Annotated in this window: 45 protein-coding genes, 3 tRNA genes and 2 pseudogenes; 19 read left to right on the forward strand and 31 right to left on the reverse strand. The window is 64.2% G+C overall.

Features of this window, described 5'->3' with window-relative positions:
- Nucleotides 1-302, forward strand: a pseudogene (locus Q319_RS26960) (IS4 family transposase); the annotation flags it as partial.
- A 209-nt stretch (nucleotides 303-511) separates the two neighbouring features.
- On the opposite strand, the gene Q319_RS0109165 reads toward Q319_RS26960, so the two are convergent.
- On the reverse strand, nucleotides 512-931 hold the full coding sequence (locus tag Q319_RS0109165; RefSeq protein WP_029482031.1) for a secondary thiamine-phosphate synthase enzyme YjbQ: 420 nt from the start codon (nucleotides 929-931) through the stop codon (nucleotides 512-514).
- A gap of 53 nt (nucleotides 932-984) precedes the next feature.
- On the opposite strand from Q319_RS0109165, the gene Q319_RS0109170 reads away from it, so the two are divergent.
- Nucleotides 985-2,253 carry a hydroxyacid-oxoacid transhydrogenase gene (locus Q319_RS0109170; RefSeq protein WP_029482034.1) on the forward strand — a complete coding sequence of 423 codons (1,269 nt, stop codon included), beginning with the start codon at nucleotides 985-987 and terminating at the stop codon, nucleotides 2,251-2,253.
- Between the two features lie 4 nt (nucleotides 2,254-2,257).
- Here the strand turns inward: Q319_RS0109170 and Q319_RS0109175 are convergent, their stop codons facing one another.
- The 3 genes from Q319_RS0109175 to Q319_RS0109185 are packed head-to-tail and all read right to left on the reverse strand — an operon-like array spanning nucleotide 2,258 to nucleotide 3,703.
- A complete protein-coding gene (locus Q319_RS0109175; RefSeq protein ID WP_029482035.1) occupies nucleotides 2,258-2,602 on the reverse strand; it encodes a YraN family protein in 345 nt (114 codons plus the stop codon).
- A 16-nt stretch (nucleotides 2,603-2,618) separates the two neighbouring features.
- Nucleotides 2,619-3,281: an HAD-IA family hydrolase gene (locus Q319_RS0109180; protein WP_029482036.1), complete on the reverse strand. Its 663-nt coding sequence runs from the start codon at nucleotides 3,279-3,281 to the stop codon at nucleotides 2,619-2,621.
- On the reverse strand, nucleotides 3,278-3,703 hold the full coding sequence (locus Q319_RS0109185) for a putative dsRNA-binding protein (protein WP_029482037.1): 426 nt from the start codon (nucleotides 3,701-3,703) through the stop codon (nucleotides 3,278-3,280). The genes Q319_RS0109180 and Q319_RS0109185 overlap by 4 nt, the downstream gene beginning before the upstream one ends.
- 54 nt (nucleotides 3,704-3,757) lie before the next feature.
- Here Q319_RS0109185 and Q319_RS0109190 point away from each other — a divergent pair, with 54 nt between their 5' ends.
- Both Q319_RS0109190 and Q319_RS0109195 read left to right on the forward strand, forming a co-directional pair.
- Nucleotides 3,758-4,243 carry a hypothetical protein gene (locus tag Q319_RS0109190; RefSeq protein WP_029482038.1) on the forward strand — a complete coding sequence of 162 codons (486 nt, stop codon included), beginning with the start codon at nucleotides 3,758-3,760 and terminating at the stop codon, nucleotides 4,241-4,243.
- Between the two features lie 80 nt (nucleotides 4,244-4,323).
- Nucleotides 4,324-4,539 (forward strand): PspC domain-containing protein, encoded by a 216-nt coding sequence (locus Q319_RS0109195; RefSeq protein WP_029482039.1) that lies wholly within the window; start codon nucleotides 4,324-4,326, stop codon nucleotides 4,537-4,539.
- 63 nt (nucleotides 4,540-4,602) lie between these two features.
- On the opposite strand, the gene Q319_RS0109200 is transcribed toward Q319_RS0109195, so the two are convergent.
- The 5 genes from Q319_RS0109200 to Q319_RS28625 form a co-directional block, all read right to left on the reverse strand.
- A complete protein-coding gene (locus tag Q319_RS0109200) occupies nucleotides 4,603-7,071 on the reverse strand; it encodes an ATP-binding protein (RefSeq protein ID WP_211252342.1) in 2,469 nt (822 codons plus the stop codon).
- A gap of 31 nt (nucleotides 7,072-7,102) precedes the next feature.
- Nucleotides 7,103-7,585 (reverse strand): hypothetical protein, encoded by a 483-nt coding sequence (locus Q319_RS0109205; RefSeq protein ID WP_029482043.1) that lies wholly within the window; start codon nucleotides 7,583-7,585, stop codon nucleotides 7,103-7,105.
- Nucleotides 7,586-7,589: 4 nt separating this feature from the next.
- A complete protein-coding gene (locus Q319_RS0109210; protein WP_029482045.1) occupies nucleotides 7,590-7,886 on the reverse strand; it encodes a hypothetical protein in 297 nt (98 codons plus the stop codon).
- 26 nt (nucleotides 7,887-7,912) lie between these two features.
- Complete coding sequence (locus Q319_RS0109215) at nucleotides 7,913-9,049, reverse strand: M20 family metallopeptidase (RefSeq protein ID WP_029482047.1); 1,137 nt, start codon at nucleotides 9,047-9,049, stop codon at nucleotides 7,913-7,915.
- 100 nt (nucleotides 9,050-9,149) lie between these two features.
- Nucleotides 9,150-9,491 (reverse strand): hypothetical protein, encoded by a 342-nt coding sequence (locus Q319_RS28625; protein ID WP_245619077.1) that lies wholly within the window; start codon nucleotides 9,489-9,491, stop codon nucleotides 9,150-9,152.
- 298 nt (nucleotides 9,492-9,789) lie between these two features.
- Here Q319_RS28625 and Q319_RS0109225 point away from each other — a divergent pair, with 298 nt between their 5' ends.
- Both Q319_RS0109225 and fumC read left to right on the forward strand, forming a co-directional pair.
- A complete protein-coding gene (locus Q319_RS0109225; RefSeq protein WP_029482050.1) occupies nucleotides 9,790-11,736 on the forward strand; it encodes a S9 family peptidase in 1,947 nt (648 codons plus the stop codon).
- Nucleotides 11,737-11,912: 176 nt separating this feature from the next.
- Nucleotides 11,913-13,307, forward strand: coding sequence for a class II fumarate hydratase (gene fumC / locus Q319_RS0109230; protein ID WP_029482052.1), 1,395 nt, complete (start codon nucleotides 11,913-11,915; stop codon nucleotides 13,305-13,307).
- A 341-nt stretch (nucleotides 13,308-13,648) separates the two neighbouring features.
- Here fumC and Q319_RS0109235 read toward each other — a convergent pair whose 3' ends face one another.
- Both Q319_RS0109235 and Q319_RS0109240 read right to left on the reverse strand, forming a co-directional pair.
- On the reverse strand, nucleotides 13,649-15,511 hold the full coding sequence (locus tag Q319_RS0109235) for an NPCBM/NEW2 domain-containing protein (RefSeq protein ID WP_029482054.1): 1,863 nt from the start codon (nucleotides 15,509-15,511) through the stop codon (nucleotides 13,649-13,651).
- Nucleotides 15,512-16,119: 608 nt separating this feature from the next.
- Entirely contained in the window at nucleotides 16,120-16,335 is a 216-nt protein-coding gene (locus tag Q319_RS0109240; protein WP_029482056.1) for a hypothetical protein, read from the reverse strand.
- A gap of 252 nt (nucleotides 16,336-16,587) precedes the next feature.
- Here Q319_RS0109240 and Q319_RS0109245 point away from each other — a divergent pair, with 252 nt between their 5' ends.
- Nucleotides 16,588-17,775 carry a glycine C-acetyltransferase gene (locus tag Q319_RS0109245; RefSeq protein ID WP_029482058.1) on the forward strand — a complete coding sequence of 396 codons (1,188 nt, stop codon included), beginning with the start codon at nucleotides 16,588-16,590 and terminating at the stop codon, nucleotides 17,773-17,775.
- Nucleotides 17,776-17,872: 97 nt separating this feature from the next.
- On the opposite strand, the gene trxA is transcribed toward Q319_RS0109245, so the two are convergent.
- Both trxA and Q319_RS0109255 read right to left on the reverse strand, forming a co-directional pair.
- Entirely contained in the window at nucleotides 17,873-18,211 is a 339-nt protein-coding gene (trxA, locus tag Q319_RS0109250) for a thioredoxin (protein WP_029482060.1), read from the reverse strand.
- Between the two features lie 16 nt (nucleotides 18,212-18,227).
- Nucleotides 18,228-18,746 (reverse strand): peroxiredoxin family protein, encoded by a 519-nt coding sequence (locus tag Q319_RS0109255; RefSeq protein ID WP_029482062.1) that lies wholly within the window; start codon nucleotides 18,744-18,746, stop codon nucleotides 18,228-18,230.
- A gap of 192 nt (nucleotides 18,747-18,938) precedes the next feature.
- Here Q319_RS0109255 and Q319_RS0109260 point away from each other — a divergent pair, with 192 nt between their 5' ends.
- From Q319_RS0109260 to Q319_RS0109275, 4 genes are all read left to right on the forward strand, one after another.
- A complete protein-coding gene (locus tag Q319_RS0109260) occupies nucleotides 18,939-19,520 on the forward strand; it encodes a TetR/AcrR family transcriptional regulator (RefSeq protein ID WP_029482063.1) in 582 nt (193 codons plus the stop codon).
- Nucleotides 19,517-19,918 (forward strand): GNAT family N-acetyltransferase, encoded by a 402-nt coding sequence (locus tag Q319_RS0109265; RefSeq protein ID WP_029482064.1) that lies wholly within the window; start codon nucleotides 19,517-19,519, stop codon nucleotides 19,916-19,918. Before Q319_RS0109260 ends, Q319_RS0109265 begins: the two co-directional genes overlap by 4 nt.
- Before the next feature lie 43 nt (nucleotides 19,919-19,961).
- Nucleotides 19,962-20,690, forward strand: coding sequence for a bifunctional demethylmenaquinone methyltransferase/2-methoxy-6-polyprenyl-1,4-benzoquinol methylase UbiE (gene ubiE / locus Q319_RS0109270; RefSeq protein ID WP_029482065.1), 729 nt, complete (start codon nucleotides 19,962-19,964; stop codon nucleotides 20,688-20,690).
- Between the two features lie 90 nt (nucleotides 20,691-20,780).
- Nucleotides 20,781-21,722 carry a LysM peptidoglycan-binding domain-containing protein gene (locus Q319_RS0109275; RefSeq protein WP_081845962.1) on the forward strand — a complete coding sequence of 314 codons (942 nt, stop codon included), beginning with the start codon at nucleotides 20,781-20,783 and terminating at the stop codon, nucleotides 21,720-21,722.
- 235 nt (nucleotides 21,723-21,957) lie between these two features.
- Here the strand turns inward: Q319_RS0109275 and Q319_RS0109280 are convergent, their stop codons facing one another.
- Complete coding sequence (locus tag Q319_RS0109280) at nucleotides 21,958-23,079, reverse strand: oxidoreductase (RefSeq protein ID WP_081845963.1); 1,122 nt, start codon at nucleotides 23,077-23,079, stop codon at nucleotides 21,958-21,960.
- Between the two features lie 335 nt (nucleotides 23,080-23,414).
- Between Q319_RS0109280 and dnaK the strand changes: the two genes are divergently transcribed.
- The 4 genes from dnaK (at nucleotide 23,415) to Q319_RS0109300 (ending at nucleotide 27,479) form a co-directional block, all read left to right on the forward strand.
- Complete coding sequence (gene dnaK, locus Q319_RS0109285) at nucleotides 23,415-25,316, forward strand: molecular chaperone DnaK (protein ID WP_029482071.1); 1,902 nt, start codon at nucleotides 23,415-23,417, stop codon at nucleotides 25,314-25,316.
- A gap of 258 nt (nucleotides 25,317-25,574) precedes the next feature.
- The gene (locus Q319_RS0109290) at nucleotides 25,575-26,246 is read left to right on the forward strand and encodes a nucleotide exchange factor GrpE (protein ID WP_029482072.1); all 672 of its coding nucleotides are present in this window, start codon (nucleotides 25,575-25,577) and stop codon (nucleotides 26,244-26,246) included.
- Between the two features lie 4 nt (nucleotides 26,247-26,250).
- A complete protein-coding gene (locus Q319_RS0109295) occupies nucleotides 26,251-26,463 on the forward strand; it encodes a VF530 family protein (RefSeq protein ID WP_029482074.1) in 213 nt (70 codons plus the stop codon).
- A gap of 74 nt (nucleotides 26,464-26,537) precedes the next feature.
- Nucleotides 26,538-27,479, forward strand: coding sequence for a DnaJ C-terminal domain-containing protein (locus tag Q319_RS0109300; RefSeq protein WP_029482075.1), 942 nt, complete (start codon nucleotides 26,538-26,540; stop codon nucleotides 27,477-27,479).
- Nucleotides 27,480-27,571: 92 nt separating this feature from the next.
- Here Q319_RS0109300 and Q319_RS0109305 read toward each other — a convergent pair whose 3' ends face one another.
- The 6 genes from Q319_RS0109305 to mqnP all read right to left on the reverse strand — a co-directional run bounded on the left by Q319_RS0109305 (nucleotide 27,572) and on the right by mqnP (nucleotide 33,268).
- Nucleotides 27,572-28,723, reverse strand: coding sequence for an acyltransferase family protein (locus Q319_RS0109305; RefSeq protein ID WP_162178631.1), 1,152 nt, complete (start codon nucleotides 28,721-28,723; stop codon nucleotides 27,572-27,574).
- Nucleotides 28,724-28,796: 73 nt separating this feature from the next.
- Entirely contained in the window at nucleotides 28,797-30,467 is a 1,671-nt protein-coding gene (locus Q319_RS0109310) for a sensor histidine kinase (RefSeq protein ID WP_245619079.1), read from the reverse strand.
- A gap of 70 nt (nucleotides 30,468-30,537) precedes the next feature.
- A complete protein-coding gene (locus Q319_RS0109315) occupies nucleotides 30,538-31,215 on the reverse strand; it encodes a response regulator transcription factor (protein WP_010887388.1) in 678 nt (225 codons plus the stop codon).
- 212 nt (nucleotides 31,216-31,427) lie between these two features.
- Nucleotides 31,428-31,859: a hypothetical protein gene (locus tag Q319_RS0109320; RefSeq protein WP_029482078.1), complete on the reverse strand. Its 432-nt coding sequence runs from the start codon at nucleotides 31,857-31,859 to the stop codon at nucleotides 31,428-31,430.
- A gap of 40 nt (nucleotides 31,860-31,899) precedes the next feature.
- Entirely contained in the window at nucleotides 31,900-32,250 is a 351-nt protein-coding gene (locus Q319_RS0109325) for a hypothetical protein (protein ID WP_029482080.1), read from the reverse strand.
- 133 nt (nucleotides 32,251-32,383) lie between these two features.
- Nucleotides 32,384-33,268, reverse strand: a complete 885-nt coding sequence (gene mqnP, locus Q319_RS0109330; protein ID WP_029482082.1) for a menaquinone biosynthesis prenyltransferase MqnP — start codon at nucleotides 33,266-33,268, stop codon at nucleotides 32,384-32,386.
- 85 nt (nucleotides 33,269-33,353) lie between these two features.
- Between mqnP and Q319_RS0109335 the strand changes: the two genes are divergently transcribed.
- From Q319_RS0109335 to Q319_RS0109345, 3 genes are all read left to right on the forward strand, one after another.
- Nucleotides 33,354-33,430 (forward strand) — tRNA-Pro (locus Q319_RS0109335).
- A 33-nt stretch (nucleotides 33,431-33,463) separates the two neighbouring features.
- Nucleotides 33,464-33,537 (forward strand) — tRNA-Gly (locus Q319_RS0109340).
- Nucleotides 33,538-33,591: 54 nt separating this feature from the next.
- A tRNA-Arg gene (locus Q319_RS0109345) sits at nucleotides 33,592-33,668 on the forward strand.
- Nucleotides 33,669-33,764: 96 nt separating this feature from the next.
- Here the strand turns inward: Q319_RS0109345 and Q319_RS0109350 are convergent.
- From Q319_RS0109350 to Q319_RS0109380, 7 genes are all read right to left on the reverse strand, one after another.
- The gene (locus Q319_RS0109350) at nucleotides 33,765-35,126 is read right to left on the reverse strand and encodes a tyrosine-type recombinase/integrase (RefSeq protein WP_029482083.1); all 1,362 of its coding nucleotides are present in this window, start codon (nucleotides 35,124-35,126) and stop codon (nucleotides 33,765-33,767) included.
- A 143-nt stretch (nucleotides 35,127-35,269) separates the two neighbouring features.
- The gene (locus tag Q319_RS0109355) at nucleotides 35,270-38,245 is read right to left on the reverse strand and encodes a bifunctional DNA primase/polymerase (protein ID WP_029482085.1); all 2,976 of its coding nucleotides are present in this window, start codon (nucleotides 38,243-38,245) and stop codon (nucleotides 35,270-35,272) included.
- Nucleotides 38,242-38,445: a helix-turn-helix domain-containing protein gene (locus Q319_RS24365; RefSeq protein ID WP_034414466.1), complete on the reverse strand. Its 204-nt coding sequence runs from the start codon at nucleotides 38,443-38,445 to the stop codon at nucleotides 38,242-38,244. Before Q319_RS24365 ends, Q319_RS0109355 begins: the two co-directional genes overlap by 4 nt.
- 339 nt (nucleotides 38,446-38,784) lie before the next feature.
- Nucleotides 38,785-39,396, reverse strand: coding sequence for a hypothetical protein (locus tag Q319_RS0109365; protein ID WP_029482087.1), 612 nt, complete (start codon nucleotides 39,394-39,396; stop codon nucleotides 38,785-38,787).
- Nucleotides 39,390-40,289, reverse strand: a complete 900-nt coding sequence (locus Q319_RS0109370; RefSeq protein ID WP_156039249.1) for a phage NrS-1 polymerase family protein — start codon at nucleotides 40,287-40,289, stop codon at nucleotides 39,390-39,392. The genes Q319_RS0109365 and Q319_RS0109370 overlap by 7 nt, the downstream gene beginning before the upstream one ends.
- Complete coding sequence (locus Q319_RS0109375; RefSeq protein ID WP_156039250.1) at nucleotides 40,286-41,575, reverse strand: zinc ribbon domain-containing protein; 1,290 nt, start codon at nucleotides 41,573-41,575, stop codon at nucleotides 40,286-40,288. The genes Q319_RS0109370 and Q319_RS0109375 overlap by 4 nt, the downstream gene beginning before the upstream one ends.
- Nucleotides 41,576-42,090: 515 nt before the next feature.
- Nucleotides 42,091-42,483 (reverse strand): hypothetical protein, encoded by a 393-nt coding sequence (locus tag Q319_RS0109380; RefSeq protein WP_156039251.1) that lies wholly within the window; start codon nucleotides 42,481-42,483, stop codon nucleotides 42,091-42,093.
- A 1,205-nt stretch (nucleotides 42,484-43,688) separates the two neighbouring features.
- Here Q319_RS0109380 and Q319_RS0109395 point away from each other — a divergent pair.
- On the forward strand, nucleotides 43,689-44,939 hold the full coding sequence (locus Q319_RS0109395) for a hypothetical protein (protein ID WP_156039252.1): 1,251 nt from the start codon (nucleotides 43,689-43,691) through the stop codon (nucleotides 44,937-44,939).
- Here the strand turns inward: Q319_RS0109395 and Q319_RS0109400 are convergent, their stop codons facing one another.
- The 4 genes and pseudogenes from Q319_RS0109400 to Q319_RS26965 form a co-directional block, all read right to left on the reverse strand.
- Nucleotides 44,940-45,482: a hypothetical protein gene (locus tag Q319_RS0109400; protein ID WP_029482095.1), complete on the reverse strand. Its 543-nt coding sequence runs from the start codon at nucleotides 45,480-45,482 to the stop codon at nucleotides 44,940-44,942.
- The gene (locus Q319_RS0109405) at nucleotides 45,479-45,781 is read right to left on the reverse strand and encodes a hypothetical protein (protein ID WP_029482096.1); all 303 of its coding nucleotides are present in this window, start codon (nucleotides 45,779-45,781) and stop codon (nucleotides 45,479-45,481) included. The genes Q319_RS0109400 and Q319_RS0109405 overlap by 4 nt, the downstream gene beginning before the upstream one ends.
- 45 nt (nucleotides 45,782-45,826) lie before the next feature.
- The gene (locus tag Q319_RS0109410; RefSeq protein WP_029482097.1) at nucleotides 45,827-46,300 is read right to left on the reverse strand and encodes a hypothetical protein; all 474 of its coding nucleotides are present in this window, start codon (nucleotides 46,298-46,300) and stop codon (nucleotides 45,827-45,829) included.
- Between the two features lie 287 nt (nucleotides 46,301-46,587).
- Nucleotides 46,588-46,852: pseudogene (locus Q319_RS26965) on the reverse strand (IS4 family transposase); the annotation flags it as partial.

Genomic DNA, 46,852 nt, shown 5'->3' on the forward strand with positions numbered 1-46,852 from the left:
AGTGTACGTTCAGCAGCATGAAGTCGCGTGGCTTTGACCTGGAACGGTCAGCGGTGACCCACGCTGACCGATTAGAGCGGTTGTTTGGACTGGTCACGCTGGCCTGGGTGTGCTGTCTGCGGGTGGGCGTCTGGATGAATGCGTCCAAACCAATTCCAGTCAAAGCGCATGGTCGTCGCGCAGTCAGCGTGGTCCAGTATGGCTGGCAATATCTGGCGAGAGCGCTGAGATGGGATCACCCACAGGCCGAAATATACTTCGGCCTCTTAAATCAACCTTTCTCCGCACCCAGCGCCACTTAAACGCAAGTTGTCCGGTACTGAACTGGTCGTGTTGTGGGCGGGTTGATTGCGGTTTAACCCCTCCGGCGCTTCGCGCCACCTCCCCTCAAAAGGGAGGCAAGAGGTGTGGAATTGCCCGGCCAGTTGCACTCCTTGGCTCCCTTTAAGGGGAGCTGGCTGCGAAGCAGACTGAGGGGTTAAACCGCAGACGGCCACCCAGACAACTGTTTCTACTCTCCCATCAGCGTCAGCAACAGCCGCCGCGCACCGCCGTGATCGCGGTGTTCGCACAGGTACACGCCCTGCCACGTTCCCAGCGCCAGCCGCCCGTCCCGCACAGGCAGGCTCAGGCCCGCGCCCAGCACGCTGGCCTTGATGTGCGCGGCCATATCGTCGTCGCCCTCCTGGGTGTGTTCAAACCCCGCCCAGCCGTCGGGAACGGCGTGGTTGAAATAACGCTCGAAGTCGCGGCGCACGTCGGGGCTGGCGTTCTCGCTGACGGTCAGGCTGGCAGAGGTGTGCTGGATAAAGACATGCAGCAGGCCCACCCGAATCCCGGCGAGTTCGGGCAGGGCCGACACCACCTCGCGCGTGATGGGGTGAAAGCCGCGCGGGTGGGGCTTGAGGGTCAGGTCACGCTGGTGCCACATGCTGCCCAGACTACGGCCCACTTGCTACAGTCGGCCCTATCAGGGGGCAAACCATGAATGACGAACAGGAGAGGATTTTTACCGTGGAGGCCACGCCGGTCAAGTTCGGGCCGGGCGCGGCGCTGGAGACGGGCTGGGAGTTACAGCGACTGGGAGCGCGGCGCGTGTTTTTCGTGGTGGACCCCGAGGTGCTGCGCCTGGGACTGGCCGAAGCCGTGCTGAACAGCGTCCGCGCCGAGGGGATCGACGTGACCGTGTACTCGGATGTGGAGACCGAGCCGACGCTGGCGTGCTTCGAGCGTGCGGTGGCGGCGGCGCGGGCAGCCGATGCCGACGCCTTCGCCGCGCTGGGGGGCGGCAGCGCCATAGACATTGCCAAGGTGGCGAATCTGGTGGTCTCGGACGGCGGCGGGATCATGGAATACGTGAACGCACCTGTGGGCGGGGGCCGCCAGCCTGCGGGACCGTTGCGCCCGCTGCTCGCCATTCCCACCACCCCCGGCAGCGGCTCGGAGGCCACCACAGTTGCCATTCTGGATCTGCCGGAACTGCGGATCAAGACCGGCATCAGCCACCGCCGCTTGCGCCCCACGCAGGCCGTCGTGGACCCAGAGCTGACCCGCAGCGCGCCGCCCGCCGTGATCGCCTCGGCAGGGCTGGACGTGGTGTGCCACGCCGCCGAGAGTTTCCTGAGCCGCCCGTACACGTCCCGCCCGCGCCCCGTCACCCCTGGCGAGCGTCCGCCGTACCAGGGCAGCAATCCGGTGGCTGACCTGTGGTCCGCGCAGGCCATCCGCAACGGCGGCCAGTTCCTGCGCCGCGCCGTGCAGGACGCGGATGACAAGGAGGCCAGGGGGGCCATGATGCTCTCGGCCACGATGGCGGGCGTGGGCTTCGGCTCGGCGGGCGTGCATATCCCTCACGCCTGCGCGTACCCGATTGCGGGCCTGAAGCACCAGTACCGCCACCCTGGCTATCCCGGCGACAAGAACTTCGTGCCGCACGGCTTCAGCGTGATCGTGACCTCGCCCGCCGCCTTCCGCTTCACCTTCGACAGTGACCCGGCGCGGCACATCCAGGCAGCGTCCATGCTGACCGGGCAGACCTACGACGCAGATGACCGGGATGCCCTGCCGCACGCCCTGCTGTCATTGATGCGCGATGTGGGTGCCCCGCTGGGCGTGCGCGAATTCGGTTACGACGACGCGGACATTCCCGCGCTGGTGGACGGGGCCATGAAGCAGCAGCGTCTGCTCAGCGTTGCCCCGCGCACGCCCACAGCGGACGATCTGGCGCGGATTTTCGCGGAGTCGATGGGGTAAGCCGTTAGCCCTCCACTTCCAGCAGACGAATCTCGCCGCTCGCCGCCGGACCGTCGATGGTCAGCACTTCCAGGCGGCAGGGCAGATCGTCGCGGCCCAGTTCGCGGGTCAGGTATTCCAGCGCCGCACGGTGCATCAGCGCCAGCTTGCGCGGCGTGACGCTCTCGGCAGCGCTGCCGTAACGGGTCTGGCGGCGCTGTCGGACTTCGGTAAAGACCAGCGTTCCCCCGGCTTCACGGGTGACCAGATCAATCTCGCCGCCGGGAATGCGGTAGTTGCGGGCCAGCACTTCGCGGCCCAAAGACAGCAGGTGGGCGGCAGCGCGGTCCTCGGCGTCTGCGCCTTTCAAGAGCGGAGAACTGGCCTTAACCCAGCCACTCGGCCCAGCCCGTGAAGTCCGGCACGGCCAGTTCCGCGCCTGCTTCTAACAGCACTTCTCCAGAGGAGGTGGTGGTCAGCGCCACGACGCGGCAGCCTGCTCCGGCGGCGCTTTTGACCCCATTCACGGCGTCCTCGTGGGCCAGACAGTCGGCGGCGTTCAGGCCCAGCCGCTGTGCCCCCAGCAGAAAAGGCTCCGGGTGGGGTTTGCCGCGCGTGACGTCCTCGCCCAGCACGCGCGGCCCGAAGCGTTCGCCCAGGCCCAGCGCCTTCATCCCGAAGTCCACGTTCACACTATCTGCACTGGTGACCAGACAGTGCGGAATGCCCCGCGCCGCCAGCACGTCCAGGTATGCGCTGAGGCCCGCAACTTCCTGCATGTTTCCGGCGGCCAGGTCGCGGTAACGCCCTTCCTTGGCCTCGTGAAAGCGGGAGATCAAGTCGGCATCGGGGTAGTGCCCGGTCAGGCGTTCGATGATTTCCGGGTTGCGCCCACCGTCCACCTTGGTGTCCAGATCATGCTCGCTGAGATTCAGGCCCAGCACCTCGGCGGCCACCTCCTGCCACGCCTGCCGGTGAAAGGCGTTGTTGGCCGTCAGCACGCCGTCCATGTCGAACAGCACCCCTGCCGGACGCCACGGCCAGTTCACGCGCTGTCTTCTTCGGGGCCGTGACCCAGTTCGCCCAGCAGATCGCGGTACAGGCGAGCCGCGTCGGCGCGGACCTCGTCCAGCGTGGCGTCATCGGGCGAGAGTTCCAGCGCCGTTTCCAGCGCCGCCTCCAGCACGCCGGAATAGATCGGCCAGCGGACGGGAGTCTCTGTTTCCGTCTCGTTGTCGGGCAATTCCGCCTCGCTGACACCGTCCAGGGCGCGGAGGGCCGATTCTGCCGCTAGGCGCTCGGCGTCCTTCTTGCTGCGGCCCTCGCCGCCCACCCCCAGCACGTGCCCGCTGGCCAGCACCTGCACGCGGAACAGCCGTTCGTGCGCCGGGCCGTGCGACACCACCTCGAAGATCGGCGCACCCTGCCCCTGCCCCACCAGCCGCGCGATCAGTTCACCCTTGGCATTCATGTTCCCAGAGTAGGGCATAGCGTTTGAAGGGGTGAGGCGCGTTAGCCTGTGCCCATGCGCCCGCTGCTGACCCTGTTGCTCGTGTCCTGCGCCTCCTGGGCGGGAGGGCTGACCCAGGCCCCCGTACCGCCGCCCGGCGGCCCCCTCGCGCCGGGTCAGGTCTGGACCCTGAAAGCCGTCAGCGCCGAGGGCGAGGCATTCCAGACCACGCTGCGCCTGAGCGCCCAGCCGCCCGAGGGGACGCCCGCCACCTACCGCGCGGACCGGGGCGTGCTGCTGCTGGATCAGAACAACTCTTCCCTGATTGCCCTGGATTTCGCCGATGCGAAGGACGGTGGGCTGGCCCTGGCGTGCGCCTATATCGGCCCGCTGGAGGGGCAGAGCTTTGAGGGCGTGCTGGCCGCCGCCACCCTGGAAAACCTCTCCTCCTTGCTGGAAGCGGCCCTGGCCGTCTTCAAGGTGGCCCGAACCCCCGCAGACCGCGCCGAGGCCAGCGCCGAGTTGCGGCTGGGGCGCTGCACGTTGACGCTGACAGAGTAAGCGACGCTGACTTTAGGTGGAGAAAGGCCGTCCATCAAAAGTCTGTTTCGCACGGTTCACGCGGGGCGCAGACTGTGGGCATGGAAAAGAAGCTGATTCGCGACATGGACAGAAAGGTTCTCGGCGGCGTGGTGGCCGGCCTGCAACGCCTCTACGCTCCACAGGTGGACCTCTCGCTGTTGCGGGTGGCGGCAGCAGTGTTAGCTGTGTGCATTCCCCCGGTGATCGTGGCCTATGCCGCGCTGTGGGTCATTGCGCCGCATTCGGACCAGCGGCAGCTTCAGCCCGCCGCGTAAGCGGCAGAAGGACGCCACCGGACAGACTTTTCCCGGTGGCGTCCTTCTGCTGTCGCTCGCTTCTTACCCCTCCGCTCCCGCCCAGGCCGCCCGCAACGCCCCGTTCTCAGAGACAAAGGGCAGCCACGCCAGCGCGATCAGTGGAATGCTGACGTCTGCTGCTTTGGCACGGATTTCGACGCGCTCCAGTTCCCCGCCGGAGACCCCGCCCAGCGCGTCCACCTCGGCCTGAACCTGATTTTGCAGATCCTGAAGCTGCTGCGAGACCTGCATCAATTCCGCCTGCGCCGCCTGCACGTCCTGACCCTCGCGCATGGAGCGGCCCACGCCGGAGACCCCGCTGCGGAGGGCCGTGGTCCTGCGCCCGCCGCCGAACAAGGCCCCCAGCACACCCACACCCACGCTCATGGCCGTCTGAAGTTGCGCCTGCTGGGCCTGGGCCTGCTGCTGCCCGACTTTCAGTTGCAAGCGTTCCAGCCGGGTTTGCAGGGTGGAAACTTTAGAGGCATATTTGGCCCGCAGCTTCTGTACCGCCGCGTCCCGCGCCTCGCGTCCGGCGTGGCTGGCCCTTGCGCGGAAGTCGCCCTCGGTTTCGCCGGGAGAACTCATCACGCCGCTGGCCGGGTCCTGCCACAGCGTCAGCGGCTTGCTGGCGGCCACATATTTTGCGGCCTCCTTGCTCCACTTCGGGTAATTTTTGGCGTCCAGCAGCGGCGCGGGCAGTGCAGCAAACGTCACGCCGTCCGCCGGGGTCTGCTCCAGGGTGGAGGGGCCCACCGCCAGTTCTGCCGCATCCGCCCAGTTCACAGCAATCGGGCCGTCACTGATTTCCACGGCCAGGGGTAGCGTGCCGCTCACCTCTACCCGCGCCTTCAGGTTGCTGTAGCGCACATTCGCCACCGCCAGCAGATGCGGATGGTACGTCACCCCAGTTTCAGAGGTGGGGACGTAGACCTCGGTAATTCCGGGGGGGAGAAGCGGCTTGGAGCCTGTCTGAGCGGCACCTGGAGCGGGCGTTGGCGTTGGCGGTGCGGCGCTCACCTCAGCATTGCGCGGGGCATTCCCCTGCGCCAGCTTGCGAATCTGGCTGCCCGTGATCGGCCCGGCCAGATAACTCATGGTCCAGCGCGTCGTGAACAGCGTGGGCCGGGCGTCGTGGATGTTGTGCATCAGGAAGACGCGTTTGCCTAGGCCAGAGAGCAGCTTGTCCAGCTCGGCCTTGCTCATGGCCTCCTGCCCGGCGGACGCGCCTTGCAACGCCTCCAGCACGCGGGCCTTGTCGTTGTCGGTCTGGAGGCGGCCAATCATCCACGTTCCGGTGTTGCTCAGGCCCTTGTAATCCAGATCGACGGGATTTTGCGTCGCCAGCGTCACGCCCAGGCCAAAAGCGCGGGCCTGCTTGAGCAGCGTCAGCATCGGCGGCTTGCTGGGCGGGTTGCCGTTCGGGGGGAAGAATCCGGCAATTTCATCCATGTACAGCAGCGCCCGCAGCGAACTCGTCCCGGACTGCGTCCTCATCCAGCTTAGAGTGGCGTTGAGCAACATACTCACGAAGAACATCCGCTCGGAGTCGTTCAGGTGGGCGATGTTCATGATCGACACGCGCGGCTTGCCTTCCGGCGTGAACAGGAAACGGCCCACGTCCAGCGGTTCGCCCTGTGTCCACACTGCAAAGCCCGGCGAGGCCAGCAGGTTGTTCAGGCTCATGGCAAGGTCAAAACGGTCTTTGGGCGGGTAAAAGGCGTCCACGCCCATCACGCCGATCTGGGTGAACGGCGGTGTCTGGATTCCGCCAATCAGGCCCGCCATATCCAGCGTGCGGCCCTCGGCCCAGGCGTGCGAGAGCAGCGTGGACAGCAGCACATGCTCACGCGAACGCAGCGGATCGGCGTCGATGCCCAGCAGACCCAGTAATCCCGTGACCGTACCGCCCACGCGCTCGCGCAGAGCGTCCGCGTCGTCCATGACCTCGGGGGGCGGCGCGTCGAAGCCCTTCAGCACGCTGATCGGGCGGCCCGCGCTGCTGCCGGGGGTGTAGACCGCGAAATCGGCCTTTTCCCTGAGGGTGCGGATGCGTTCGCCGCTCTGGCCCCAGTCGGCCAGCCCCTTTTGCCACAGCGCCGCCTTCTGCGCGGCCAGTTCGTCGGGCGTGATGCCGCCGCGCGTGGCCTCGGATTCATCCACCCACGGGCGGAAATCGGCGGGGGCAAGGTCCGGGAAGGTCAGCAGCAGGTTGGCCAGATCGCCCTTGGGATCGACGGCCAGCACCGGAATGCCGTCCATCGCCGCCTCCTCGATCAGCCCCAGCCCCAGCCCGGTCTTGCCGCTGCCGGTCATGCCGATGATGACCGCGTGGGTGGTCAGGTCACTGCTGTCATACAGCAGGAGTTCGTCGGTGACTGCCCCCGTACCGCCGTCCACTGCCTTGCCGAGGTAAAACGCGCCGAGCTTCTCGTAATCCTGCATAGCTTCTCCCTGGAGGCCGCGCCGCAGACCCCGGCGTGAATTCTTGAATGACCCGGCGTTCAGCATGGGAGAAAAAGTGTGGTGGGATGGAACTGCTCTACTCTCCAGTGTCTCCAGTGATGTTTCGTGCCCCGGCCACCCGTTCGTCCAGCGCGCTCAGGCGACGGCGCAGGCCCAGAATGTAAATTTCGGGCGGCACTTCCTCGCCGTAGCACCACGCCCGGATTTCCCTGGTCTGGGCGGCGCGCAGCAACTCGTCCAGCACCAGCAGCAGGTGTTCACGGCCCGCACGGGCCTCGGCCAGCAGTTCGGGCAGGGCCATCCCAGCCAGTGGGGCGGTCTTGCGGAGGGGAAGCCTGTCCCAGTCGTCGCCCAGGCCCAGGCGCATCTCCATGCCCATCTTGCGCTCCATGCCGATGCTGGCGCGCAGGGTGTCCTCGGCCCCCGCGCCCCAGTGGACCGAATCCAGCACCTCGTAAAATCCGGCACTCAGATCGTCCAGTTCGCGGCGAACGTCCGGCAGCGTGGCGGTCCGGGCCTCGGCGCGCAGCAGGTCCAGCGGGTGAGGTTCGGCGGTCACGGCCTCAGTCCTCCCATTCGCTCACGGGCACGAATTCCACGCCGTCCCCACTGGTGGACAGCACCCGGTAGCGGTTGTTGAACTGCACCACCAGTTCTCCCCGGTCCAGATGCTGCGGCGAGATCACCGGTTTGCGGAACACGTAATTGCCGTCGTCATCGATGCCGATGTGTGCGCCTTTGGTGAAACGGAATTCGACGATCTCGCCGTGCCGGACCGTGCGGACGCGCACGCGGAAGGTCTGGGCGTCGTCCTGCTTGACGTTTGCATTGGCGGGCGTTTTGCGGAACAGATTGAACATGTGGCCTCCTGGCGGGGGAAAGAGCTTCAGACCTCTTGCAGCAGGCGGGTCAGCAGGCGCACATGATCCGGCCAGCGGTCCAGACGGATGTGTTCGTGGCTGGCGTGCGCGCCGTCGCCGGGTGCGCCCAGGCCGTCCAGGGTGGGCGACAGCGGCGCGGTGAAATTGCCGTCGCTGCCGCCGCCCACCACCTCGTGACCCAGGGTGAAGCCCAGCGTCTGCGCGGCAACCTGCGCCCGTTCAAACAGGGCCATCGTCGCCCCGCTCTGCTCGAAGGGGGGACGGTTCAATCCACCCGTAATAGTCAATTTGACGCGGGGATCGTCCGGGGTCATGGCCTGCACCGCCGCCGTGACGCGCTCGGCCTCGGCCAGCGTGGAAACCCGCAGATCGATGTCCAGCACGCACTCGGCAGGAACCACGTTGACTGCGCTGCCCCCCCGGATCAGCCCGACGCTGAGGGTGGTGCCGGTTTCCGGGCGGGCCAGCGCCTGCACCTCCAGCACGGCCTTTGCAGCGGCGGTGATGGCGCTGGCCCCCTCCTGGGGCTTGTTTCCGGCGTGGCTGGAAATCCCCTGAAAGTGCAGCGAGAAGTGGCCGGTGCCCTTGCGCCCGGTCTTGAGGTTGTGGCTGTCGGCCACCGGGGGTTCTACCACCAGCACGGCGCGGGCGTTGCGGGCGGCGGCCTCGATATACACGCGGCTGCTGGCGCTCCCGGTTTCCTCGTCCGGCGAGAGCAGCACCTGCACGCCGCCCCTGGGCCACGGACTGCCCGGAGACTGATGTTTCAGGGTCCGCAGCGCATGGAACAGGCCCACGATTCCGGCCTTCATGTCGTAGGTGCCGGGGCCATACAGGCGGTCTTCGTCCTCACGCCAGGGCATCGTTTGCAGCGTGCCGTGCGGCCAGACGGTGTCGGCGTGGGTCAGCACCAGAATCGGCTGTTCGTCATAGGCCGCCCCGAAGTTGAACAGCCGGGTGCCGCCGGGCAGCGCGTGCGTCTCCGCGCCCAGATCCAGCGCCCAGCGCTCCACCACGTCCATCACGCGGCAGATGGCGGCCAGATCGGTGGACGGCGACTCGATGTCCACCAGGGTTCGCAGGTCACTGAGCATGGCCTTCAGGTCAGGTTGCAGGTCAGATGGAGCAGATGGGGATGACATGCGCCCATGCTACCCCGGCCCAGGCAGACGCAAAAAAACCTCCAACCCTGGGCTGGAGGTCTGATCCGTTCTCGCTGTCTTGCGCTTGCTGGCCTGAACTTCAGGTCAGCAGGGCGAGTTGCTGGGCCGTCACACTGACCTTCGAGCGGCCTTTGAGGTACAGGTCATGCACCACTTCCTTGCCGAAGATGCGGCCCAGGTGGGTGCTGGTCACTTCCAGGACGCGTTCACGGCCCTGCCCAGCGCTGATCTTGAGCCGGACGATACTTGTGGTGCCGGGAACCCAGGTACACAGCATGTCCTGAAGAGCGGCGGGCATCTGGGCGGGTCTGGGCTGGATGGGCTTAGGCTGGATGAATTTGGGCTGGGGGCGGGCCGATGGTGACGTGGCGTTGGGTGCGGGCTTCTGGGTCCGGTTGGAAAGGGGTTGAGGAGCAGTCATGGTGGGCCTCCGGGAAAACGAGGATCAATGTGGGGTGCCTTGACCTGCTGGCAGCGGCTCCGGCTCCAGGATGGTCAGCCACGGGTTACGGGAAAGAGCGTCATGGACGCCACGTCGCAAAACGGGGCTGTATTTCAACAGGTGGAGCCGGTGGTGCCGGTATGTCTAGTCTAACTGATGGTCTTCTGACTGCCAGGAGCTTTGTCCCAATTGATCTTGACCATTTCGTCATGAACGCTCCCTGAGCGAGAGTAAAAATCGTGTGTCGGAGCTACGGGAAGGGGCTATTCTAAGGCCCATGTCCAATCCAATGCCCGGCCCCGACAGCCTGCTCGCTCTGGCCTTTCCCTCCGATCCGCAGATCAGCCCGGACGGACAGCGCGTCGCTTTCGTGCTGGCCCGTGTGGAGGAAGAAGACCCGCAGAAGTCCGATAAGGAATTCGCGAAACCGCGTTACAAGACCCACCTGTGGCTCAGTGACGGCGGCGCGGCCACGCAGCTCACCCAGGGCGAGGGCCGCGACAGCTCGCCGCGCTGGTCCCCGGACGGGGGAACGCTGGCCTTCGTGCGCGCCAGTGGTGGGCGGGGCGGTCAGCTCCATCTGCTGCCGCTGGCCGGTGGCGAGGCCCGGCGCGTAACCGAATTCAAGGGGGCCGTGCAGGACCTGCAATTCAGCCCCGACGGGCGTTCTCTGGCCTTTCTCAGCACGGGCGACGACGAGGACAAACGCGACGAGCGCGGCGAGGCCCGCGTGATCACCCGCCCGCGCTACCGCTTCAACGGGCGCGACTGGCTGCCCGAACGCCCGGCCCGGCTGTGGCACTACGACGTGCAGGCCGACAAATTGAGCGAGTGGCATACGCCTGAAACCGAGATCAACGGTTACGCCTGGCAGCCGGATTCGGGCGGCGTGCTGTTCATCTCCAGCACCGACGAACTGAAGGCCGTGGAGTGGCGGCAGGAAGTTCACCGCCTGCCGCTGGACGGCCCGCCCGAACAGCTCACGCACTGGAATACGGCTATCGGAACGCTGGTTCCGCACCCGGATGGGGTGCGTTTCGTGCTGGTGGGCCGCCCCGAGGGCAAGGGCAGCCCGGAAAACAGCCACCTGTTCCTGGTGGAGGCCGACGGCTCGTGGCGACGCATGGACGAGCAGCACGATCACGGCGTCGGCAACATGGTGGGCGGCGACTGCCATGTCGGGGCGCTGCCCGAAAAACCCGTCTGGCTGGACGACAGTACTTTGCTGTTTTCCAGCACGGTGCGCGGCAGTTGCGGCCTGTTCCGGGTCACGCTGGACGGCGAGGTCACGGCGCAGGACCACTACGCGCAGAATGTTATTCCCTCCTTCACGGCGTCTGGCAGCGGCGTGGCACTGATCCGCGAGCGGGCAGACCGCTTTCCCGAAGTGGAGTTGAACGGCAAGACGGTCACGGCCCTGCATGACCGCCTGACCTTCCCGGTCCTCACTCCCGAGCGCGTCACCTTCCAGAACGAACTGGGCGAGGGCGAGGGCTGGACACTGCTGCCGGAGGGCCAGGCGAAGGTTCCCGCCATCCTGACCATTCACGGCGGCCCGCACACCGATTACGGCCACGCCTTCATGCACGAGTTTCAGTTGTTCGCAGCACGGGGTTACGGCGTGTGCTACAGCAATCCACGCGGCAGCGCCGGATATGGGCAAGCATGGGTAGACGACATTCACGGGCGCTGGGGCGGCCCTGACATGGACGATCTGATCAACTTCTTTGACCGCTGCCTGGAAGCCTACCCGCGCCTGGACGGAAGCCGCAGCGCCGTGATGGGCGGCAGCTACGGCGGATTCATGACCAACTGGATCACGGGGCACACCACGCGCTTTCAGGCGGCGATCACAGACCGCAGCATCTGCAACCTGCTGTCCTTCGGCGGCACTTCCGACATCGGGCTGCGCTTCTGGGACGACGAACTGGGCCTGAATTTCCACCGCCGCGCCGACGCCCTGAAGCTGTGGGATCTCAGCCCGCTGCAATACGTGGAGGACGTGAAAACGCCCACGCTGATCGTGCATAGCGTGCTGGACCACCGCTGCCCCGTGGAGCAGGCCGAGCAGTGGTACGCCGCCCTGACCCTGCACGGCGTTCCCGTGCGCTTCGTGCGCTTCCCGGAAGAAAACCACGAACTGTCCCGCGCGGGCCGCCCGGACCGCCGCATCAAGCGACTGGAGGAATACCTGGGCTGGCTGGAGCAGTGGCTGAAGGAGTAGAGCGGTTCTCCTGAACATGGGCCTGCATTCGTTCCCCTCTTCATTGAGGGGATTTTTTGGCCACCACATTGCTGTGAAGGCGATCAAACGCTGGTAAAGAGGGGGCAGCGCGAAACAACCGAGCAGGAGATTCTCGTCCTCTGCGCAGATGCACAGAGCTGCTCTAAACTGCCCTCATGACCCAAACCCGCAAGGAATCCGACACGATGGGCACGCTGGAGGTCGCCGCAGACCGCTACTGGGGCGCGCAGACCGAGCGCAGCATTCACAATTTCCCGATTGGCCGCGACACCTTCGTCTGGGGCCGCCCGATCATCCGGGCGCTGGGAATCCTCAAAAAGGGCGCGGCGCAGGCCAATGCCGAGCTGGGTGAACTCCCACAGGACGTGGCCGATCTGATCGTGCAGGCCGCCGATGAGGTGATCGCCGGGAAACTGGACGATCACTTTCCGCTGGTGGTCTTTCAGACTGGATCAGGCACCCAGAGCAACATGAACTCCAACGAGGTGATCAGCAACCGCGCCATACAGATCGCGGGCGGCGAGATGGGCAGCAAGACGCCCGTGCATCCCAACGATCACGTCAACCGGGGCCAGAGCAGCAACGACACCTTTCCCACCGCCATGCACATCGCCGTGGTGCTGGAACTGAACGAGCGACTCTACGGCGACGTGGGCAAGCTGCGCGACACCCTGCATGCCAAGGCCCAGGAGTACACGGGCATCGTCAAAGTGGGCCGCACGCACCTGCAAGATGCCACCCCGATCACGCTGGGCCAGGAAATCGGCGGCTGGGTGGCGCAACTGGATTACGCGCTGGCCGAAGTGCGGCACGCCGGGGAAGGCTTGCTGGACCTCGCCATCGGAGGAACGGCAGTGGGCACGGGCCTGAATGCCCACCCGAAATTCGGTGATCTGGCCGCCAAAAAGTACGAAGCCGAGACGGGCTTTGCCTTCCGCAGCGCCGAGAACAAGTTCGCCGCCCTGAGCGCCCACGACGCCCTGGTGCAGACCTCCGCCGCGCTGCGGACGCTGGCCGGGGCGCTGATGAAGATGGCCAACGACGTGCGCTGGCTGGCGAGTGGCCCGCGCAACGGCATCGGCGAGATCACCATTCCCGAGAACGAGCCGGGCAGCAGCATCATGCCCGGCAAGGTCAATCCCACCCAGAGTGAAGCACTGACGATGGTGGCGACGCGCGTGTTCGGCAATGACGCCACGGTTGCGTTCGCCGGATCGCAGGGCAACTTTCAACTCAACGTGTTCAAGCCCGTGATGGTCCACGCCGTGCTGGAAAGCATCCGCCTGATCAGCGACGCCTCGCTGGCCTTCAACGACAACTGCGCGGTGGGGATCGAGCCGAATCTGGAGAAAATCAAGCACAATCTGGACATCAACCTGATGCAGGTCACGGCCCTGAACAAGCACATCGGCTATGACAGGGCGGCGGCCATTGCCAAGAAAGCCCACAAGGAAGGCAGCAGCCTCAAGGCGGCGGCGGTGGGGCTGGGCTACGTGACAGACGAGGAATTTGACGCCTGGGTGGTTCCGCTGGAGATGACGCGGAACTGAATGTTCTGCACGCTTGATCTCTGTCCCTGCTTCATCTGGAATATCGCTGAGGACGCGCCGCGTGAAGGGTAAGGACAGCCAGAGGGAACGAAACAAAAAAACGAAACAAAAAGGGGACCTGCCGGGCGTGACAGGTCTCCTTTGTAGGTCTCTTCAATCAGAAAGGTGGGTTGCTGGGATGACGGCTCATACGGATTCCGCTTAATTACCGTATAAAGGCCACCAGTGGAACAGGATGTGCTGGGTGAAGAGATCGGGTTGTCGGCGGCACTGTGGCGAAAAATGATGGCTGAATAGAATTTAGCAATGCTCCAGTCTGCGCTTTTTATTCGGAGTCCGTATCAGTTGGGTCCCATGCTCATGCCAGCGGCGCGGAACTTGTTCTGCCACATCTGGAACTCCTGCTTCTCGGTGTCCATCGTCACTGCACCGGACCACGACGCATTGTTGTAGCAGGTGTTAGAGCAGTCGGCGAACCAGGTGTTGTTGAGCCAGGTGCTGTTGTTGGCGTTGATGCGGGTCCAGCCGATCACGTTGTCGTGGACTGTGTTGTTGAACCAGGTGTTGCTGCCCTTGCCATTCATGACGTCCCAGACGTAGATGCCGACGTTCTGGGCCTTGTTGATCTCGCCGGTGGGCAGGCGGCCACTCGACAGCACGCGGTTGTTGAACACGTTGTGGTCATGCCCGCCCGCGATGCCGATCCCCTGGTTGGAGGTGCTGACGATCTGGTTGTTGTAGACGTCGACGTAACCGCCGGCCTCGCCCAGGTTGCCCACCGGACCGTCGCCCAGCATGATGCCGCCGCCGGAGTACCCGCCGTCCGTGGCCGCCTGGATGGCGAACGCCCCCTGGATGTAGTTGTCATGGATCTGCATCCGGCTGCCGGCAGTGCCGCTGGTGGAGTACAGGTTGATGTTCTCTTCCAGCGAGCTTTTGCCCGGCTCGTTGATGACCTCGTTCCAGGCGATTTCCATGCCGGGCACGTTCTGGACCTTGGCGATCTGTGCGAACTGGGCGTAATAACGTCCACCGTTGTACCCGCCGTTGCCGTTACTCAGGCGACCATCGATATTCTTGGCCCTGTTGCGCAGGATCTTGATGGTCTGCCCGTTGCCCTTGCCGTAGAACAGGTTGACGTAGATCCCCGTGGTGCCCTCCATGTAATTATTCTCTACCCGGAGGTTGTAGACCTCTTCCACAGCGGCGAAACGTCCGGCGTAGGCACCGGCGACATTGGGATTCATGCCATACCCGTTGGTGTTGCGGACCGTCAGGTTGACCTTCCAGCCCCGGATGAGGTGACCCCGTCCACGCAGATTGGAGCCTTCGATCACCACAGGTTCTGAGGTCTGGATGAAGACCGCAGGCACGTTCGGATTCATGCTTTCCCAGTTGCCCCGGTAGGTGCCGCCCTTGGTAATGACCAGCGGTCCGCTGTAATTGACGTTGCCGGACGGAGGTGTAGGCGCAGGGGGAGTAGGAGTGGGCGCAGGTGGAGCAACCGAGGGCGGCGCAGGCGACGTGGGCGTACCGGACGAATTGCAATCCACCAGAATGGCCCCGCCCCAGTCGGCGTGATCGTAATCGAGGCCGTCACCCGCGTCGCCCACCACCAACTTCAGTTCACGGCGGCCCGAAACGTCCACGTTGACGGTTTTGGGGGCGTCCGCGCCGGTCATCCTGCCGCTGTCGAATACCTTGACTCCATCGGCAAACACCTGGAACACCACGCTGCCCCGATCCCCCACCTCGTCGTCGATGCCCACGTCACTGATAAACCGGTTACATTTGCCACCCAGATTGAAGGTCATCGACGAATTGGAATGCACCCCGAACCCACTGTCGTACTTCTTCCCGTTCACGACCATCATGCGCCCGTCTCTGGCTCCGTTCTCGCCGACGCTCATGTTGCGCTCAATGGGTCCCCAGCCGTTGGTCGCTGCCGTCCACGCCTCGCCGCTCAGCATGTTGTTGCCGGTGTTGATCGCCAGCGCCTTCATGCGGGCCACCTCGGCTTCCATACCCACCAGACCATTGTCAGAAGACACCCAGGAGTGATCGGTGCCGTCGTAGATGAACTGGCTGCCATTCTGCCCATCTGCCTGCGGCTGGGGGGGGGCGGTCTGCTGCGAACAGGCGGCCAGGGTCAGGGTCAGGGCAAGGGCGGTGAGGGACAGGGCAGAGCGGGGGGAATGAGACATGGTGGGTTTCCTCTGTGAAGACGGTAGGGGGCGGGTGACTTGATCGATTCAGGTTCAGAAACTGGGTTGGGCAGTCCTGAACGAGCTGTCTCTGGAGATCAACGTCGGGCCGGGCGTAGGAGGCGAACTGCCAGAAAGCGGAAGTTGGATCGGCTTACTGGAGGGCCGCCGTGCTTGCACAGTTACCTTAACCAAATCTTATTAGAGGAATCTGCAAACCAGTCTCTTAAACCCATTCTCATTTCGCTCATGCACCCTGGGCTGTCCCTGGAACGCGCCGTTTTGAATGCGAACAGGCAAGTGCAAAATATTCACAAACAGACGTGGTGGCAGGGTGTTTCCAGGCACCGGACCCACTGATTTCATGGGGCAGCATGAGTGCCGGATCAGACCGCGCGTTAGATGAAGCGTTCTCATCTGGGCGTCCGGGAATGGCGATCTCCCCACCGAGCCGCCAGAGGCTGAAACGGGGGCCAGGCTGGCGGCCAGAAAAGACGAGACATTCAACCAGTTCATTCAATCAAAGGAACTGTCCCAGCCGATCTCTGAACCCTGTTGGGTGAGATCGGCTGGGACACCTGGGAATCGGCTGTCGTGTGGTCCGGGTTTCAGGCCACGGACTTGCGGACAATGCCATCTACGGACGCGTCACTCATCCAGGCGTTGACCTGAAGATTGGGGCTGACGCTGGGGGCCACGCTGCCCTCGAACGGCACGGCCCAGCGTTCACCTTTCATACTCCTGATGAGGACCGAGACCGCCAGTGCCACCAGCAGGCACAGCGCAACGGCGGCGGGCAACAGCGCGATCAGCAACAGGGTCATGCGTCACTGTGCGACCCGACGGCTGACCGATTCATGACAGAGGTTTACGAAGCATAAAATAAAGATGAGTTTTTCACGCTGTTCCTTTAAAAGTGTGGGGGATCAGGGCTTCACCCCCCCTGGATGTATGAAATTTTATATTCCTCATGCCGGCTCTGGGCGGTCAGGGCGAGGAATCTCAAGGAGACTGGCGCTGGCCCTCCGTGCCCTGCATACGGACAGGGATGTGGGCAGCCCTCTAGACTCCGGGGTATGACCATTTCACTTTCCGAGCGGCTGAGCGCCGAACTCTCAGGTCTGCGAGACAGCGGACTCCTGATCAAGCCGCGTGTACTGGACGGAGCCAACCGCGCCCGCACGCGCGTGGATGGCCGCGAGGTGGTGAATCTGGCGAGCAACAACTACCTGGGCTTTGCCGATCACCCTCGCCTCAAGGAAAAGGCCGCCGCCTACCTGCGCGAGTGGGGCGTGGGGGCCGGAGCAGTGCGGACCATTGCCGGAACGCTGCGGATTCACGAGGAACTGGAACAGCAACTGGCCGCCTTCAAGCACACCGGCAGCGCTCTGGTGCTGCACAGCGGCTTTACCACCAATCAGGGGGTACTGGGCACCCTGCTCAAAGAGGGCGATCTGGTGATCAGCGACGCACTGAACCACGCCAGCATCATCGACGGGCTGCGGCTGACCAAGGCCACCAAGAAGGTCTACAAGCACGCCGATGCGGACGATCTGGAGCGGCTGTTGCAGGAAAACGAGACGGACGGCCTGAAACTGGTGGTCACCGACGGCGTGTTCAGCATGGACGGCGATCTGGCCCCGCTGGATAAGTTGATCGCGGTGGCCCGCAAGTACGGCGCAGTCACGTATGTGGACGACGCCCACGGCAGCGGTGTGATGGGCAAGGACGGTCGCGGCACGGTGCATCACTTCGGCTTCGAGAACGCCGACGACGTGATTCAGGTGGGCACCCTGTCCAAAGCCTGGGGCGGCGTGGGAGGCTACGCCGCCGGGCACGCGGACCTGCGCGAATTGCTGATCAACCGCGCCCGCCCGTACCTGTTCTCCACCGCGCAGCCCCCGGCGGTGGTGGGCGGTCTGGTGGCCGCCATCGAGGAAGTGCAGCGTGACCCCACGCTGATGCGGCGGCTGTGGGACAACACGCACTACTTCAAGGCCGAGTTGGCCGGGTTGGGCTTCGACACGATGGGCAGCGTCACCCCCATCACCCCAGTCCTGTTCGGTGAGCCGGAAGCGGCGTTCGAGGCCAGCCGCCTGCTGTTCGAGGAAGGCGTTTTCGCCGTGGGTCTGGGCTTTCCCACCGTGCCGCGCGGCAGCGCCCGCATCCGCAACATCGTGACCGCCGAGCATACGCGCGCCGATCTGGATCAGGCGCTGGAGGCGTATGACAAGGTGGGGCGGAAACTCAAGATCGTGGGCTGAACAAACATCTCCAAAGCAGCAAAAGGCCACCCCCGCATCTTGGAGGGTGGCTTTTGCCTTGGGGCTGATCTTGAAACTGAGGTTCTGTTGGCGCTGTTCAGTTGGCGCTGGCGGCGGCTCCCGCATGCTTGTCCAGTAGCTTCTCAAAGGCCCGCCTGGGTTGTGCGCCCACAATACTCTCTACGGGCTGCCCGTCCTTGAACAGCATCAGGGTGGGAATGCTCATCACGCGGAACTGGCCCTGGGTCATGGGGTTCTCGTCCACGTTGACCTTGCCAACTTTGACCCGGCCCTCGTACTGCCCGGCCAGTTCCTCAATCACGGGGGCAATGATGCGGCAGGGGCCACACCACGGTGCCCAGAAATCCACCAGGGTCAGTCCGCTGGCGATCTCGCCCTGAAAGTTACTGTCGGTTAAAGTGATGGGGTTTGTCATGGTCATTTCCTCCGGTTTAGGTCTGAGACTGAATGTACTTGATCAGACCCAGCGTATCAGCGGCGTTCAGGCGGCCAATGGCGCTCGACGAGTACAGCGCCACGGCCACCTTGCCGTCGGGCGACAGAACGAAGCCGGTGGCGTGCGAGTAGGGGGGCTTGCCGTCGCTACCGTCCGACACATAGTTGCCGACGCTGGCCGCCGTGGCCTGTGCATCGATGCCGTAGGCCACCGGGAAGGTCAGGCCATGCTTGCTGACCGTTTCCTGCGCCTCACTCTGGGAATCCACCGAGAGGGCCACCACTTTGGTGTTGATCCCGGCAAACTGCTCCAGAGATTTCTGGAAGTCGCTGAGCTGCGTGCGGCAGAACGGGCACCAGTTGCCCCGGTAAAACAGCACGACGCCCCAGCTTCCGGCCAGATCGGCGGGCAGGTTCAGCGTGCCGCCGCCCACCAGATCGGCGCTCAGGTGCGGAAAGGTGTCACCGTTGTTGAGGCGAAAGACGCTGGCGGTCTGTGTAGCAGTTGCAGTCATGATGATCTCCTTAGTAAGTTGACTGACTCAATTTTGAGTCGCATTACTTGCTGCTTTAAAAAATACACCGAGAGACTGTGGTTGTCAAGCGTCAGCGGCTCACCCTCTGGCCGACTTGCGAATTGAGCCTGTAGAATTTAGACTGAGTTGAACGACTGAAATTCTTTCCAGTCTCGCGTGGAGGCGCGCCCTATGCTGAAAACCAATCCCAAACGCCAGCGGCTGATCGAGGCCGCCAAGACGCTGTTCTACACGCGTGGCGTCGAAACCAGCAGCCTGTCTGAAATTGCCCAGGCCGCCGAGGTGCCGCCGGGCAACGTGTATTACCACTTCAAAACCAAGGACGCGCTGGTGGAGGCCGTGATCGCCTCGCACGGCACGGACATTCTGGACGGGCTGGCGCGGCTGAATGCGGAGGGTGACCCACGCGCACGGCTGCTGGCCTTCGTGCGCGGTGGGCTGGCCCACAAGGCAGAGCTGGCCCGTTACGGCTGCCCGTATGGCACCCTCTGCGCCGAGCTGGAAAAGGCCGGGGGCAGCGCCGCCGAGAGCGCCACCGTCCTGTTTCCGCTGTACCTGCACTGGCTGGAGCGGCAGTTTGCGGCGCTGGGCCGCCCCGACGCCGCCGATCTGGCGCTGGACACGCTGGCCGCCGTGCAGGGCGCGTATGCCGTGACGCAGGCCACCCGCACGCCGCAGGTGCTGGAACGTCAGGTGGCGCGGCTAGAACGCTGGATCACCGATTTGGACGCGGGCGAAAGCATCAGCGCATGACTTCCGAAATCGCCTACCGCGTGCGCCAGTGGCCGGAGCTCTCGGCGCTGGGAGCGTTGCGGGAAGCTGCCTGGGGTGGGAAGGATGACGGCCAGTGGTGGCAACCCGTCCTTGAGCGCAGTCTGACCTGGGTCACGGCTTTCGACGGCGAGACTTTAGTGGGCTTCGTCAATATCGCCTGGGACGGGGGCGTTCACGCCTTCCTGCTGGACACCACCGTTCACCCGGACTGGGGACGGCGCGGCATCGGCACGGAGCTGGTGCGGCGGGCAGAGGCGGCGGCGCGCGAATACGGCGGACTGGAATGGCTGCATGTGGACTACGAGCCGCATCTGACCGGCTTTTACGAGGGTTGTGGTTTCGCTTCCACACCCGCAGGACTCCTGAAACTGAATTGACCCTTCCCCTTTCTCCCGTTCCCGCCCGGCTATCATCCTCGGCATGACCGCTGCGCCGAAAAAACCCTCCGTGGGTGACAGACAGGACAAGGGCGGCGACGTGCAGGCCATGTTCGCCGACATCGCCCCGCGCTATGACCTGCTCAACCGCGTTCTCAGTCTGGGCGTGGACCGGGGCTGGCGGCGCGAGGCCACGCGTGAGGCGCTGGCGTTTGCCCCCGCCCGCGTGCTGGACGTGGCGACGGGCACGGCGGACTTCGCGCTGGAACTCAAACGCCGCGCGCCGGAATCGGAAGTGATCGGCAGCGATTTTGTGCCGCAGATGCTGGAGATCGGGCGGACCAAGGCGGCTTCCAGACACCTCGATATCCGCCTGGAGGAAGGCGACGCCCTGAATCTGCCTTACCCGGACGGCAGTTTCGACAGCGTGACCTGCGCCTTTGGGTTCCGCAATTTTGCCGACTATGCGCGCGGCCTCTCGGAATTCTGGCGGGTGCTGGCTCCGGGCGGACGGGCCGTGATTCTGGAGTTTCCACCGCCCCGCGCCGGGCTGTTCGGCAGTATTTTCCGCTTTTACTTTCAGCATGTGCTGCCGCGCATCGGCGGCCTGATCAGCGGCAACGCGGGCGCGTACACCTACCTGCCCGAGAGCGTGCTGGCCTTTCCGCCGCCCGAACGGCTGGCCGATCTGATGCGCGCTACGGGCTTCCGCACGCGCTACCGCCTGCTGTCCTTTGGCATTGCGGCGATTCATGTGGGCGACAAACTGTAGGCCAGGCGTGGCGGGATCGGTGCCTCCACACCCCCGACGGGCAGGGTTCTTCACACGCCCTTAACCTGGCACGGTCTATGGTGACAGGCAATGATCGAGCAATCGCCAGAATCAGTGTCCAGGCCCTCTCCCCTGCTGCGGCGCTGGCTGCTGGGCGCGGCTCTGCTTGGGCTGGCGGTCACCCCGGCTGGGGCCACTTCGACACAGACCTACACGGTGAAAAGCGGTGACACGTTGTTCGGGGTGGCCCAGAAGGCGGGCACCTCGGTTCCGGCACTGCTGAAACTCAACGGTCTGAGCGGAACGTCGCTGCGGCCAGGGCAGGTACTGAAATTACGTCCGGCCTCAAGTGCGCCCGTGCAGCCGATCCAGAAAGCAGTGGCCCCGAAGCTGCCGCCCCTGCCGCCCGCCACACCGCGCCCCGATCAGGCGAAGGTCAAAGGTCCGTCGAAATGGCAGACGCCGCCCCCGGCCACCATGACCAGTTTTATCGGCTGGGCACTGCCTGGCACGGATTCTCCATTCGGGAACGAGCTGCCGGTCAGGACCTACCTGCCGGGCCTGGGCTTCAGCATGCAGACGCACAACAACTGCGGCCCCAGCGCGCTGTCCTCGGTGCTGGGTTTTTACAAGGTGCAGATCGGTCAGAACGTCATCCAGCGCACCGCGCGCCCGGACGGCGGCTACATGCAGATCAGCGCCATCGCCCCGGAGCTGAGCAAATTCAAGCTCCGCACATTGACGGTACGCGGCGGGCATATCTCACAGATCAAGCGGCTGCTGGCGCTGGGCATTCCGGTGATCGTGCTGCAATGGTACGAACGCCCCGGCGAGGTGCCGCACTTCCGCGTGGTGCGCGGCTACGACGATCAGGCCGGGCTGGTCTGGGTCAGCGACAGCATGGTAGGACCGCTGGCCTACCTGAGCTACCACAGCTTCGACGCCCTGTGGAACACCCAGTCGCGGCAGATGTTCCCCGTCTACCCGGAGGGGTATGACAAGCTGGTGCGGCGGCTGGTGGGCCAGGGCTGAGCAGCCGCAACCACAGTTCTCTACCTCAGATCATCAGCCCGCCAGCTCCTCCTGCCCTGTTCATGGACCTAGAACTTACGCGAAATGCGGAAAAGATTGGGGCTATGTTGGCCGAAAATTGGCCCTGGGATGCCGCTTCGTCTGACCCCCTCCCCAACCCTCCCCCATAAAGAGGGAGGGAGAAAAGATCGTGTTTATCGGTCTGCCGAGTGGTATCGCGTAAGTCCTGGGACCTTCAGAGGGCGAACGGCACCCCGGTCAGTTCCTCGGAAGCCTTCCACAACTGCCGGGCGGTCTCGGCGTCGTGCGAGCGGGCGTTGGACTCCACGCGCTGCGGGTGGCCCGCGATCTCGGCCAGCCCGGACGGCCCGAAGAACTCGCCGCCCTCTACCCCCGGCGCTGTCGCCGCGTACATGCTGGGCAGCGCGCCCATTTCCTGCGTCTGGGCCAGTTTGCCCATCAGGCCGTCGTTGCCGCCCTCACCCTGCAAACCCGTGGCCGCGTAGCCGGGATGGGCTGCCACCGCCACCGTGGATTTCCCCGCCGCCTGCAACCGGCGCTGCAACTCGTAGGTGAACAGCAGATTGGCGAGCTTGCTCTGGCCGTAAGCGGGCATGGGTTTGTAGTCGCGCTCTTTCCAGTTCAGGTCATCAAAATCGATCTTCCCAAAGCGGTGTGCGATGCTACTCAGGTTGACCACCCGCGCGTCAGGGGTAGCGTTCAGCACGTCAATCAACTGCGCGGTCAGGGCAAAGTGGCCCAGGTGGTTGACGCCGAACTGCGTCTCGAAGCCCTGCGTGGTCTCGCCCTGCGGCGGCACCATGATGCCCGCGTTGTTGATCAGCAGATCCAGGCGCTCGAACCTGCCCTTGAAGTCGTCTGCAAAAGCCCGCACCGACTCCAGATCGCCCAGGTCCAGGGACATGGGGATCACCTTGCCACGCGGACCTGTCGCCAGAATACGGGTGGCGGCCTGTTCCGCCTTTGCGGCGTTGCGGCAGGCCATGACCACGGTTGCGCCGTGCTGGGCCAGCGCGCGGGCCGTTTCGTAGCCCAGTCCGCTGTTGGCCCCAGTGACGATGGCAACCTTGCCACTCTGATCGGACATGTCGGTCTCGGACCAGTCACTGTGTTTGCGGCCACGGGCGAAATAGGCCAGTGGTCCGATGAAGTTGAGGAACAGGGCTGCGCGCCAGCCCGCCCGCGTGCCGTTGAGCTGATCCGGCTGACGGCGGCTCAGGTCCAGCCACGCAGCGGCAAATAGCCCTGCCTGCACAGTTCCGGCGGCGACGATGGCGGTTTTCTGGAGCGCGCTGAGGTTGTTCCAGCGGCGAATAGACCTGTGCTGTATTTGCATGTGAATCTCCTGTCTGGAGCGAGCGTAGAGCGCGGCGCGCCGCCCGAAGGTAACGGGCAGGAGGGTTGGGCCTGCCGAAGCTCCAGCTTTGTCCCCGAAGAGAGGTCGAGTTCTGGGCAACTGAGTTCTGGGCAATAGCTACAAGCTCCAAATCTCCCGCCCAGAAGCGTGCCAGCCGCTCTCACCCTTCAGCCTCTCTTAAACTTGAGTGTATAGCACTCAAGTCTATTGACTCTGATCAACTGTAGCGTTATGCTGTTGGAAGTTTCAGAACTGTTGCCCCTGCGGCGGCAGAAACCCACCTTTTACAACTACACATTCAAGGAGTCAAACACATGGCTAAAGCTGTTGGGATCGACCTGGGCACCACCAATTCCGTTATTTCTGTCATGGAGGGCGGACGCCCCGAAGTGATCGTGAACTCTGAGGGCGCGCGCACCACCCCGTCCGTCGTGGCCTACAAGGGCGACGAGCGCCTGGTGGGGCAAATTGCCCGCCGTCAGGCCGCGCTGAACCCAGCCGCCACCCTGTTTGAAGTCAAGCGCTTCATTGGCCGCCGCTGGGACGAGGTCAAGGAAGAGGCCGGACGCAGCCCCTTCAACGTCAAGGAAGGCGAGGGCGGCTCGGTTCGCATCGAGGTGAACGGTAAGGATTACGCCCCCGAGCAGGTCAGCGCGGAAGTGCTGCGTAAGCTGGTGGCCGACGCCAGCGCCAAGCTGGGCCAGAAGATCACCGACGCTGTGATCACGGTTCCCGCGTACTTTGACAACTCGCAGCGTGAAGCCACCAAGCAGGCCGGGGAAATCGCGGGCCTGAACGTGCTGCGCGTGATCAACGAACCCACCGCCGCCGCACTGGCCTACGGCCTGGAGCGCAAGGGCAACGAGACCGTGCTGGTCTTCGACCTGGGGGGCGGCACCTTCGACGTGACCATCCTGGAACTGGGCGACGGCGTGTTTGAAGTGAAATCCACCGCCGGGGACACCCACCTGGGCGGCGCGGACTTCGATCACCGCATCGTGGACTGGCTGGCCGGGGAATTCGAGAAGGAGCATAAGTTCGATCTCCGCAAGGACAAGCAGGCCCTCCAGCGTCTGATCGAGGCTGCCGAGAAGGGCAAGATCGAGCTGTCCAACGCCACCGAAACGGCCATCAGCCTGCCGTTCATCACCTTCGATCCCGAAACGCGCACCCCGATGCACCTGGAGCGCACGCTGACCCGCGCCAAGTTCGAGGAACTGACCGCTGATCTGCTGCGCCGCGTGCGCCAGCCCGTCGAGCAGGCCATGAAGGACGCCAAGCTGGACGCCAGCAAGATCGACGAGGTCATTCTGGTGGGCGGCAGCACCCGCACCCCCGCCGTCAAGCGCATCGTGCAGGAACTGATCGGCAAGACCCCCAACGAATCGGTCAACCCCGATGAAGCTGTGGCGCTGGGCGCTGCCGTGCAGGCGGGCATCATTCAGGGCGACTCCAGTCTGGGCGACATCGTGCTGGTGGACGTGACGCCGTTGACGCTGGGCGTGGAAGTCAAGGGCGGCATGATCGCGCCGATGATCACCCGCAACACCACCGTTCCGGCCAAGAAGACCGAGATCTACACCACCGCCGAGAACAACCAGCCAGGGGTGGAGATCAACGTGTTGCAGGGCGAGCGCCCGATGGCGAACGACAACAAGAGCCTGGGCCGTTTCAAGCTGGAAGGCATTCCCCCGATGCCCGCCGGACGCGCACAGATCGAAGTGACCTTCGACATTGACGCCAACGGCATCCTGCATGTGACCGCCAAGGAAAAGAACAGCGGCAAGGAATCCAGCATCCGCATCGAGAACACCACCACGTTGGACAAGAGCGACGTGGAGAAGATGGTCAGGGAAGCCGAGGAAAATGCCGTGGCCGACAAGGCCCGCCGCGAGAAGGTCGAAAAGCGCAACAACCTCGACAGCCTGCGTGTTCAGGCGCTGGGACAGATTGAGGAGAATGCTTCTGCTCCCCAGGATGCCAAGGACAAGCTCAAGGCCGCCGCCGATGGGGCCGAGGAAGCCGTCCGCAATGACGACGACACCCAGATTGCCGACGCCCAGAAGAAGCTGGAAGAGGAACTGCGCGAGTTCATGACCGCCAACCAGAATGCAGCGCAGTCCCAGCCTGAAGGCGAAGACGGCGGAGTGAACATGGGCAAAGACAAGGCCGAGGATGACGACGTGATCGACGCGGATTTCAAGCCCGCACCTTAAGGCAAAAGAAACCCCTCAGTCTGCTTCGCAGCCAGCTCCCCTCAAAAGGGAGCCAAGAAGCACAGAAGATAGGACGACGCAGGAATCTCCTTGCCTCCCTTCTAAGGGGAGGTCCCCCGGAGGGGGGGAGGGGTTAAACCGCAAACGCCCCCCAACGCCCTTCCGAATGACCACACCAAACAACCCACTGGGAGAGGACGGCTAAGACAGCTCCTCTCCCTTATCCTTAAACCGATGTTCAGAAAACGAGGTTCCAAGATGACAGACGACAAGACCAAAAACGGCGCAGCCCCGGACGCCGAGGCCGAAGCCACCGAGAACCTGAAGTTCACTCCCGCCCGTGACGGCGAGAAGACCATCGACGCGGACGGCGACATCATCGACGCCGAACTGCTGAGCGACGAAGACGGTGAGGAAACCGACTTCGCGGGCTTCCCCGGCATGGACGAGGGCATGATGGCCCAGGTCCAGGAAATGATGGGCAAGCTGGAGCGCGTGGAAGTGCTGGAAAAGGAAAACGCCGATCTGAAATTCAAGCTGGGCCGGCTGGCTGCCGACTTCGACGGCTACCGCACCCGCACCACGCAGGATCTCGACGCTGCCGAGGGCCAGGGCATCGCCAAGGCTGCCGAGCAACTGATGCCCGTCTACGACGATCTGGAACGCGCCGTGACGATGGGATCGGAAGACCCCGCCAAGCTGATTCCGGGCGTCAAGGCCGTGCAGACCAAGGTGCTGACAATCTTCTCCAAGCTAGGTCTGGAAATGACTGGCCAGGAAGGCGAACATTTTGACCCTCAGTGGCACGAAGCGCTCCAGGCCGTCCCCGGCGACGAGGATGACAGGATCGTGCAGGTCTTTCAGGCGGGCTTCCGCATGGGCGACAAGCTGGTGCGCCCGGCGCGCGTCGTCGTGAGCCGCAAGGGTTGAGCGCGTGACCTCCTCCGATCCCCTCCACGGCGTCACCCTCCAACTTATGCTGGAGCGCCTGCACGATGCCTACGGCTGGGAGGAGCTGGCCCACCGCGTACCGATCAACTGCTTTAGTTCCAATCCCAGCATCCAGAGCAGCCTGAAATTCCTGCGCCGCACACCCTGGGCGCGGGCGAAGGTGGAAGGGCTGTATCTGGAGCTGGTGAGTGTTTAAGGGTCTGAGCAATCCTTTTCACCCTCCCTCTAAGCCTTGAATCTTTCAATACGTTCCGCTGTCAAGGAGGCGCAATGGCGTACAAAGACTATTACGACGTGCTGGGCGTCTCCCGTGGGGCGTCCGATGCAGATATCAAGGCGGCCTACCGCAAGGGGGCCAAGCAGTATCACCCCGACAAGAACGCGGGAGACGAGAAATCTGCGGATCGTTTCAAGGAAATCGGTGAAGCGTATGCCGTGCTGAGTGACCCCGAGAAACGCAAGGTCTATGACCAGTTCGGCCACACCGGGCAGGTGCCGCCGGGCTACGGCGAGAGCGGCGGCTTTCCCGGCGGCGGCAATTTTCAGGGCGGCGACTTCGCCGGATTCGATCCGGGACAGTTCAGCGATTTCTTCCAGGGCCTGTTCGGTCAGGCAGCGCGGGGCCGGGGCAATGCCGGGGGCATGGGCGGCGGTATGCCCGGCGGGCAGCAGGTCAATCTTGAAGACCTGCTGGGGGGCCTAGGCGGCGCAGGGCAACAACGGAGATTCGTGCAGAACGTGGAAGGTGAGTTGCAGGTCACCCTGGCAGAGGCTTTCAGTGGCAGCGACGAGGTGATCAACGTGGACGGCAAGCGCCTGAGCCTGCGTGTTCCGGCGGGCACCCGCGACGGCGCACGTCTGCGGTTGGCCGGACAGGGACCGGGTGGGGGCGACGTATTGCTCACGATCCGCGTGCTGGAAGACGCCCGTTTCGAGCTGGAGGGCGATCACCTGACCACGGTTGCCGACGTGCCTGCCCCGGTGGCTGCCCTGGGCGGCGACATCAGCGTGCAGACCCTGGGCGGGCGTGGGGGCTTGAGTGTTCCCCCCGGCAGCAGCGGGGGCCGCCGCATGAGGCTGCGCGGTCAGGGCTGGCCCAGGAAAGACGGCACGCGCGGCGATCTGTACGTGCGCCTGAACGTGACGGTGCCTGCCGCCCCCAGCGACGAGGAAAAAGAGTTGTACCACAAGCTGCGGGAATTGCAGAAATAGCACCAGATGAGCATCCAGGTGCAAACCCCCTTCGCCCAGCCAGGCGAAGGGAATTTTGACTTTTGGCCGCGCCAGAGCAGATGTCCCAGGAACTACGCGAGCTTGCTTTCGGATTGATCCGGTGCGGGTTTACGCCGTGGGCTGGGCCGCAGCAGCTTTCTGAAGGGTTCCTCAATGAGCAGATACAGCGCCGTGGCCACCGCCAGAATGAGCGCTATGTACACGGCGACGATGCCCAGGCGCAGCAGCAAGCCCGACTCGGCAAAGCGTTCGGCAGGCAGCAGCTTGACCAGCACCATCTTGAGCAGCAGGTGGGACATGTACATCGAGTAGGAAATGCGTCCACCGAAATCGGCCAGCGAGGTAGACAGGGCGCGGGCCAGCCAGCCCCGGCTGTAGGCCAGACCCAGAATGAACGGGGTCATGAACAGCAGGGTCCAGTAGGCTCCGGTGCCCATGGCCGTGAGTGCTGTGGCGCTTGCCACCGCCAGCAGGCCCAGCACAGGCGTCAGCAGACCCCAGTTCCACGACGCGCCGAAACGGTTGCGCCACAGCCAGCACATCATGGCCCCAGCCACAAAGCTGCCCGTGACCCGCAGCAGAGAATTGTGGTCGAAAGGACTGACGACGCTCAGACCGCTGGTGAGAATCAAACTGATACTGACGACGATGGCGGCCCCGGCAATGCCCACCGCCGTGCTGGAAGTCCTGACCCGGTGATAGAGCAGGGCCACCAGCGGAAAACACAGGTAGGCGAACCATTCAGCGCTGACGCTCCAGGCCACGAAGTTCCAGGTGGCGTCGGCGCTGTTTCCCCAGGCCTGAACCATCAACAGGCTGGCCACAAAGCCGCCGGGGGTGTATAGCCCCTCCGTGGCCAGATCCATGTTCAGCCGGTTGGCAACGGTCACGATGCCCAGTGCGCCCAGGAGGCAGGCCACGACCACCGGATAGATCCGCGCGATTCTGGCCCGCAGAAAGTGGATGTAGGTGGGGCCGTTCCATTGCCGGAACTGATCGACCCGGAAGTGATCGACATAGTTGAGGGTGATCACGAAACCCGACAGCACCAAAAACAGTTCGACGCCCATGTTGCCTGCCTGGGCGAACGCTCGCAGGGGTTCGAGGACCGGGAAGAGCAGCACGAATTTATCGAAGTAGTGATGGAAGACCACCCACAGGGCGGCAATCGCCCGTAGCCCGGTCAGGGCACGGAGCAGCGGCACGCTTACAGGTTCGGTCACTCTTGAGAGTGTAAACGGCACGTCACAGAACAGGATGAAGAATCAGGACGTCCGTGAACCGTCTCCAGGTGCGTTACGGTACGTCATCATCGTCCAGAATCGGCACGTCGCCCACGGGCAACTGCACATGCGCCGCCGTCCCCTTGCCTGGCTCGCTTTCCAGCCAGATGCGGCCCCCGTGCGCCTCCACGATGCCGCGCGCGATGCTCAGGCCCAGGCCCGCGCCGCCCACGTCGCGGCTGCGGCTGTCCTCCAGACGGTAGAAACGGTCAAACAACCGGTCCAGTTGGTCCCCAGGAATACCGGGGCCGTCGTCGGTCACGCTCAGGCGCACCTCGGTGCCGTCCTCTTCCGGCTGGCTGCTCAGGGTGATGGTCCGCGCCCCGGCCTTGAGCGCGTTGCTGACCAGATTGATGATCACCTGCTTCAGACGGTCCGCGTCGCCCTCGAAGGTCACCTCCTGTCCGGCCACCGGCAGGCGCGAGTTCTGGGCCTGGGCCAGCGGCATCAGTTCGCGGGCGATCTCGGCCAGAAACAGGCCCGACAGGATCGGGTCGCGGGCCATCACCAGCGCGCCGCTGTCGCTGCGGGCCAGTTGCAGCAGGCTGGCGATCAGGTTGGTCAGGCGTTCGGACTCGCTGCGGATGATCTTGAGGCTTTCCTGCTGCTGTCCGCTGGGGCTGGTGCGGCGCAACAGGTAACTGGCGTGGCCGCTGATGGCGGTGACCGGGGTCCGCAGTTCGTGGCTGGCGTCGCTGGTGAACCTGCGCTGGGCCTCGAAGCTGTCTTCCAGGCGGCCCAGCATGCTGTTCAACGCCCCGGCCAGCGCCTGCACCTCGTCCCCCGTTTCGGGTTCGGGCACGCGCTCGGTCAGGTTCTGCCCGCCGATGCCCTCGGCGGCCCGCTGCACCAGCCCCAGGGGCCGCAGCGCCCGCCCGGCCAGCAGATACGCGCCCACGCCCGCCGTGATCAGCCCGGCCAGAAACAGCAGCACGATGACGTTGCGAAGATCTGCCAGCGTGTGCTGAATGTCGTCCAGACTGCGCCCCACGTACGCGATGGTCAGCGTCTCGTTGCTGCCCGGGAGCCCCAGCGGCGAGGGTTGCAGGGACAGCGGGGCCAGCCGCACCAGCACGCGCATGGGCGTGGGCTTGTCACGGTACGCCTCCTGCACGTCCTGATCGATCAACAACTGACCGTCCGGCGAGTTGATCAGCTCGGCCAGTTGTTCGTCGGACAGCGTGATGGGCTTCGTGCGGTCAATCCCGGTGGAATCGCGCGTCTGGACGCGCAGGGAATTGAGGGCATCAAGCAGACTCTGGCGTTGGGCGGACGTGGTTGCCTGGTCAAGCTGGGCACCCAGACCCGGCAGGTCATAGAAGGTCAGCCGCTCGACCTGAAAGGCGTAATTGGGAAACTGGTAGCGCACGCCCAGCAGATCGCCCCCCTCGTCCCGGTTGTCGGTGTTGAAGGGCGACAGATTCTGAGACGGTAAAAACTGCACGAACTGGCCGTACACGGTCACCAGATCGCGGTTGACGCCAGTGAGCAGGTTGTTGCGCATGATCAGCAACGTGGTGGCGGCCACGGTGGTCAGCAGCACAGCCAGCAGCGCCGTGTAGAACTGGGTCAGCCGCCAGCGCAGGGTTTTGCGTCGGTGGATTCCCGGACCTGTGGGCGCGGCTGCCCCCCTGACCACGCGGGCGGACCCGGGCAACGGACGTGGCAACGAAGGAACCCTCACGCCCGGCAGTGTAGCGGTCAGGCGTGAGGGTCTGGAGAATAGGAGGCTGAAAGGTTCTGGTAAAGCGGGATTATTCCTCGCGCAGCACGTAGCCGACACCGCGCACGGTATGGATCAGACGGCGCTCGCCGCCCTCCTCCAGCTTGCGGCGCAGGTAGCCGATGTACACGTCCACCACGTTGCTGCCCCCAGTGTATTCAGGCCAGACCTTTTCCTCGATCTCAAAGCGGGAAAAGACCTTGCCGGGGTTGCGGGCCAGCAGTTCCAGCAGCTCGAACTCCTTGGCCGACAGTTCCACGCGCCGTCCGCCCCGGAAGATCTCGCGGCCATCAAGGTTCATGACCAGATCGGCCACCCGGACCTCGCCGGTCACGGCGGGATTCACCCGGCGCAGGTGGGCGCGCACGCGGGCCAGCAGTTCCTCGATGGAAAAGGGCTTGATCAGGTAGTCGTCCGCGCCGGAATCCAACCCCTCGACCTTGTCCTGAATGCCGTCTTTGGCGGTCAGGATGATGATCGGGGTGTTGCTGGTCTTGCGGATGCGCCGGGCGACTTCCAGACCGTCCAGCACGGGGAGCATCAGGTCCAGAATGACCAGATCGGGGTTGACTTCGCGGAATTTGGACAGGCCGGTCACGCCGTCGAAGGCGACTTCGGTGGCGTAGCCTTCTGCGGCCAGTTCGAGTTCGATAAAGCGGGCGATATCTTTTTCATCCTCAATGACGAGGACGAGAGGCTTGCGTTCCATGCCGCCAGTCTAGGGAGCGTTCTCATGAGAATACGCGAGGGGTGCTTAATCAGCTTTCATCCGGCTGTGGCGATCGACCGGGGGGCAAGTTACAATTCTTCATCGGGTCAGACGCTTTCCCAGACCTCTGGAGACCGTCCAGGCCCACGGTGAAACTGAGTGCCAGCCTCCTCACAGGTTTTTCATGGGGTTACCAAACCCGTCTACATTGTCTAAACGACAAAGCCATGCAGCGGCGCGAGCGTCCTGAAGGTGATCCACTGGCCGGGCAGGACTGGGGGCAGAGGCTCGAAGGCTGCCAGCACCAGCGGCAGCCGCGCCTGCACCACCCACGCCTTTCCCACGGTATGCGTGACCCTGCCGCAGCCTTCCAGCGCCGAGACGCCCTGCACGCTCAGGATTTCGCGGTGTTCACTGCCGGGCAGCAGGTCCACCGAACCCGCTTCCAGAACGCCGTGGACCACCACCCGCGCCTCACCGGGCGGGGCCGAGTAGGGGCCGCTGCGGTCAAACAGATACAGCACCCGGCCCCCGGCCAGGAATTCCAGCAGCGGGCTGCCCTCGGGCTGCGGGTAGATCAGGCCGTGGGCGGCGTGGGACGCGTAACGCGCCGCGAAGTCCCGCTCGGAGCTTTCCAGCGTCAACGGTTCCTCCGGCGCAGTCGGGGGGGAAACGCAGCGGCGGTCATGCCGGGGATTCTAGCGGACAGGCCGTTCCTCCGGGATCCAGCCGTTCAGGGTCCAGGCGTTCGTCCAGCCAGCCCAGGACAGGCCGCCCGGCCTCCATTCCCAGCCTATCCAGCATTCCCAGTGCGTCCAGCAGGGCGTCGGCCCGCTCCAGCGCGAAGGTTCCCTCCACCTCGCGCAGAATGTGGATTAACACCAGACCATGCAGCCGCTCCAGCAGCGCCCAGCCCCGGCTGCCCGGCCCCTGAAGATCACGGGCGCGGGCCAGCAGCGTGAGCGAGAGGCGCTCATTGCCGTCTGCGAACGCCTGCGCGGCCTCCAGCGGAATCAGGCCCAGGTCCGGTCTCATACGGACTCCGATTGAATCATTTGCAAAACGATGGAGATCCAAGCGGACGCGAGTGGGAGGGGTACGGACTCGGGGCGTGGAGTTGGCAAACCGGCGCTTTCCCGATTTGTTGACGAAACAGACGGAATCCGTATCAGGTCAGGGTGCGCCACGTCACGTCCACAATCACCCCGGCCAGCATGGTCAGGGCCAGCCACATATTGGCGTCGAAGAAGGCCACGTTGACCCGCCCCAGGTCATTGGGATTGATGATGCGGTGTTCGTACAGCAAGATCGCGCCCATCGCCAGGGCAGCCAGGTAATACCAGCCGCTGGCCCCGGCCACCACGCCCACCAACAGCAGCAGCGCGAAGGTCAGGGCGTGGCTGGCGGCGGCGATCTTCAGGGCGCGGGGAATGCCGAAACGTGCGGGAATGCTCTTGATCCCGTTCTTCACGTCAAAATCGCGGTCCAGCGTGGCGTAAATCACGTCCAGGCCGATCATCCAGAAGATCACCACGGCCCACAGCACCCAGGCGGTGGGGCCAAACGAACCGGTCACGGCAACGTAGCCGCCCGCTGCCGCCGCACCGTCGGTCACGCCCAGCCAGGCGTGGCACAGCCAGGTGTAACGTTTGGTGTACGGATAGCCGATCAGGAAGACCACCGCCAGCGGCAGCAGCGCCAGACACAGCGGATTGAGCTGCGCCGCCGCGAAGGCCATGACGGCCAGACTGACTCCCACCAGCGCCCACGCCTGGGCCGGGCTGACCTTGCCCACCGGAACCTCGCGCCCCGCCGTGCGCGGATTGCGGGCGTCGATGGCGCGGTCAATCACGCGGTTTGCGCCCATGGCCGCCGTGCGGGCCGACGCCATCGCCACCGTGACCCACAGCAGGACGCCGAATCCGGGCCAGCCGGTGCCGTTTTGCGTCATGCTCGCCAGCAACATCCCCGCGTATGCGAAGGGCAGGGCAAACACGGTGTGTTCAAATTTCACCAGATCCAGATAGGTTTTCAGACGCGGGGCCACGCTCATGCTGGGGGCAGCATACGCCTGCTGGCTTACCTCTGGACATTATGGGCCTGACATTTGCTATAGTGCCGCCTGCGCGTGGAAGTGTCGAGGCGTAGCGCAGCTCGGTAGCGCACTTGGTTTGGGACCAAGGGGTCGCTGGTTCGAATCCAGTCGCCTCGACCATGATTTTCCCGTTCCCAACGGACACGCGCACAGGCGAGATTGGTGTAGTGGTAGCACAGCAGCCTTCCAAGCTTCTGGCCTCGGTTCGAATCCGTGATCTCGCTCCACACCCAACACAAGGCTCCCCCTGCGGGAGCTTTCGTCCTTTCCAGGACGCAGAGGCACCCCTAGCTCAGTTGGATAGAGCAACCGCCTTCTAAGCGGTCGGTCAATGGTTCGAGTCCATTGGGGTGCACCACCAGAAAAACGCCGTCCAACACGGTAAAAGCAAAGGGAGACCCCAGGGCCAAATAGGCCTCCTGGGGTCTCCGACTGTAATAGCGACTGTAGTGGATCAGTCCTGAGGATCTGGCAGCGCAAACAGGTCGATGACATGCGCTTTGTCCTCGCTGTCCAGCACATGGCGGTAGATGTCGTTGGTGATCGACACACTGCCGTGCCCCAGACGTTTGCTGACCACCGCGAGCGGGACCCCGCGGCGCAGCGCCAGCGTGGCGTAGGTGTGCCGCAGGTCATGGGGTGCGATCTTGGGCAGCGCGGTCCCATCTGCGTGCAACACCTGAAGCGCTGCCCCCAGTTCTGGGTAGCAGTCCCACCAGTGTCCTGGAACAGTGCCCGCACCTTTCCGGCTCCAGTCGGTCAGCCGGGTGAGGGCGCGGTTGATGTTGTCGGGGTGCACGACATGGCCTCTCTCCGTTGCAAACACCAGCCCGTTCGTCGCCCACGGCAGGCCCAGAGCGCTGCGCTCGGCACGCTGCTGAGTCTGGTGGTCCTGTAAGAGCGTCACCAGGCTGAGCGGCATGCGGATGTTCCGGCGGGCATTGTCCGTTTTTAGCATCCCGCTGACCTTGGCCCCTCCCGGGATCCTGATCACCTGCTGCCGAATCTGGACGACACCTTTCTTGAAGTTCACATTGGTCCAGGTGAGCCCCAGAACCTCGCCGCGCCGCAGACCCAAGCTGACCGCCGCGAACAGGGCCGGCCATAGGCGGAAGATTCCCGTCTGCCACAGCAGCGTTCCCAGGGCCTGGAAGAGCGCCAGTTGCGGCTCTTCCAGAACCCGGTCCTCCGGACGAATGCCGGGTTTAGGTGCGCGCTCACGCTTGACCCCGTTCATGGGCGACACCTTGATGGTTCCGTCGGACACCGCCTCGTCGAACACGGCGCGCAGCCGGATTACGACTTTGCTGTGCGTGCGCGGCGACATGGCCTTCCCCCTGCCCAACCCTCCAACCATCTCCTGGCGACTCAGGGCAGCCACCAATTCCTTGAGGGTGGCTGTCGAGACCTTCTGGATCCGTTGCTCACCGATTACCGCCAACGCGTAGTCAAGCTCCTGGCGGTAAAGGGTCAGGGTTCGGGGCTTCACCTTCGGGAGGCGATTCAGCCAGAGCTCAGCCTGTTGCGCCACAGTGATGCTTTCGGGTGCCTGCAGTTCACCCTCACCGTGAGCGACGATGGCGGACCGCATGGCCTTCTCAGCACCCGTCTTTGTCCTGGACCGGCCGTTAAGCGTTTTGCGCCGACCTCCGAACAGCGTCTGGAGCGTGATTTGCCACTTGTATTTGCCGCTGCCCTTGTCGAACCAAACCGTCCCGCTGCCGTTGCCGCGCCCCTTTGTTTTGCGCTGTTTCTCGGTGCCGTCCAACACGGCTGCGGCGTCGTTTCTGGCTGGGTGTTTTGCTTTTTTGGTCATGTTTACCCCGGGCCAGCCCAATCAAAGAGAGGCGGCCGATCAAAGAAGAAGTGTTTTTTGCTGTGCTTTTGCTCCTCCTGAGAGGCCGCCCACAGCGGTGGGCCGCTCCTCAGGAGCCATTCAACGGCCGAACGAGGTCAGGGCTAGAACGGCTTGAGCATCATGTCGTTGTCGAGCGTTGTCCCTGTCTGTCCTGATGAAACAGAAGAAGTAGGTACAGGGGTAGAGGCCGTCGGAGTGAGAGAATTCTGCTTGGCCGTCCCTGCTGTCCCGGTGTCAGGGGCGAACACCTCCCAGCGGATGTGCCAGAGGTCAGGCCGTCCGGGGGCCCCGTGGACCGTGCGTCGGTGCAAGGTCTTGCCCGGTTCGCAGGGTCCCAGAATCCCGGCTTCCTTCAGGCGGGAGGCAAGCGGTCCACTCGTCAGCGGCAGGGGAGCACCGCTGTCCGCTGCAAGTTTGCTCACGGCCGCCACCGTGCTGTCGGGCTGAAGGTAAAGGCACAGCTCACCATTCGGCAGGCTTCCCAGCCATCCCAGGCGTGCTGCCGACGGCTCCCGGAGAAACCCAACGTCGGGGTCCGAACGCCATCCCAGCGATTCAGGGTGGTCTCTGGGCGCCTTTCCTTCACGCGCGTCTTCCACGAAAGCGCGCCGGGTACTGAACAGCTCACGCAGCAACTGCAAAAAGCGGAGCACAGGATCCACATCCTTGTGGTGCGCACTTTGCGTGGCCGCCACTTCATGCAGCGCCTTGATGGCCCGCGTGAGCAAAGCGTCCGCTTCAGGCTGTGTCACCGCTTCAACAGACACGGCGAACTCCAGGAACACCTGCCACCCCCGGGCCAGTTCGCCGCACATGCGCGGCGTCCGGTCATGCGCCTGGACGTTGTTGAAATGCGTTGCCAGGTGCCGCACAGCCTGCTGGTGCACTGCGCTCCCAGCGTGCAGGGTGGTCCAGTGTTGTGCGATGTGCCGCACCAACCCCGCCAGCGTGCCAGCGTAGATCCCCGACTCGCCGAGTGCCGCCGCCTCGTAGAACGCAGCCGATTTTTCGCGGTCTGGTCCCAGCAGCGGAGCAGTCACGTTCACGAACAACGCCCGGGCCTGATCGCTGTGGTCCCGGGGCACGGTCTCGGCCGACGTGATCATCAGACCGCGCGGGTGGTAAGTGACCTGCGACGTCTGCCCCCCCTGACTCAGTCTGGACCGCCCGGCACCGTCGGCCTGCGCCCGCAGCATTCTGGACAGAGAACGGTACACGGGATCTTTTGGATCACGTGGTTTGAAATCGTCGACGCCGAAGAGCGTGTCCTTGGCGACGTACGCGTGGCGCTCCAGCGCGTTGGCCGTGCTTTCCCAGCCCTCCGGCATGTGGCTGTACCGCCATTTCGGGCCGAAGTGCGCCATGACCAGCGCTGTGAACGTCGTTTTGTGGCTGCCGGTGCGGCCGACAATGAACACCGTGAAATCGCCCTGCCCAAGCACCGCGCGGAACGCCGCACCAAGCACCGGCACGCCGATGGAGTCCGGCACCAGGTGCAGCAGTTCCAGAGACGCGCGCACACAGGTGATCAGTTCAGGGGGGGCTGGAACAGCAGGGAGCGCGTAGGCGGCCAGGCGGCCTGGCATCTCCACGGCGATCCCTGACACGCTTCCCTGCGCGCCGATGGCTGCGTCCGCAGACAGGTATAGCGGTCCATGCTCTGGATGCTGGGTCCAGCCGAGATGGCGGTAAATGGTGCGGGCCGCGAAGCCCTGGTGGGCACTCAGCGCCTGAATGGCCGAGCGGACGTGGTCGCGGTTGCCGCTGCCAGCGAATACGTTGGCGTGTGCCCCCCACCTCGCCAGCGGCCAGCTCATGGCCTCAAACTCGCTGGCCTTCAGAACGATGGGTGAAAACGGCTGTCCTGACGGATGCTGTCCGGCCAGTTCCAGGTGACGTTCCTGGCCGTCGCCGCCGTCGTCGTAGCGAATCTCTGCCGTGATCCAGGCGGTGAAGGAGGTGAGAGCGAATTCCACTGGCCCCGCTCTGGTGGGCTTCTCCAGCCACAGTTGGCCGTCACGCATGATGTAATTTCCAGCGCGAACAACGTCTGGCGGTTCCAGCTCACCTTTGACGGCGGCGCGCGCTGCGGGCTCGTCCCCATGATGCTCCAGCAGCGTGTATACGCTGAAAGCGTCGTGCGGGTGGCCCGTTGCCAGCGTGTCTGCGGCGTGGTGCGAATACACCTGATCCGGGCCATTTTCAGTGGACGGAAGCAACGTCACGCCCGGCGTACCCGTGGTGCTGTTCGGCGCGGTCCAGCGGCCAGAGTTTTGAGCCGTGTAGCCGTTGCGCCCCAGGACGTCGGCCAGCGGGTTTGCAGCGTTAAACGTCTGTCGAACGCGGTCGGTTTTGGGAACCTGGCGCAACCGCTTGGCAGCCTTGGACCGGGGCAGGGCTTTGGCCTGAGGCTGGGGTGCGTTTGGGCACGCCGCCACCATCCTGGCTTTCAAGCTGTCCCAGTTCTGCCAGAGAAAGAGCAGGTTCTCGGGCAGCTCGGGGATGTCCTCGCGGCTGGGCGGCATCCCCTCAAGCCAGGCGTACAGCTGGCCGCTGGGGTGCTTGCCCGGGGGGAGTTGGTCCTGTACGTTTCCCGCCCGCAGCTCGAATACCGTGTACGGCTTGCCCTCCTCATTTCGACAGATCAGCTGACGCGTCTTGAGTTCCAGACCCTCAGGCACGCGGTACAGCGGTTTTTTCCCGTTGCGTCCGCAGATGCAGCACTTCGAAGCCAGGAACTCGTCCAGGTCGAGGCCGACGCTCGCAAACGCAATGCGGGCATGCTCCAGATGATCGATATCGAGGATGGCCGTGCCGCTGGTGGCGTGGTGAAACCCGATATTCAGCGGACGCTTGGTCTGGTCGTCACGCTCCCAGTGGAACTCGGCCTGCTCGGTCGTGGCAACGAGTTGTTCAGGCTGATTCCAGGCCTTGGTGGTGGGTGCCTTCGAGCCGTGGCGCGTCGGCACCAGATTCAACCCGAGCGTGATGTAGTGCTGGGCAGCCTCGTAGTGTTTCAGGGACGTGGTGGGTGTCGGGGCGAGCGCCTGGCCACTGTTGTGGCCGGGGGCGCTCATCCCCGGGCCCCGCTCAGGAACTCGTCAAGGGCCGCTGTGGGGATCAGCCACTTGGTACCAGCACGCACTCCGCGCAGCTGACCGGAACCGATGAGCTTGTAGATCAGGTTGCGTCCGATACCCAGGTGAACTGCGGCCTCACTGGGGGTGTAAATGGTCTTCTGCTGTTGCGGCGATTCCTTTGTTTCTTGTACCTTCATGGAGCATGCCTCTCGAGGCGTGCGTGCGTGTTTTGGTGGTTATCCTGGCAGAAACACACCAACACGCAGCCTCTGGAAAGTGCGCTTCGTTGAACGGGGGCGCACTTTCCGTCTGTGGAGTGAACCACGAGAGCCATCATTACACATTATGTTGGGAGCGTAATAGAAACTCCCTCCAAAATATGTTTTTTGGCCAGCCAGTGCCTTTAGACTCTTCCAGGCGCTCTGTAATGAGCGTAGTCCACCGCGTGCACGAATCGGAAAATATAAGGCCTAGCGCTGCATTTAACACTGAGCGTAATTTTCCGCGAGAACAGAGTCGATCTTAATGAATGCGATCTACCAGGTCTCGCCGAAATCCAACTCCACCGTCCAGGCCCAGCGCCCGTCCACCCACTCGCGTTCAACGTAGCCCCAGCCCGAATACAGAATTTCGATCTGTTCGGACGTGGATTCTTCGTGTGCAGGTTCTGATCCGCGCTCCAGCGCCTCGAGCGCCCAGGGCGGCAGTTGCTCCAGATCGGCACGCATCCTCCCGACGCCGTCAACGTTGAGTGCGCCGGGTCCCGCCAGAGTGACCACGTCTTGCCCAGCAACGATGCGAGATGCGCTGACCTGAGGCAGGTCGCCGAAGTTCTGCACTGTGCACCTGCGCAGTCGGGACCGGTACGAGGAAATCGCGTATTCCAACGTGCTGGCCGGACATCCCGAGAAAAGTGGCGTCGCCGCGAGAGCAGCCGCCTCGCCGGCGTTGGAGCGGTCTGGATGGTCCGGCCCGCCAACGAGGGCGCTTAGCGCCACATCGTTGCTGCTCAGGGCCAGAAATGCCTGATCCATGGCGAGCAGTTCGGCGGACCGGTGTGCCGCGCTGAGCCGCAAGAGGGTGAGTTCCTGTTCGGGGGTTGGGCGTAGAGGAAGTTCGATCAGATGCGAGAGCATGGGGTTCAACATGATTTTCCTTTGCGGCGGAGGATATACGCGACGGTGACGTCGCCGTAAGTCCGGCCATCGTGGGTGGCGCGGGCGCGCCAGCGGGCGGGGCGGAAGAGGGCGCTCTGCGAGAACAGGCGCGCGATTTGCTGTGGATCGGACGTGTGGCAACTCAACTGGCCGAGCAGGGCCGCGTCGGCGCGGCTGTGGTCCCCACCGTGGAGGTCCAGATCCCCGTGGTCAAAAAGCCTGGAAAACTTTGCGGCACCTGGTCCAGCGCGCAGGCGCCGCAACACCTCGGTGTCTGCCGGACTGGTGCTGGTCTGGGGCGGACCAGGGCGGGTTGGCTGGGGCGTCGTCATGCCCGCGATCAGGGCGTCCAGCTCTGCCTGGCGCGGCCTGATGCCGGGCGGCGTCCCCGGGAGGCGGCAGCCGGTCAGGGCCAAAAATCCGCTGGCGATCACCTCCACGTTCCCGGCACGGCGGTTGCCCGATAGCCGGGCACCAACGACAACGTGCAGTCCGGACCCCGAGCGTGAGACCTCGGTGTATGAAGACAGCCGGTCCACAAGTTGCCGGGCAGGCGGCAGCAACGCATGACCTGGCTGGAGCACATGATCGAGATCGACGGCCACCAGAGACAGGCCATCAAGGACGGCCACCTGGGGGTCCAGCGCGACGCCCACGCCATCCACGTCGCCGGCCTCCAGATGCACCAGCGCCCCGCCCAGGGTCAGCCGGAACCGGGGATCACGGGCATCGGCCGGGTACCAGCGCCGCCCCGCCCAGCGCACCGGGACCTTCCCCTGCCGCCCCGACGCCCTCATGCGCAGTTGATAAGGCAGGTACAGGCGCCCGGCATGCAGGTCCTCCGGCCAGCCTGCGCGCAGGACGTCGGGTGGACTGCCGGTCACGGTGCCCGCCATGAACCACTGAGGGCGCGCATCCGGTGAATCTGCGCGGCGGCGACGTCGCCGATGGTCTCGGTGTGGCCACAGGTGTGGCAGGCAAACGGTCTGCCGGACCAGGGGCGACGGCCCACCTTCAGGCACGCTGGACACGTGCGAGAACTGTTGTAGGGGGGAGTCAACCGCACCTGAACGCCGTGATGGGGCGCAAGGTCCATGAGCCAGCGCAGCGCCGCTCTCAGCCCCACGGCTTCAGCGTAGGCGGGAAACTTCGAGCCCCGGTGCCGCAACACATGCCACGAGGTGTCCTCAAGGGCGACAACCCGGAACTGCAACGCCAGCGCCAGAAACGCGTCGTAGGTGGGCAACATCTTCAGAAACAACGCCCGCCGGTGGTAAATCCGTGCGCGCGTCTCATCCAACGGCACCTCCAGCAGGCCGCGTGGCGCGGGCAGCGCCGGGAGCTGCCAGGCCCCCCGCAGCGGCCGCTGGATCACGCCGCAGCCCGTATGGGCCGCGTAGGCCACGACATGGCGCCCCCCAGGGTCTAAACCCAGGCAGTCATCCGTGGTCCAGGGTGTGGCGGCGATCTGAAACGCCCAGCTGATCTCCCAGCCCGGCTGGCCGTTCAGTCCCGTGGTCTGCCGGATGACGGCGCGGTCCAGGCTGCGCGGCTCCCCTGGTCCCAGGGCGAGCGGTGGACGCTGGTCCTCCAGCACGACGCCGGCGGCGAGGTGACGCGCCCGCAGGCGGTAAGCCTGTCCTGCGGCGTTCAGGTCATCGCCGGCCAGCCACGCCTGCTCGAACTGTTGCAGGCGCTGGGCCTCGTGCGCCAGGCGCCGCTGCTGCCGGTGGTGCAGGGCGCGTCGGTACGGCCCGGGCAGCAGGTAAAGATCGCCTAGGATCAGGGCGTCCTTGCCCAGCGAGGCCACTTCCACGGTGATCTGGTCCAGCGGCTGGGCTGCGCCATTGAGATGAAGCTCCAGCGGCCGTTCAGGGCCCCAGGCGGGGGGCAGCTCCGAGACACGGACTGCACGGCCGGCAAAGGCGCGCCAGTCGCGCGCCGTATCGGCGACGACCTGGTGGTAGACGGAAGCGGGGACGTCACGTGCCCAGCCCAGGGCGTCCCGGGCCTGCCGGAACTCGGCCTGCAACTCGGCCACTGGGAACGGCGGCACAACAACGGTGGTTTCTGGAGACGGCAGACTGGGCAACGATCCCGGATTTGTTGCAGCGTCAACCAGACGTGTGCTGTGCCCAGCGGCGCGCAGGCTGAGGTAGGTGGACAACATGTGTTGTGCACTCAGGGCACGTGCCCAGTGGCGCCGTAAGGCCTGTTGCTGCGCGCTGTTTGGATACAGTGGCTGGCTCAGCCAGACTGTTCGGGGTTTTTTCATGGGGTCCTCCCTGGATGAAGCGGCGGCGTACTCGCGCCCGGCCCACTGCTGGCGCACCGACAACTTTTCCGTTGCCTTTTCCCCTCCGTTTTGACGTCCTGGGCTTGCTTTTCCCTCCCCCACTCCCCGTGTTTTCGTCCTCAGCCTCCCTGGTCTGCCGCCGCCTCTCGGTCCCGTTTTTTCCAGCAACTCTGGCCATCAGCCCCAGGGCATCCCTTCTTCTCTGTCTGTTCTCAGGCCCCATCGACGGTCCCATGTGTTCAGTGGCGTGGCATTCCTCCCGGGCAACGGCGCCCATGCACATTCAGGTTCCGGGGCCAGCTCCAGTCAAAACGGCACCGGCCCCGCTGGTGTCGGGGCCGGTGGATCATCTGGCGTTTGTCGTTTTGCTCCTGGTTGGGGTGCGCGGCTCAGTCGAACGCGTGGGGGTCAGCCAGCCAGAAATCGGGGTCGAGTTGCAGTGAAAGCTGAGCCAGGCCCCGGGCCACACGGGCCGTGGAAATGGCCTCGGTTTCGGCACCGTGGTACCGGTACGTGGCGGCCAGCTCGCTGGCCAACTCGGCGGCGTCCATCAGGAAGCAGGCCACCTGACCGTCGTCGACCAGGTTGTTGACGACGATGTTCCAGCACGCGGCCGAGTCGATGACCAGCTGCTCGCAGCGTCTGTGGAGCTGTGGGTTTCCGGTGCCGACGGCCTGCGCCATGCAGGCCGAGAGCACCTGTTGCGCCTGGGCCAGGGCGTGGTTGAGTTCGGTTTCTGACGGATAGAGGTGGGCATCGGGCTGGGGTGGCGGGGTGGTCACGGCATCGGCACGGTGTGCTTCGTGGCCGCAGTGGGGACAGCGATTCAGGTCTTGAGGGGGCTGGTTGGAGGCCATACCTTGAACTTAGCAGGCCCCCTTTTGAACAGTTTCTCTAGGTTTGTCGCCTTTCTCGCCGGGTTGGGTCTGGCCTCCAGACGTGTCCAGGACGGACTCTGGTCCAGAGACTGCGAGAAAGGGTGATCAGTGACGAGACCTGCCTATCGACAAGTGGGTGGACGCATGTCGAGAAGTTGGCTTAATGCGCTCCGGCAGCCAGCCGGGGCGTTGTTGGTGAACGGCGGCCGAGATGTCCGGTGTTCTCTAGGTTTCTGGCGCTGTATGGGTTCGGCATGGTTGTGTCATTTGGCCCTCATGGCGGTGAGCCTGGGCGGTTTTGAACGACAGTCTGCCCTGGCCGACCAAGAGCCAGGCCGAGGTTGACCGCACCCTGGGCAACCCGGGCAAATGACCACTGTGCCAAAGCACCGGCCGTGTGTGGCTGCTGTTCGTTGGGTGGTGCGGATGCCCGGTGGGCCGGACCTGAGGGTGTTGCTGAAGCTGGGTGTCTGCGGCGCTTGCCGGGGCCATTCAGTGTGATGCTCTACCGGAGGTTCGGTGATCACCAGGATCATCTGATCTGTGACGGCGTTGAAGGGGTTTTTGGCTGTGGTGGTGGACTTCCTGGCCCCGGAGAGGCACCGTCACAGATCACAACCGTGAAAGTCGCAGCCTACGTTGGGAGCAGTTCCGCTAAGTTTGTCGGCTTTCTGCGCCAAGAGGCGTAAGCCCCCAGATGTATCCAGCACGGCTTGGATGCAGCGACTTCAGGGGGTTGATGCCCAGCAGCAAGTCCTCCCTGTCGCTAAGTTGGGGGGCCATGTCGAGCATTCTGCGGCGTCCTGTCGAGAAGTCGGGCAACAGGCTGGCCGCAAAAAGCCAGCCTTGACTCTTGGAGCTGACGGGGAAGGGAACGTTTAGAGGTACTCGTTCCAGTGGTCTTGCTCGGTCACAGCCCTCAGATCGCTCAACAGCCTCTCAAGACGGTCATCTTCGTCCGCCACGCTAAAGGAGCGCTTGCGGGCGATTTCCACCGCGAACAAGTTTACTTTTACGTCCGGGGCGGCGAGGTGCCTGATGATGTGCGGCGGCTTGGACCACACTGAAGGGCACAGTTCACGGAAGGCCAGAGCCAGACCCTGGGCAAAATGGCGGTATTCAGCCGCCTTATGACCAGGGCGTGGCCAGACATCCTGAAAACCCAAGCGGCGCACCGCAACCGCAACGATGCTGAAATTAAGATGACCACTAAAGCAAAAAAGAAGAAAAAGACAACGGGTGTTGGCCGGGCAAAGTCATTTTCAAAGGGCCAGGCCGGTGATGCCAGCCACGCGCAGGCGCTCACCGATTTGGGTTATCCGGCGCGGCCACGGCCCCAGGCGGCGGGCCTTGGGCGGGTGCGCGAGGCCGAGGCGCAGCGGCTGATGGCCGCCTACAACATCACACATGACGCGGCACTGGAGCTGATGCGTGTGTCTGGAACGCTGCCGCAGGTGCCAACGGATATTGAGTCGACGCTGCTCGCCCCCGTCGCGCATCTGGAATCCAAATTTTACCGGGAGTGCCAGGTCTCCCGCGCCGCCGTCATGGCGCAGTGGCGTAACCAGGTCCACGCCGACGCCAAGGCCCATCAGATCCCGGTGATCCTGCATTCCTGGGACTACAGCCGCGAACCCTGGGTGTTGACCTTTCCCCGGGACCCCCGGCAGGGCTGGTTCATGCAACTCCTCAGCGAGTGGGTTCATGGCCTGGAGCGGACCGGCTACGTCATGCGAAACTCAGATGGTTCCCCCGTGATCGACGCCGCCACAGGCAAGGCGAAAAGGGCTTACCTGCGTCCAGCCGCCGGCGCCGGCACCCCTCTCAAAGCTAGGGCGATGCTGTCGGTGTCGCCGGCTGCCCGGCTGGATGCGGCGCGGTGGGCGCGGACATCCGGGGGCGACTATGCTGCTGGCGCGCGTCGCGCGGCCCAGGACCGGGTCGCCTGGACAGAGTGGGTGCACGCCCCAAAAGGCCAGCGGGCCTGGCTGGATTTTTGCCGTGCCCATACACCTTTTGACACCGTGCTTGATCCCCTGTCCGAGCTGACCGTGGACGGCGTGCTCTATACGTTGCAGTCGTTGCGCCCCGTCATCGTGCAGGAGGGTGGCGGGCTGAATTTGCAGATGATCGTGTCCAGAGACGCGTCCAGAGCCAGAAACGGGCCTGGAAGCACACGCGACTACCGTCTGGCACGGCCAGTTCGCATCGTGGGCGACGGCCTGTATGATCTGGAGGATCTGGTGCTTGACCGTGACGACCAGGGCCAGCCGCTGCGCGACCCTGACGGCGAGCTGGTCTGGCAGTTGCGCGCTGACGCTGTCCCCGTCGCGCTGGCCGAAGACTGGTTTGACAGCTGATCAGTTCTCGGCGCGCGCTTCTTTGCGGTGCCGGGTTCGCACCGCCCGGTCCCAGTCGTTCAGGCAGTTCAGCAGTGGCTTGCCTCCGCGGGCGCAGTCCTCGGCGCGCTTCATGAATGCATCGAACTCGTCGGCATAGTTTTTCTTGTCGGGTTCGGTGTAGACCGTGCCGTGGGCGATCCGGTTGCGGCGTTCTCGCCAGTCATCCAGCCGGGCGGGCAAATCCAAATGGCGCTCGTTCTCGAAGTGGTCAAAATCCAGGTGAAAGACCTTGATCAGGTACCCGAGGCTGCTGTGCCCCGTGAAAGCCAGCTTCCCCCGGACTTTTGGGAGCCGCTGGCTGACCTCCTCCGGCGTCAGGGTTCCGGCCACCGTAACCCGCCAGTGCAGGTGCGAGTGCAACCGGTCCGTGATGATGCTTTCGCAGATCATGGCGGCCTCGATAAAAAAGCCCTGTTCCAGCGCCAGATTCAGCCGCTCGTGCGCCCGGATGTAGCGCGCCTGCTTGATGTAGTTGGGGCCTGCTGTGGGTGTTACGCTCATTCCTCGTCCTCCTGTTCCACAAATTTGATTTGCCGAAGAGCGGCTTCTTTTTGCCTGTCTGAGGCCCCCGGGTGTTCGCTGATCAGGTGCGCACACGGCAGGCCGTAATCGGTGTCCTGTTCCTGGAACACGTCATCATCGATCAGCACCCCGAAGACCTCGGCGTTGGCGTTGGGGTGGGCGCAGATCTCCTCGCTGATCTCGTGCAAGTAGTCCCAGCCCGCCTGACGGAACATCTCCTGTCGCTGCTCCCAGGCCATCCACACCAGGAAGGCCTGGGGTGTTTCGGGGCAAGTCATTAACGCGCGCGACCACTCCGGATCTTCCATGATCCTGGCCCAGACCTACTGGTGCCCGCCCCAGGGGAAGCGGCGCAAAAGCTTGCCGGCCAGTTCCGGGCTGTCCACCCGACCGTAGCAGCGGAAATAGTCTTCAAGCACTGACCAGTCGGCGTTGGGGTGCAGGATGGCTTCTTCCATGCCATCGCCGCTGACGCGTTCCATGACCATAATCAGATCGTCCGACGTCAACTCTGGACGCGTCAGCAGGCGGTCAAACCACGCCTTGTCCTCAGGCAAGAACTCCTCTGCGTCTGGGTGGCGGAACAGTTGCAGGGAGAGGTCTGGAGGCAGGGCAGGGTTCTCACTGAGCGCGCTTAGCACCTCCGGCTCGGTGTCCTGCGCCAGGGCCAGGAACCCTTGAAGGGGCAGTTCTGCGCTCAGGGCGATCAGGCGGCGCACCGGGATGTTCTCGGGGCCGCTGAGGCGAAAGCACAGCGCCGACCACCAGGCGGGTTCGGTGGGGTAGAGGTAGCTCACGCATTCTCTTGAGGTGGCCGGGGCGGTGCCGCCTGCCAGTCAAGGTCTGAACAGTTAATGCACCGCGCCCTTCTCAACTACAATGCCCCTGCAAACGCCTGCGCGAGGATGGAGGCGGGAAGGGCTTTGAGCTCATTTGTCACGGCACTCTGATCATGTAAGAGGATTCCAAGCTTCGCTTGTAGAAAGTTTAGCCTCTTTGCCCGCTCCTTCTGCTGAGGGAGAGTTGGAAGAAGAACACGAGTACCTCGAATAACCCCTAATCTTCAGTACCGGACAACTTGAGTTCAGGCGGTGCTGAGCGCAGGAAAAGGGTGACTCAGGAGGCCAAAGTAGGCTTCGGCCTGTGGGCGATCCCATCTCAGCGCTCTCGCCAGATATTGCCAGCCATACTGGTACACGCTTGTTGCGCGGCGACCATGAGCCTTGATCAGAATCGGTTTGCACGCGTTCATCCAGACGCCCACCCTCAAACAGCACACCCAGGCCAGCGTGACCAGTCCAAATAACCGCTCCAGTCGGTCAGCGTGGGTCACCGCTGACCGTTCCAGG

Source organism: Deinococcus marmoris DSM 12784, assembly GCF_000701405.1.
Lineage (GTDB): Bacteria > Deinococcota > Deinococci > Deinococcales > Deinococcaceae > Deinococcus > Deinococcus marmoris.

Excerpts from the sequence above, each read along its gene's own strand:
- Q319_RS24365 (WP_034414466.1), bottom strand. The coding sequence starts at position 38,445 with ATGAAGGTACAAGAAACAAAGGAATCGCCGCAACAGCAGAAGACCATT.
- Q319_RS0109170 (WP_029482034.1), top strand. The coding sequence starts at position 985 with ATGAATGACGAACAGGAGAGGATTTTTACCGTGGAGGCCACGCCGGTC.
- Q319_RS0109200 (WP_211252342.1), bottom strand. The coding sequence starts at position 7,071 with ATGCTGAACGCCGGGTCATTCAAGAATTCACGCCGGGGTCTGCGGCGC.
- mqnP (WP_029482082.1), bottom strand. The coding sequence starts at position 33,268 with ATGAGCGTGGCCCCGCGTCTGAAAACCTATCTGGATCTGGTGAAATTT.
- Q319_RS0109375 (WP_156039250.1), bottom strand. The coding sequence starts at position 41,575 with ATGTTGTCCACCTACCTCAGCCTGCGCGCCGCTGGGCACAGCACACGT.
- Q319_RS0109265 (WP_029482064.1), top strand. The coding sequence starts at position 19,517 with ATGACTTCCGAAATCGCCTACCGCGTGCGCCAGTGGCCGGAGCTCTCG.
- Q319_RS0109355 (WP_029482085.1), bottom strand. The coding sequence starts at position 38,245 with ATGAGCGCCCCCGGCCACAACAGTGGCCAGGCGCTCGCCCCGACACCC.
- Q319_RS0109255 (WP_029482062.1), bottom strand. The coding sequence starts at position 18,746 with ATGACTGCAACTGCTACACAGACCGCCAGCGTCTTTCGCCTCAACAAC.
- Q319_RS0109215 (WP_029482047.1), bottom strand. The coding sequence starts at position 9,049 with ATGTCATCCCCATCTGCTCCATCTGACCTGCAACCTGACCTGAAGGCC.
- Q319_RS0109225 (WP_029482050.1), top strand. The coding sequence starts at position 9,790 with ATGTCCAATCCAATGCCCGGCCCCGACAGCCTGCTCGCTCTGGCCTTT.
- Q319_RS0109280 (WP_081845963.1), bottom strand. The coding sequence starts at position 23,079 with ATGCAAATACAGCACAGGTCTATTCGCCGCTGGAACAACCTCAGCGCG.
- Q319_RS0109405 (WP_029482096.1), bottom strand. The coding sequence starts at position 45,781 with ATGACTTGCCCCGAAACACCCCAGGCCTTCCTGGTGTGGATGGCCTGG.
- Q319_RS0109260 (WP_029482063.1), top strand. The coding sequence starts at position 18,939 with ATGCTGAAAACCAATCCCAAACGCCAGCGGCTGATCGAGGCCGCCAAG.
- Q319_RS0109365 (WP_029482087.1), bottom strand. The coding sequence starts at position 39,396 with ATGTTGAACCCCATGCTCTCGCATCTGATCGAACTTCCTCTACGCCCA.
- trxA (WP_029482060.1), bottom strand. The coding sequence starts at position 18,211 with ATGACAAACCCCATCACTTTAACCGACAGTAACTTTCAGGGCGAGATC.
- Q319_RS0109195 (WP_029482039.1), top strand. The coding sequence starts at position 4,324 with ATGGAAAAGAAGCTGATTCGCGACATGGACAGAAAGGTTCTCGGCGGC.
- dnaK (WP_029482071.1), top strand. The coding sequence starts at position 23,415 with ATGGCTAAAGCTGTTGGGATCGACCTGGGCACCACCAATTCCGTTATT.
- Q319_RS0109245 (WP_029482058.1), top strand. The coding sequence starts at position 16,588 with ATGACCATTTCACTTTCCGAGCGGCTGAGCGCCGAACTCTCAGGTCTG.
- Q319_RS0109325 (WP_029482080.1), bottom strand. The coding sequence starts at position 32,250 with ATGAGACCGGACCTGGGCCTGATTCCGCTGGAGGCCGCGCAGGCGTTC.
- Q319_RS0109190 (WP_029482038.1), top strand. The coding sequence starts at position 3,758 with ATGCGCCCGCTGCTGACCCTGTTGCTCGTGTCCTGCGCCTCCTGGGCG.
- Q319_RS0109275 (WP_081845962.1), top strand. The coding sequence starts at position 20,781 with ATGATCGAGCAATCGCCAGAATCAGTGTCCAGGCCCTCTCCCCTGCTG.
- ubiE (WP_029482065.1), top strand. The coding sequence starts at position 19,962 with ATGACCGCTGCGCCGAAAAAACCCTCCGTGGGTGACAGACAGGACAAG.
- Q319_RS28625 (WP_245619077.1), bottom strand. The coding sequence starts at position 9,491 with ATGACTGCTCCTCAACCCCTTTCCAACCGGACCCAGAAGCCCGCACCC.
- Q319_RS0109290 (WP_029482072.1), top strand. The coding sequence starts at position 25,575 with ATGACAGACGACAAGACCAAAAACGGCGCAGCCCCGGACGCCGAGGCC.
- Q319_RS0109350 (WP_029482083.1), bottom strand. The coding sequence starts at position 35,126 with ATGACCAAAAAAGCAAAACACCCAGCCAGAAACGACGCCGCAGCCGTG.
- Q319_RS0109165 (WP_029482031.1), bottom strand. The coding sequence starts at position 931 with ATGTGGCACCAGCGTGACCTGACCCTCAAGCCCCACCCGCGCGGCTTT.
- Q319_RS0109400 (WP_029482095.1), bottom strand. The coding sequence starts at position 45,482 with ATGAGCGTAACACCCACAGCAGGCCCCAACTACATCAAGCAGGCGCGC.
- Q319_RS0109395 (WP_156039252.1), top strand. The coding sequence starts at position 43,689 with ATGGCGGTATTCAGCCGCCTTATGACCAGGGCGTGGCCAGACATCCTG.
- fumC (WP_029482052.1), top strand. The coding sequence starts at position 11,913 with ATGACCCAAACCCGCAAGGAATCCGACACGATGGGCACGCTGGAGGTC.
- Q319_RS0109210 (WP_029482045.1), bottom strand. The coding sequence starts at position 7,886 with ATGTTCAATCTGTTCCGCAAAACGCCCGCCAATGCAAACGTCAAGCAG.
- Q319_RS0109185 (WP_029482037.1), bottom strand. The coding sequence starts at position 3,703 with ATGAATGCCAAGGGTGAACTGATCGCGCGGCTGGTGGGGCAGGGGCAG.
- Q319_RS0109300 (WP_029482075.1), top strand. The coding sequence starts at position 26,538 with ATGGCGTACAAAGACTATTACGACGTGCTGGGCGTCTCCCGTGGGGCG.
- Q319_RS0109240 (WP_029482056.1), bottom strand. The coding sequence starts at position 16,335 with ATGACCCTGTTGCTGATCGCGCTGTTGCCCGCCGCCGTTGCGCTGTGC.
- Q319_RS0109315 (WP_010887388.1), bottom strand. The coding sequence starts at position 31,215 with ATGGAACGCAAGCCTCTCGTCCTCGTCATTGAGGATGAAAAAGATATC.
- Q319_RS0109235 (WP_029482054.1), bottom strand. The coding sequence starts at position 15,511 with ATGTCTCATTCCCCCCGCTCTGCCCTGTCCCTCACCGCCCTTGCCCTG.